The following is a 57,228-nucleotide window of genomic DNA, read 5'->3' as shown; positions in this document are numbered from 1 at the left end:
GACAGAAATGAAACCGTGGCAAAAATCCGGTTGCGATGGAGCTTGGGCGTCGCCAGCAGCCTCACTGCGGAGGTGGGGATGTTGATCAACATCAGGCCTACACCGCCGCAGAAAAAGGCCGCGGGTACGATGAAAGACGATGAAACGGTGCCGACCACCACCAGATTGCACCCCAGTAATGCAAAACCTGCGGACACACACATGTCACGGGGAACCCGGTCGGATAACCAGCCGATGATCTTGTAACTGCCCGCCAGAATGCCCAGCCCGAAGCATGAATCCAGCAGACCGATGTATGTGACCGGGTACTGGATGACGTCCTTTACGTACAGTGGAATCAGAATGGTGAAGAAAGGAAACAGGGCAAAGTTGATCAGCATTGCAATGATGGCCAGGTAAAACTCGACTTTCACTCCGTAAACCACTTTGAAACCGGAATAAATCATGCTGAAGCCGCTGGCACCCGGGGCTTTTTCGCCTTGACCGGTGGCACCGATGTGGCTCGGGATGGTCGCGATCAACGCTCCGGCGATGAGAATCGCAAAAAAATCGGCAGCAAAGGCGAACGTGATACCGAACCCGTAAATCAACCCGCTAGCCAGTACCGGCCCCAGCAGAATAGAAAAGGACGACATCACGCTTTTGGTCCGAAAGGCCAGGGAGACTTTATCGTCGTCTGCGAACAAAGGAATGATCGACGCCTGGAGAGGGTCGCGCACACCGACAATCGCACTGCTGATCATCATCAACGCGCCCACCGTCCAGGGATTGAACGACCCCGTGGCGGACAGCACCCCCATCAACAGCGCTGTCAGCAGGCTGATCCACGAGGCCAGCTTGATGATCAGGATTTTGTTGTACTTGTCCCCCAGCCATCCCAACAGGGGTTTGGCTAACACCTCCGCCGCAATGGAACAGGCAATCATGTTGGCGAAGTACAGCGCAGAGCCGGTTTCCTGCAAGGCCCACCAGGCCACCGCCAGTTGATTGCACCGTCCACCCAGAACCATAAGCAAAAAGCTGAATTGCACTTTCAGCAGACGTCGATCGATGCCGGGAAAGCCCCACGTAATGCCTGAAAAATCTGCACTCATTGACGTACCTTTGATCCAGATAGGGCTACTGCGCAAGCCGGGGGCGTTCAAGAAACGACGGGTGACGGTCATCAGGGTAGATCGCCAGATATTGCTCGATCCCACCCTCAAGGCTATAGAGTTCCGCATCCTGGTTGACGCTGCGAACGGCTAGTAGGGCTGCCTTGCTTCTGACGCCGGATTTGCAATAGAAAACGATACGGCGGGTGGTATCGAGCTCTTCCTGGCGCTTGATGATGTCTTTGAGCGGAATCAGTCCACCGCCCAGCGAACCTTGCTGATGCTCACGGACATCACGCACATCGACCAATTGAAATGGCGCTTGTGTCGCTATCCAGTCATGCAGTGTATGGGGTGACAGCCAGTCGCTGTCGCGCCACTCAGGTGTGGTCGCGGCGCCAAGCGTTCCAACAGGGGGCCGGCTCCGTGTTTTCTTGTTGATGCTCAACAGGTGGAAAGTGTTGTCCAGGCCGTCGATAGACAACAATTGCCCGCTCAATGGCTCCCCGGCACGGAGGATGAGCTTGAGTACTTCATTAGCCTGAAAGCAACCGAGCAAGCCAGGTATGACGCCAAGAACTCCCGCCTCCGAGCAGTTTTGTGTCAAGTGCGGTGGCGGCGGTGTTTCGAACAGATCCCGGAAGCACGGCCCCCGTTGTTGGGTGTGTCGGTTGTAATAATTAAATACCGATACCTGCCCCTCGAACTGACTGATCGAAGCATAAACCATCGGTTTTTCGCACTCGATACAAGCGTCACTGATGAGGTATTTGGCGTCGAAGTTATCAGTGGCGTCGACGACGATGTCGTATTCCGCCAGCAGCGACAGGACATTGTCCGGGTTCAGCGTCGTGGCAACGGTGTGGACGACGATGTCGGGGTTCAACTGGTTGATGCGGCGCAAGGCTGCCAACACTTTCAGGTCGCCTACATCGGCAATCGAATAGAGTATTTGTCGGTGCAGATTGCTCACGTCGACGATGTCGTTATCAATGATGCCGATCGTCCCGACGCCAGCACCTGCCAGGTACAGGAGTACCGGGCAACCCAGCCCCCCGGCACCGACCACCAGCACCTTGCTGTCTTTGAGGCGCTGCTGCCCCTCAGCGCCGACCTCGCTGAGGATTATCTGGCGGGCGTAACGGGAGGTGTCCGTCTTCAGGTTGCATTGCATGTCAGCCACCTGCCACGGCGTTGATCAGAATCAATTGCGCGTTTCTGTCCAGGGGACAACGGCGGTCATGCTCACTGGTCACGGGCATGCCGTCGACGAACAACCCCACGAACGGCAGCGGGTACAGGTCCTCAGAGAAGACCGGGCCAATCAGGTCGGGAAACCGTGCAGTCAGGTTGTTGAGTACATCGCTGACACACAGGCCCTCGGTGGCGTGTGTTTTATGCTGATCGGTGTACGACATGAATTGCCGGGGAAAGTGTACGACTGCCATGGGTCATCCTTGAACGGTGTCAGTGGTCAGGTCGCTGGAAAACGCATCCAGCCTGGAGGTAATTAGTTTTCCGATTTCGGACAGTTCGGCCGAAGCCTGGAGAGTGGCCAGGCTTTTGAGAAAATACTGGTGCAAGAAATCGAGTCGTTCGGGACGAGCTCGCACCGAACCGCTGGCCAGCAACCGCTGGTGGTAGTTAACGGCGCTGACCGCAAAAAGACACGCCAGCAAAACACCCCTGGGGTTCTTGCCGCCGGTGCCTGAGGGCAGTATGTAACTGTTCGAACTGTCCTTGAGCTGGAAGTCGTAAATCTCGGCGATCAAACTGGACCAGATATGGGACAGTTCATGCACCAGTAACTCTTCAAGGTCCGTAATGCTGGTAAACGCATCTTCGCCCAGAAACATTTGTTGCGGCAGCACGGGATTGGTCAGGCTGACTTGTTGAGTCAGCAACTTATATATTTTAACCGGCAGGTCCAATAGCCCGGTCCATTCCGGCAGCAAGGCTTTGAGGTTGCTCTTCGCTTCGGCCAACATGACCTGCTCGGCGTTACCGAGCGTTTGATGGGGTGGAAACTCGGGTGCGCCTTCGACATGCCGGTTATACAGGGCGGTGGCAAAGTCCGGTTGCAAATAGGCGGTTAAAGGCAACTCGCCGCCCTCGATATTTTTACGCACAACAGCAACAAGCGTTAAAAGTTTTATGCTGTTGAACATCGGGTGCACAAAGGGCAAACCGTTTATTTCACACAGTATCTCTGATGGCGACATTCTGTTTTACCGTCCTCGTCCATGGTTTCAGTTTGAGAAAGTCGATCAAGTCCAGGCTCTTTATTCTGTAGGCAGAAAAGTTGGCCAAGGCGCTGTCTATTTTTTCTACCGCGATAGGGAGTGCCAGCAAGGCCTCTTTCAAACAACTTAGTGTTCGATTTCCGTACCACATGTTTTTCAGATAGTGAAGTACGTGTTGTTCTTGTGCTGGCGTAATGATCTGTTCAGACGCCCACGTACTCAAAAACGTCCTGATATGAATAAGTGGTTCGCTAAGTGAAAGAAAAGGCTCTTGTGCTTGATGTATCAGGGTCACTTCGTCGTCGGACATGTCCGGGTCGCTGGCGAATTGTCGATACACTTCACCAAAACCTGTCACTCCCAACGTATCCATTTCACAGGCGCGAATGGCGCCCATGGATGACAATCCCCAAATGCGCCAGCCCGCGCCCAGGGCGTCGAGTATCTCGGCATGGCCGACGGCGGGATGTGCATGGAATACACCATCGACAATGGCGAGGTTTGAAGGGGGATTTTGCGCCACCAACCGTTCGATATCGCCGCGTTTGACGGGTGGGTGTATCACCACACCGCCCAGCAATTGACTGTCTATTCCTTGCAGGGAGGGGCCAGCAAACAGTGTGCAAATCTCAAGCGCTTTGTTTGACATACGTACTTAACCTCGGACCGACCCTTTTCAAGCCGGGTTCAAAGGCTTCAAGCCCCGGAATAATAATTCTGACCACAGTGATGTCGTCCGTCGTTTTGCTGAGCAAGATCCTTAGCACGGTACTGAGCCCGACGCGCTGCAACCGCTCGATCAGCAACTCCCAGGCCGATTCGATCGTGGGGATTGCGGCTTCCTGGCAGTCGATGGAGGAATAATCGATCATCTGGTCCCGGGAGACCGCCACGGTACGCAAGCGAGAGATGGCCTGAAGTTCGGCCGAACGGCCCTTTTTCTCGAAATATTTGACGCGCTCGATGATGTCGTCCCGGCCGCCGTGTATGTGGCTTAAACGGCTTTGGGCCGCCTCGCAGATGGCCCGGATCAAGGCGATTTCCTTGATGGGATGCAACCCTGAACCGGTGGCCACAGAGATAGGCGCCTGGGAGGACTCTTCCATGATAAAAGCCTGAAAGTAGGCCAGGCCAAAACAGTTCTCGGTGTAACGAACCGACAGGCTCAACCCCGCGTCATTGATTTTATTGATCAGGGCGTCGATTTCTGCACTGTAGCGGTCCAGATTGATGAGGCAGGAGCGGTCATGCAGGTGATTAAAGGCTTGAACATCGCGCTCCATGAGTTCGCAAACAGCGTGTACCGAGGCTTCGACCAAGTCATTGCCTGACGCCAGGCCACTGGAGCTTTCCCCAAAGAGTTGTTGCCCGGGGTTTTCGGGGTATGGAATGAACACCAATTCGGCCGGTGCAAGCACCTTTTGCTGGCGCAATACATCTTCAGCTTCGATGGCCATGATGAGCGAATCGGCGTCGGCAGAGAAGCCATACAACATGCAGAACTGATTGAACGCTATTCGTCCTTCGTGGCTTTCAATGAGTTTTCTCGGCGTGGTTTTTAACAGTTTCAGTTGCGCCGTGTTGTATTGCGCAAGGCTGAACTCAATGGCTTCCATGTACGCGCCTATCTTGGCTTCTGCTGATCTGAGGCCTTTACCAGCATTTACACACAGCGAACCCTTCAATGCATCGGGTCGTATACTGGCAAACACCGGAATGCCGATGCGGTCCAGCCAGGTTGTATCGGTCACTCGGGTAATGCCCAAACGCGGGGCAATATCATTGACAATAATTTTCAATGTTTCTTCGGCACTGCGGCGACGAAGGCTCGAACTAAGCCTTTGCATATTTGGTCACCTTTGAGTGATGAAATATTTAAAATAAGCATCATGTTCGACACAATAAAAAACGGGAGGGAATTTAATTCCCTCCCGTTTTTTCAGGCTGCGATTTTTACGTCTTCAGCCAGAGCCAGCGTCAACACGTTGTTGTTTGACTGATGTGCCACAAAACCTGCGTGCATCAGGCTTTCATCGTTCAGAATGACGGAGAATTTCTCCGCAGTTTCTGTGTCCAGTTCAAGCTCGAAGGTTACATCATTAACTAGAGAGTCCATATTCTTAGTCCTGTCCGTAGTATTGCGTTTAAGAAAGTTTGTTGCGCAACACCTATAAGTTTTGGCAGGTCATAGAGTCAATGTCAAACCAATATTTACTGGCTTAATATTGTTGCGTATTTATATCTCTGTGAAGTGTTGCCAAGTTACTTTAAACATTGATCACAAAAGACTTGTGCGCTCCACGCACAAATAGCAATGACACATGCGGTAGCGGGATTGGTCTCCATCGATTGAATGAACTCAGCAGTTTTTAAAATTTCTAGCCGGTGCAATGAGACTGGTGAAGTGGTGCGGCTTTTGTACAATCGCCAGCGCAATTGACCGAAAGGGGCTGCAACTGTGATGGCCGCCCTGTCACCGCCGAACCTCGGCTGATAAAACGTGCCGCTATCACCGAGAAATTGCCTTACGTCGGGCTGCTGCTCTCCACCATGACCGGTTTTATCGCCATCCTCACAGAAACGCGTTGCGGAGCATCTGAAAGACAGCGCAATGCCGAGTTGATGTGGCTAACTGGGCGCTTGGCTCCGGACTTCAAAACCATTGCTGACTTTCGCAAGGACAACGGCAAAGCCGTCCGCAGCATCTGCCGGCAATTCGTAGTTCGCTGCCGTAACCTCAACCTCTTCTCACAATCGATCAACTTGCTGACGCAGATGTTCGGCATAGACCAACAAGGTCTGCCGATCAATCTGCCGCGCATCGTTGAACCCTGGCCCATCCTCCGACCGACACCAGCGTACAAATGCCTGCCAGCGATCACTGTGCGCTCTGACCGTGCCGTAATGCCCGCCGCTAAACAGATCGCGCAACACCTGCGGCCCGGCATAGCTCAACTGCCGACCATAGCCAAAATTGCGTCCATCTCGCCTGCCCACCAGTGCCATGATCGAACTCCTCTCAAAGCCAAAACTTTTAAAATTTTCCCCACGTCATCCCGCCAAGAATGTTGAGTGTTATCAGGGATCAAGGCCCCTGCGACCGGTGAGGGTTGTCCACTAACGCGGGACTGGCGGCTCCTTACGACCGGGAGCTTGGGCATCTCTTGATCTGACCTCCTGAACACTTCCGAAGAAGTGGGCGGGTGGAGGCTGCACTGGCTGACGAGACCAATGCCGCGAGATCCTGAGTCGGGGGAAGGCAGTGAGGCGATGACCGGAGCATGCCTGACTGTCAGTCAGGTGCAGTCCATTCCGTGGGCTGCGGCACCATCATCTGCATCGCTGCTGCTGGTGACTTCGGTGTTTGTCACGCCGATTGTCACGAGGGGGAATGCCGCAAAGCCTTGTACGAGGTGGACTGCAGCAGCGGTAGGAGCGCCCGTCTCTTTCCGGGAGAAAGAGACGGGCGCAGGTTGGCGCAAGGAAATGGCCAAGCGGATAGGTTGCTGCAGGGCAGCTATGAAAGGGGGAAGTTGCCGCAGTGGGCACACTGGTAAAAGTAGGCATCCATCACATCGCTGTGACCGTGCGAGCCGCCGGACGCTTATCGCACTTGGGGAGAACCACCACCGTGTGGCGTAGCCTTAAAGGTTCTGGCTACCTGGGTTGCTGTCGACGACAGCGCTTTGCCCGATCTTTTCTACGCTCGCTGATAGACAGGGTCAAGGCTCGATTTTTTGAGAATTCTGCTGCTGCGAATGGCATAAGCTGTCTATGGAAATCCTTGGTTTCTAGAAGACAGTTACGCTGATTTTTAGATCTTTCAAGTGAGGCCCTTCCAAGCAGGGCGGCTTTGCAGCCCTGCTTGGAAGGGCCCGCGTGGAAGGCAAAGCTGTGGAGATTTCACTGACGTGTTAGCGCTGGAATGCGCCACGCTCATCTTCCAAGGCGCTGATGCCGTCACCGACCGCGTTGACCCCGAGAAGCTCCGAAGACTTACGCGACAGAAACTGATTAACCCGCGTATCAAACTGATCCCGCAGGCTCGCCGTAATTCCAACCCTGAGCGCATCGAGATAATCGGCATACCACTGCATCATGATCCGCCGTTGCGTAAGGTACAGCGCCTGGTTGTACTCCCCAGCAATGCCACCCTCGACATGAGCCAGTTGACTTTCAACATGATCCTTCAGCCACCCATGTTCGCGCAGCAGCGTGCTCGCGGTGTGGCGAACGCCATGGCTCACCATCCGCCCTTTATAGCCAATCTTGGCAAACACCAGATTGATCGTGTTCTCGCTGATGACGGGCCGTTTCTCGCCACTACCCGGAAACAGGTAGCGGCTGCGTCCAGTGCATTGGTGCAGCTTGATCAGCATCGCGATCAGTTGATGGGGCAGGGGGCTGACATAGTCCCGGCGCATCTTCATGCGTTCAGCCGGTATGGTCCACGTCCCTTCTTCAAAATCGATTTCATCCCACGTCGCATACCGAACCATGCCGGGTCGGCTCGCCGTCAGTATTGCCATCCACGAAGCCATCCTCGACGGCAACCGGCTGGTGGTCTTGCTCAGCGCCTGAAGAAATTCCGGCAGCTCGCTTTCACGTAAATGCGGATAGTGCTCAGGGGAAGGCGGCGCCAACGCGATGGCATGAAGTTCTGAGGCCGGATTGTGTTCGCACAACCCCCGCGCAATCGCCTGACTGAAAATCTGCTTGAGCCAGGTCCGCGCCTTGTCTGCCACATTGAACGCCCCGCGCTGGCCTGCAACTTCGCGCAGTCGGCACGAGTAATGTGTTCCAGCTGCATCTCGCCGAGTGCCGGTAGCAGATCCTTGTCGAGGTAGTCGCGAATCTTCTTTAGCGTCGCATGGCTGCGGCCGGAGTCGGCCTTGAACTGATACCAGTACTCCGTAGCTCGTCTGAAGGTGTTGAGCCCAGCCTCCCGTTGCTGCTGCTTGTCATCCCGGCGTTTGGCTCCAGGATTGGTCCCTTCCTTGAGCAGCTTGCGGCATTCGGCAGCCCGTTCGCGAGCTTCCTGCAAGGAGATGCTCGGGTAGACGCCCAATGACATGCGCGCCGGGCGACCATGATACGAGTATCGGAAATGCCAGTACTAGTGGCCGTTCGGCTGGACTAGAAGGGCAAGACCCGAACTATCACTCAGCGTGTATTGCTTGTCGGCAGGCTTGGACGCTTTGACTTGCAAGGCAGTGAGGGGCATGGCTGTACACCTCCGGTTCTCGAACTGGAATCTGTACAGAAAATGTACCAAAAAGAGGCTGGCTTGCAAGGGACGGGGATGGAACCCCAGAGACCAAAAAGCCCGCAGTTAGCGGGCTCTAGGGATGTTGCGTAGACGCTGGTAGTCGTCTATGTACTGCAAATGGTGCCCCGAGGGAGACTCGAACTCCCACTCCTTTCGAAAACGGATTTTGAATCCGCCGCGTCTACCAATTCCGCCATCAGGGCTCAATGGCGGCGAAGTATAGAGATGAGATAACCGTCGGTCAATCAGGTACATGGAGAATTTTTGATATTTCCGCTAGACTTCCCGGCCCTGCTAGACGAACCCCATCATGCGCGTTGCTGACTTTACTTTTGAGCTCCCTGATTCGCTGATCGCCCGCCATCCTTTGGCCGAGCGTCGCGGTAGTCGCCTGTTGACCCTGGACGGGGTCAGCGGCGCCCTGGCACACCGTCAATTCACTGATTTGCTTGAGCATTTGCGCCCAGGCGATTTGATGGTGTTCAACAATACCCGGGTGATTCCGGCGCGGCTGTTTGGCCAGAAGGCTTCCGGCGGCAAGCTGGAAATCCTGGTGGAGCGGGTGCTCGACAGTCATCGCGTGCTGGCGCATGTGCGTTCCAGCAAGTCGCCGAAGCCGGGTTCGAAGATCTTGATCGACGGCGGTGGCGAGGCCGAGATGCTGGCGCGTCACGATGCGTTGTTCGAGCTGGGGTTTGCCGAAGAGGTGTTGCCGCTGCTCGACCGTGTCGGGCACATGCCGTTGCCTCCTTATATAGACCGCCCGGATGAAGGCTCGGACCGCGAGCGTTATCAGACGGTGTACGCCGAGCGCCTGGGCGCGGTGGCGGCGCCGACGGCGGGGCTGCATTTCGATCAGCCGCTGATGGAGGCGATTGCCGCCAAGGGCATCGAGACTGCGTTCGTGACCTTGCACGTCGGCGCCGGCACCTTCCAGCCGGTGCGCGTGGAGAAGATTGAAGATCACCACATGCACAGTGAGTGGCTGGAAGTCGGTCAGGACGTGGTCGATGCCGTCGCAGCCTGCCGCGCTCGCGGTGGTCGCGTGGTGGCCGTGGGGACCACCAGCGTGCGTTCCCTGGAAAGCGCCGCGCGCGATGGCGTGCTCAAGCCGTTCAGTGGCGATACCGACATCTTTATCTACCCAGGCCGGCCGTTTCATGTGGTCGATGCCCTGGTCACCAATTTCCATTTGCCCGAATCCACGCTGTTGATGCTGGTTTCGGCGTTTGCCGGTTATCCGGAGACCATGGCCGCTTATAAAGCCGCCGTCGACAACGAATACCGCTTTTTCAGCTACGGTGATGCGATGTTTATCACCCGTAATCCCGCACCACGTGGCCCTGAGGACAAAGAATGAGTCGCCAAAGTCGTATGTCGTTTGAGTTGCTTGCTACTGACGGCAAGGCGCGTCGCGGTCGTTTGACCTTCCCGCGCGGTACCGTCGAGACCCCGGCGTTCATGCCAGTGGGCACGTATGGCACGGTCAAGGGCATGCTGCCGCGGGATATCGTCGCCACCGGCGCGGAAATCATTCTGGGTAACACCTTCCACTTGTGGCTGCGTCCTGGCACCGAAGTGATCAAGAAGCACGGCGACCTGCACGATTTCATGCAGTGGAAAGGCCCGATTCTGACCGACTCCGGTGGTTTTCAGGTGTTCAGCCTGGGCGCGATGCGCAAGATCAAGGAGGAGGGCGTGACCTTCGCTTCTCCGGTCGACGGCGCCAAAGTGTTCATGGGCCCGGAAGAGTCGATGCAGGTCCAGCGTGACCTGGGCTCGGACATCGTGATGATCTTTGACGAATGCACCCCGTACCCGGCCGATGAAGACGTCGCTCGCGTATCGATGGAGCTGTCATTGCGTTGGGCCAAGCGTTCGAAAGAAGCCCATGGCGACAACACGGCAGCGCTGTTCGGCATCGTTCAGGGCGGCATGCACCAGGATTTGCGCATGCGCTCCCTGGAAGGCCTCGACAAGATCGGCTTCGATGGCCTGGCCATCGGCGGTCTGTCGGTGGGCGAGCCGAAGCACGAGATGATCAAGGTGCTGGATTACCTGCCGGGCCAGATGCCGGCTGACAAACCTCGTTACCTTATGGGCGTTGGCAAACCGGAAGATCTGGTTGAGGGTGTGCGCCGCGGTGTGGACATGTTCGATTGCGTGATGCCAACCCGTAATGCCCGCAACGGGCATCTGTTCATTGATACAGGCGTGCTGAAGATCCGTAACGCGTTCCATCGCCATGATGATTCGCCGCTGGATCCAACCTGCGATTGCTACACCTGCCAGAACTTCTCCCGTGCTTATCTGCATCATCTGGACAAGTGCGGCGAAATGCTGGGTAGCATGTTGAATACCATCCACAATTTGCGCCATTACCAGGTGCTTATGGCTGGTTTGCGCGAGGCTATTCAACAGGGTACATTGGCCGCCTTTGTCGATGCCTTCTACGCCAAACGCGGGCTACCTGTTCCGCCTTTGGACTGAGTTTTCTGACCCCAAGATTCAACATTTGCAACTGGAGTGCTAAATGAGCTTTTTTATCTCTAATGCCATGGCTGACGCCGCTGCACCTGCTGCTGGCCCAATGGGCGGCGGCTTTGAGTGGATTTTCCTGGTCGGTTTCCTGGTCATCTTCTACCTGATGATCTGGCGTCCACAGGCCAAGCGCGCCAAAGAGCAGAAGAACCTGCTGAGCAGCCTGCAAAAAGGTGACGAAGTTGTGACCACCGGTGGTATCGCCGGCAAGATCACCAAAGTGTCCGACGACTTCGTGGTTCTGGAAGTTTCCGACACTGTTGAAATGAAGTTCCAGAAAGGCGCCATCGCCGCCACGCTGCCAAAAGGCACGCTCAAAGCGATCTAAGTTTCAACTTCTACTCAATCGACGGGGCGCGCAAGGCGCCCCGCGTCATAAGCGGGCGGCGTGATGCTGAACAAATACCCTCTGTGGAAATACATTCTGATCCTGGCGGTGCTGGCGATCGGTCTGATTTATTCCGCTCCCAATCTATACCCTGATGACCCGGCCATTCAGGTCAGCGGTGCAAGCACTGCACTGCAGGTCACTCAGGCTGATCTGGATCGTGTGAGCACCGCGCTCAAGGAATCCGGGATCAACGTCAAGGCGGCCACCTTGGCTGCGGGCGGCAAGGGCGGTCTGATCCGTCTGACCAAGGCTGAAGATCAGCTGCCAGCCAAAGACGTCGTGCGCAAGGCATTGGGTGATGACTACGTCGTTGCACTGAACCTGGCACAAACCACTCCGCAATGGCTGCGCAACCTTGGCGCGCACCCGATGAAGCTGGGTCTGGACTTGTCCGGTGGTGTGCACTTCCTGCTGGAAGTGGACATGGACAAAGCCCTCGATGCACGCCTGAAAGTCTACGAAGGCGACGTCAAGAGCCTGTTGCGTAAAGAGCGTCTGCGCTATCGCAGCCTGCCGCAACTGGGCGGTGCCATTCAGTTGGGCTTCACTGATGAAGCAGCCCGTGAAGAAGCGCGTGCGCTGATTCGCAAGAACTTCAACGATTTCGACATTGTTCCGGCCGACCTCAATGGCCAACCGGTACTGCGTCTGGCGATGACCCCGGCCAAGCTGGCGGAAATCCGCGAATACTCCATCAAGCAGAACTTGACCACGGTACGTAACCGCGTCAACGAGCTGGGTGTTGCCGAACCTATCGTTCAGCGCCAAGGCGCCAACCGCATCGTGGTTGAGCTGCCGGGCGTGCAAGACACTGCAGAAGCCAAGCGTATCCTCGGCAAGACGGCCAACCTTGAGTTCCGTCTGGCGGCTGAGCCTGGCGCTTCGAAAGCCACTTCCGAATCGTTCGAGTTCCGTGAAGGCAATCGTCCTCCGGCGCTGATCGAACGTGGCCTGATCATCACCGGTGACCAGGTAACTGACGCCAAGGCTGGCTTCGGCGAGCAAGGCACGCCAGAAGTGAACATCCGTCTGGATGGCCACGGTGGCGAGCTGATGAGTCGTGCGACTCGCAACAATGTCGGTCGCAGCATGGCGGTGATCTTTATCGAACAACGTCCTGTCACCACTTACACCAGGCAAGTGGTCAACGGCGTCGAGAAAGACGTACCGGTTCAGACGTTTAAAGAAGAGAAGAAGATCATCAGCCTAGCGACCATCCAGTCGCCGCTGGGTGCCCAGTTCCGCATCACTGGCCTGAACGGCCAGGGCGAATCGTCCGAACTGGCGCTGCTATTGCGTGCCGGTGGTCTGGCGGCACCGATGTACTTCGCTGAAGAACGTACCATCGGCCCAAGCCTGGGTGCTGACAACATCACCAAAGGTATCGATGCATCGCTGTGGGGGATGCTGTTTGTCTCGCTGTTCATCATGGCCATCTACCGCTTCTTCGGCCTCATCGCCACCGTCGCGCTGACGGTGAACATGGTGATGCTGCTGGCCTTGATGTCGCTGCTGGGTGCCACGCTGACCCTGCCGGGTATCGCCGGTATCGTGTTGACCATGGGTATGGCGGTCGACGCCAACGTACTGATTTTCTCGCGGATACGTGAAGAGATTGCGGCCGGCATGAGCGTGCAGCGGGCAATCAACGAAGGCTTCGGCCGGGCATTTACCGCGATTCTCGACGCCAACCTGACAACCTTGTTGGTCGGCGGGATTCTCTTTGCCATGGGCACCGGCCCGGTCAAAGGCTTCGCAGTGACCATGTCCCTCGGGATCTTTACCTCGATGTTCACGGCCATCATGGTGACCCGCGCGATGGTCAACCTGATCTTCGGCGGTCGTGACTTCAAGAAGTTGTGGATTTAAGGGGCTGCCATGTTACGTACAATCAACTTCATGGGCGTTCGCAACGTTGCGTTCGGCGTCACATTGTTCCTTACCGTTCTGGCTCTGTTCAGTGTCGCCACCAAGGGCATGAACTGGGGGCTGGACTTCACCGGCGGTACGCTCATCGAGCTGACCTACGAGCGTCCGGCCGACGTCACCAAAGTGCGTGAGCAGTTGGTTGCATCGGGTTATAACGAGGCGATCGTACAGAGCTTCGGTGCGACTACCGATTTGCTGGTGCGTATGCCAGGTGAAGACCCGCAGCTGGGTCACCAGGTGGCCGAGGCCTTGCAGAAGGTCGGTGGCGACAACCCTGCGGTGGTCAAGCGCGTCGAGTATGTCGGCCCGCAGGTCGGTGAAGAGCTGCGCGATCAGGGCGGCCTCGGCATGCTGATGGCGCTGGGCGGTATTTTGATCTACCTGGCTTTCCGCTTTCAGTGGAAGTTTGCGGTCGGTGCGATCGTGTCCTTGATCCACGACGTGATCGTGACCATCGGTATCCTGTCGTTCTTCCAGATCACCTTCGACCTGACGGTACTGGCGGCGGTGCTGGCGATCATCGGTTACTCGCTCAACGACACCATCGTGGTATTCGACCGGGTTCGTGAGAACTTCAGGGTACTGCGCAAGGCCAGCCTGATCGAGAACATCAACATCTCGACCACGCAAACCCTGCTGCGGACCATGGCGACGTCGATCTCCACCTTGCTGGCGATCGGGGCCCTGTTGTTCTTCGGTGGCGACAACCTGTTCGGCTTCTCCACTGCATTGTTCATCGGTGTTCTGGCGGGTACTTACTCGTCGATCTACATCGCTAACGTGGTGCTGATCTGGCTGAGCTTGAGCAGCGAGGACCTGATTCCTACTGCGGTGGCCGAGACGGAAGTCGACGACCGTCCATAACGGTTAGCGCTTTTCCAGCTGTAGCCCGAGAAGGCGCGAGTATTGAACTCGCGCCTTTTTTTATGCTCCAAGGCTGGGAGAAGCGCGGGCATGTCCCGCATGTGATGGTCAGGAGGTTCATGTGAACAAGTCGATGCTGGTTGGTGCAGTATTGGGTGCTGTTGGTGTGACGGCCGGGGGGGCTGTTGCCACCTACAGCCTGGTCAAAAAAAGCGGCCCTGAGTATGCGCAAGTTCTAGCCGTTGAACCGGTCAAGACACAAATCAAGACTCCACGTGAAGTGTGCAAGGACGTTACGGTTACCCGGCAAGCGCCGGTAAAAGATCAACATCAGATCGCCGGTACGGTGGTCGGCGCGCTGGCAGGTGGCCTGTTAGGCAACCAGATCGGCGGTGGTACAGGCAAGAAAATCGCCACAGTGGCCGGTGCGGTCGGCGGCGGTTATGCGGGCAACAAGGTGCAGGAAGGCATGCAGGAGCGTGATACCTACACCACCACTCAAACCCGCTGTAACACCGTGAATGACATCAGCGACAAGGTTGTAGGCTACGACGTTCGTTATTCGCTGGACGGCAAGGAAGGCAAAGTGCGGATGGATCGCGATCCGGGCAACCAGATTCCGGTCGACAAGGAAGGCAAGTTGATCTTGGGGCAGAACGAACCGGCTCAACAATAAGCTGAGCGCCTCACGCAAAAAGAAGCATCCCGCAGGGGATGCTTTTTTTGTGCCTGAATTTTATGTGTCACCGCCAACGTGCTATGAAAGACTCTTCATTTTTCGTGACCTTACGCCTGCCTGTATGAGACCCCATGCCTGCCATTGATCATCCCCTGATAGACCAGTTCCTTGACGCCCTGTGGCTGGAAAAAGGCCTTTCCGATAACACCCGCGATGCCTATCGCAGTGACCTGGCCCTGTTCAACGGTTGGTTGCAGGAGAAAGGTCTGGAACTGATCAACGCCGGTCGCGAGTTGATCCTCGATCACTTGGCCTGGCGCCTGGAGCAAAACTACAAACCCCGTTCTACTGCGCGATTTCTCTCTGGTGTGCGTGGCTTTTATCGCTATTTGCTGCGGGAAAAGCTGATCGCTGTCGATCCGACCTTGCGCGTCGATATGCCGCAATTGGGTAGGCCGTTGCCTAAATCCTTGTCGGAAGCCGACGTGGAAGCGTTACTGGCCGCGCCAGACTTGGGCGAAGCCATCGGTCAGCGTGACCGCGCCATGCTTGAGGTGCTTTATGCCTGTGGTTTGCGAGTCACGGAGCTGATCAGCTTGACGCTGGAGCAGGTCAACCTGCGCCAGGGCGTGCTGCGAGTGATGGGTAAGGGCAGCAAGGAGCGGCTGGTGCCGATGGGCGAGGAGGCGATTGTCTGGGTCGAGCGCTACATGCGCGATGCCCGTGGCGAGCTGCTGGGCGGGCGTCCCAGCGATGTGCTGTTCCCCAGCCTTCGTGGCGAGCAGATGACCCGCCAGACCTTCTGGCATCGCATCAAGCACCAGGCCAAGGTCGCGGGGATCGGCAAGTCGTTGTCGCCGCACACCCTGCGTCATGCCTTTGCCACGCACTTGCTCAATCACGGTGCCGACCTTCGAGTGGTGCAAATGCTGCTCGGCCACAGCGATCTCTCCACCACTCAGATCTATACTCACGTCGCCCGCGCACGCTTGCAGGACCTGCACGCCAAGCATCACCCACGGGGTTGAATATTGTGAGATCAGCTTTGTGTGGGAGCGGGCTTGCCCGCGAATAGGCCGGTACATTCAGCATTTGTGTTGATCGAGACACCGCTATCGTGGGCAAGCCCGCTCCCACAAGGGGTCTATGTCTCCCTCGATGTCTTGCGTCTGCCGGAGTCGGCCACACGGGCCTTATGTGGTAGGCTTTGCCGGTTTGTACGATGGGCGGTTATGACCCGGTGTTTCGGCACGGGTGTTCTGATCGTCCCATTTGTCCGCCTTCAGGAGTTCTCATGCGTCTGACCCAGATTTTCGCCGCCGCAGCCATTGCGTTGGTCAGCACCTTTGCCGTCGCCGACGACGCGGCCGACAAAGCCATTCGTAAAAGCCTGGAAAACCTCAAGCTCGACGTGCCGGTCGAAACCATCACCGCCAGCCCGCTGCCAGGTCTGTACGAAGTCAAACTCAAGGGCAGCCGCGTGCTTTACGCCAGCGCCGACGGCCAGTACGTTGTTCAGGGCTATATGTTCCAGCTCAAGGACGGCAAACCGGTCAACCTGACCGAGAAGACCGAGCGCCTGGGCATTTCCAAACTGATCAACAACATTCCAGTGGCTGAAACCGTGGTCTACCCGGCTATCGGCGAAACCAAGTCGCACATCACTGTCTTCACCGACACCACCTGCCCATACTGCCACAAGCTGCACGCCGAAGTGCCGGAGCTGAACAAGCTGGGTATCGAAGTGCGTTATGTTGCATTCCCGCGCCAGGGCCTTGGCTCGCCGGGTGACGAACAACTGCAAGCCGTGTGGTGCTCCAAGGACAAGAAAGCCGCCATGGACAAGATGGTCGATGGCAAGGAAATCAAGGCCGCCAAGTGCGAGAACCCGGTTTCCAAACAGTTCGCCCTCGGTCAGTCGATCGGTGTGAACGGTACGCCGGCCATCGTTTTGGCCGACGGACAGGTCATTCCGGGCTACCAGCCTGCGCCACAAGTCGCCAAACTGGCACTGGGCGCGAAATAGTTTCGCATCGTCACGGTCAGCCTTGACGATCATGGTCTGGCGGCAACATTGTCGGGCCATTAATAGAGAGCCGCGAGTATGCGGTTGTTTTCACGGCCGGCCTTGAGTCGGCCGTTTTATGGGGAGTTCACAGTGAAACCGGTCAAAGTAGGCATCTGTGGGTTAGGGACCGTCGGTGGCGGTACCTTCAACGTACTTCAGCGCAACGCCGAGGAAATTGCTCGTCGTGCCGGGCGTGGAATCGAAGTGGCACAAATTGCCATGCGCACGCCAAAGCCTCAGTTCCAGACGACCGGTATTGCGATTACCAACGATGTGTTCGAAGTGGCCACGAACCCTGAGATCGACATCGTTATAGAGCTGATGGGCGGCTACACCGTTGCCCGCGAGCTGGTACTCAAGGCCATCGAGAATGGCAAGCATGTGGTCACCGCGAACAAGGCACTGATTGCCGTTCACGGTAATGAAATTTTCGCCAAGGCTCGCGAGAAGGGCGTGATTGTGGCGTTCGAAGCGGCCGTGGCCGGCGGCATTCCGGTGATCAAGGCGATCCGTGAAGGCCTTTCCGCCAACCGCATCAACTGGGTGGCCGGGATCATCAACGGAACCGGCAACTTCATCCTCACCGAAATGCGTGAGAAGGGCCGCACCTTCGAAGACGTCCTCGCCGAGGCGCAAGCTTTGGGTTACGCCGAAGCCGACCCGACTTTCGACGTCGAAGGCATCGATGCAGCCCACAAGCTGACGATCCTGGCATCCATCGCGTTCGGCATTCCGCTGCAATTCGACAAGGCCTACACCGAAGGCATCACCAAGCTGACCACCGCCGACGTGAACTACGCCGAAGCGCTGGGCTATCGCATCAAGCACCTGGGCGTGGCGCGCAGCACCGCGGCCGGCATCGAGCTGCGTGTGCACCCGACGTTGATCCCGGCTGATCGTTTGATCGCCAACGTCAACGGCGTGATGAACGCGGTGATGGTCAACGGTGACGCCGCGGGTTCGACCCTGTTCTACGGTGCTGGTGCCGGCATGGAACCGACCGCTTCGTCGGTGATCGCCGACTTGGTGGACGTGGTTCGCGCCATGACCTCCGACCCGGAAAATCGCGTGCCGCACCTGGCCTTCCAGCCGGATTCGCTGTCGGCCCACCCGATCCTGCCGATCGAGGCCTGCGAAAGCTCCTATTACCTGCGCATCCAGGCCAAGGACCATCCGGGCGTACTGGCTCAGGTGGCGAGTATCCTGTCGGAGCGCGGCATCAACATCGAATCGATCATGCAGAAGGAAGTCGAGGAACACGACGGTCTGGTGCCAATGATCCTGCTGACGCACCGTGTGCTGGAACAGCACATGAACGACGCGATCACCGCCCTGGAGGCCTTGGAAGGCGTGGTCGGCCCGGTCGTACGGATCCGCGTCGAGCACCTGAACTAAGCCGTTATCGTTCACCGGGCTCGCACGCGGGCCCGGCATTGCGAACACTGTCTATTGGAGCCAGTCATGCGTTATATCAGTACCCGCGGCCAGGCACCGGCCCTGAATTTCGAAGACGTCTTGCTGGCAGGTTTGGCCACGGACGGCGGCCTGTACGTGCCGGAAAACCTGCCACGTTTCACCCAGGAAGAGATCGCTTCCTGGGCCGGCCTGCCGTATCACGAGCTGGCCTTCCGGGTGATGCGCCCGTTCGTGACCGGCAGCATCCCTGATGCCGATTTCAAAAAGATTCTTGAAGAAACGTACGGCGTGTTTTCCCACAACGCCGTGGCACCACTGCGTCAGCTCAATGGCAACGAATGGGTAATGGAGCTGTTCCACGGCCCGACCCTGGCGTTCAAGGACTTTGCCCTGCAACTGCTGGGTCGTCTGCTCGACTACGTGCTGGAAAAGCGCGGCGAGCGCGTGGTGATTGTTGGCGCTACCTCCGGCGACACCGGTTCGGCGGCGATCGAAGGTTGCAAGCATTGCGAAAACGTCGACATCTTCATTCTGCACCCGCACAACCGTGTGTCCGAAGTGCAGCGTCGCCAGATGACCACCATTTTCGGCGAGAACATCCACAACATCGCCATCGAAGGCAACTTCGATGACTGCCAGGAAATGGTCAAGGCCAGCTTCGCCGACCAGAGCTTCCTCAAGGGCACGCGCCTGGTGGCGGTGAACTCGATCAACTGGGCGCGGATCATGGCCCAGATCGTTTACTACTTCCACGCAGCCCTGCAACTGGGCGGCCCGGCGCGTTCGGTATCGTTCTCGGTACCGACCGGCAACTTCGGCGATATCTTCGCCGGTTACCTGGCGCGCAACATGGGCCTGCCGATCAACCAGTTGATCGTCGCCACCAATCGCAACGACATCCTGCACCGCTTCATGAGCGGCAATCAGTACGTCAAGGAAACCCTGCACGCCACGCTGTCGCCATCCATGGACATCATGGTCTCGTCGAACTTCGAACGCCTGCTGTTCGACCTGCACGGCCGCAACGGTGCGGCGATTGCCGGTTTGATGGACACCTTCAAGCAGGGCGGCGGTTTCAGCGTCGAAGAGGAACGCTGGACCGAAGCACGCAAACTGTTCGACTCGCTGGCCGTGGACGACGCCCAAACGTGCGAAACCATTGCTGAAGTCTTTGAGCAAACCGGAGAGCTGTTGGACCCGCACACTGCCATCGGCGTGAAGGCCGCACGCGAATGCCGTCGCAGCCTGGATATCCCGATGGTGATCCTGGGCACGGCCCATCCGGTCAAATTCCCGGATGCAGTGGAAAAAGCCGGTGTAGGAAAAGCGCTCGAACTACCTGCACATCTTTCTGATTTGTTTGAGCGAGATGAACGTTGCACCGTATTGCCGAACGACCTGAAAGCCGTGCAGGCCTTTGTCAGTCAGCATGGCAACCGCGGTAAGCCATTGTAACCGGCAAAAGCTGTCACATTTTGAAGCCCGTCTCCTGACGGGCTTTCTCATTTCTGCATGCCACACTTGTCGGGTTTCGTAAAAGAAGAGCCGCCCATGAAGGACGGGCGAGACGATTACCAAGGAAGTGGCAATGCTGTTTTTTAGAGGGTTTAAACCAGCCGTGTGCTGGATGTTTTTGCTGGGCGCCCTGGGTTTTGGGCAATGGGTAAAGGCTGCACAATTGGCGACACATGAATCCATGAAGTCAGCTGCCATCGCGCGCATTGAGCTGGATGCTCAGGAGCGGCAATGGATTGCTGAACATCCGGTGGTTATCGTCGCATCGGCGCAGTACCCGCTGTATCTGTTCAAGGATGAGCACGGTCACTGGAGCGGTTTGAACAACGATGTGCTCAACCGCATCAGCGCCATGACAGGGTTGCGGTTCGTCCATGAAGAGTCGTTTTCCACCGACCAATTGCTGGAGCGGCTGGAAAGCGGCGCGGCGGACATGAGCACGACGCTGGCAGTAAACGACGAGCGCAAGGTGTTTCTGGATTTCAGTCATGCCTTCGGTGGCGCGGGTTGGGTGCTTGTAGGGCTGACCGGCACCTCAGCGTTACAGTCTTTGGAGCAACTTTCGAAGAGGGTCCTGGTATTGCCGACCCGGCACGCCCTGGAGGGCACGATTCGTCGTGACTACCCGGCGATCGAGCTGCGCTCGGTCAAAACCTACGCCGAAGCCCGGGCACTGGTGGAAAGTGGCGAGGCCTATGCCACCATTGAAAACGAAATCGGAGCGCAGCTCTATCCCTCGGGCCGGCTCAAGGTCGGGCATGCGGTGGAAGGCAAATGGGAGGCTGATCATTTGGCAGTCCGCAAAGGACAGCCGCAATTATTGAGCATCCTCAACAAGGCGCTCGAAGCATTTCCTCCCGCCGAGTTACGTGCCATGCGGCTCAAATGGCTGAGTGGAGTTGCGCCGGTATATGCGCCCTCGGCCTGGCAGCGGATAACCCGATGGGGCTGCTGGGGTGTGTTCATCGTCAGCCTGTTCGGCCTGCTTTCATTACTTTGGAACCGTCGGCTTGCGACACTGATCGAGCAACGACGAGACGCCGAAAAAGACCTCAATGATCAGCTCGCATTCCAGCACGCGTTGATTGACGCCATGCCCGACCCGATGTTCGTGCGCGATCTGCAAGGGCGTTTGATCATGTGCAACAAAAGTTATGAGGAGTGCTTGTCGATCCGTTTCGACCAGGTTCAGGGGCGACAACTGATCGAGCTTGATGTCTTGCCCAAAGCAACCGCCGAGCAGCTGCACGCTGAGTTCATGGCTCAGCTCGGTACTCGCAAGACCCGTTTCAGCGAACGTCAGTTGATATTCAAGGATGGCGTCAGGGATATCTACCAGTGGACGGTGCCGTTCTACAGTGCGGACGGTCAATTGCGAGGACTGCTGGGTGGATGGAGCGATATCGGCAAGCGTACAAGGCAGGTGTGAAGGGTGATGCCAGTCAGTTAAGTGAAGGCCAAGACCTGTGGCATCCTTTCTTCACTGACTGGCATTAGCACGAATCAGCTGTTTTTTTACTGTCATCTTTACCGTGCATGCTCTAACTACCAGAGGCGCCGGTGCGCCTGCCGTTGGAATCCAGAACTTTCTTCTCGGGCCTGTGGTCATTTACTGTGGACACGCCCCAGGCACTTTGTTTTCGGACTATTGAGTGGTGATCGAGATGGAAAGTATCAGTCTATTGCTCGGTGAGGCTCTGAGCCCGTATCAGGTCAAGTTGACTCCATCGGGTGCCCATGGCGAATGCCTGGTGACACTGAAGAGTACGAGCGGCGCTATCGTGGTCGAACGGACGTTCAATCAGGCCCAGTTAACCGATAAACGTCTGCTGACGGATGTCGTCGACGGGCTGCACCGCGACGTGCTGATCGCTGAAGGACGTCTGGAGCCCTGTGTTATCGCGGCGTTGCGCAATGCTGCTCAGGACAAGATCCTGGCCAGCCGAAATTGAATTGTTTTTTGTGGGAACCTTCCTGCGCCAAGGTCAGTCAGACCATGTAACAGCAGGATCAAGCATTGTGCTCCGGTGCTTGTAGCTTGTTGCTACTGGTCTTTATGTAGGCCACGTTTAACCCCGAGTCGTCTCCCCACTTCCCGGGGTTTCTTTTTGCCTGCGATTTGTCATTGCGCGGCCTGACGTTCGAAAAAGGCCCTGGTTTCTTCCAGGTAGTCCTTGCGTCTTTGTGGATCGAGCCAGTCGGCGTACAGCGGGTCCAGGCGTTCGCGGGGCAGGGCGCGCAATAGCTGATTGATTTCACTGATTGCCTGTCGCCCCTGGGGCGTATTCGAGCAACCGATGTACCCGGACAGGTACTTGCCCGTGCCTTTGACCGAATAAAATTCCAACTGATCATCGGCAATATGTTCCTGACGAGCCTGATAGCGGATTTCTGGCCAGTAACCCAAGACCACCTGCAAACGACCCAGGCGCTGCATCTGCAACAGACTGCCGAGGGCGTCGTTGCCGTAATGAGGCGTCAGCACGCCGGGCGGCGCCTGTTGCAGCAGCGTGTCGAGGAACTGACCGTAACGACGCTCGGCGACCACACCGACTTTCTCTCGACGGCTGGCCAACAGTGCTGCCAGATCGACTTCATCGCCAATGAGAAAGGGCTCCAGCACCGACCGATCTTCACGCCGGATCACCAGCCCATTGCTGACCGCCCGGAAGACCGGTATGGAAAACGCAATCCAGTGTTCGCGCTCCTCGCTCCAGATCAGCGAAGGGTCGCAGGTAAAGGATTTTTCATGGAGCATTTGCATGCCACGGGCGCGATTGACCCGCATCAGGGTGTGTTCGTACTGCGGCATGCCGGCGATCAACAGCGGCATCAGTTGATCGACAACCCCCTGGCCTTTTTTCGGGCCTTCGAAGATCGTCACGGGTGGCAGATCGCGCAGCAGCCAGAGCAAATGCTCTTTAGGTTGCGCCAGGGCCGGGGACATCAGCCCCGCCAACAACCCGAGCACCGCCAGCACACGCCCGACGCCGACGTAACCGATGACTGATGAAAGCAGGCGCTTCAGCTTAGATGGCCCCGTCTTCACGTAGCCGTGCGATCTGTGCCGGGTCGTAGCCAAGGTCGTGGAGTACTTGCGCATTGTGTTCACCCAGCTGCGGCCCGACCCATTCGGAGCTGCCGGGCGTCTCAGAGAGTTTTGGCACAATGCCGGGCATCTTGAAGTCCTTGCCGTCGGGCAGCTTGGCCTGCAAGAACATTTCCCGGGCCAGGTACTGCGGATCACTGAACATGTCTTCGGCACTGAAGATCCGGCTGGCGGGAACGTCAGCCTGGTTCAGTTGCTCGATCACCGCGTCCAGCGACAGTGAGTTGACCCAGCGATCGATCACCCCGTATATCTCATCGCGACGGCTGTCGCGTCCGTCGTTGCTGGCCAGCACAGGATCATTGGCCAGGTCTTCGCGACCGATGATCAGCATGAAACGCTTGAAGATCGCATCGCCGTTGGCGCCGATCTGCACGTGTTTGCCGTCGGCGCTGGTGTGAATGGAGGAGGGCGTGATGCCCGGCATGATGTTGCCGGTACGTTCGCGGATGAAGCCGAATACGTCGAACTCCGGGACCATGCTTTCCATCATGGCGAAGATCGCTTCGTACAGCGCCACGTCCACCACTTGCCCCAAGCCGCCGTTGACCTCGCGATGACGCAAGGCCATCAGCGCGCCGATCACGCCCCAGAGCGCGGCAATCGAATCACCGATGGAAATCCCGGTGCGCACCGGCGGCCGGTCCTCGAACCCGGTGATGTAGCGCAAGCCGCCCATGGATTCACCGACCGCGCCGAAGCCTGGCTGATCTTTCATCGGCCCGGTCTGGCCAAAGCCCGAGAGCCGCACCATCACCAGTTTCGGGTTCAGTGCGTGCAAGACTTCCCAGCCCAGGCCGAGCTTTTCCAGCACGCCGGGGCGAAAATTCTCGATCAGGATGTCTGCTTCGCTGAGCAGCTGTTTCAGAATCGCCAGGCCGTCCGGGTGTTTCAGGTTCAGGGTCAAAGACTTCTTGTTCCGCGCCTGAACGAACCACCACAGCGAAGTGCCTTCATACAACTTGCGCCATTTGCGCAATGGATCACCGCCGTCCGGGGACTCGATCTTGATCACTTCGGCGCCGAACTCGCCGCAAATACGCGAGGCAAACGGCCCTGCAATCAACGTACCCAATTCGATGACTTTCAGACCGGAGAGCGGTTTGTTGGAAAACGGCATGCTGAATCCTGTAGGACAAAGGCTGAGCGGATGCAGAGTTTTAACATAGGCCGACGTCCATAGCCCAAAGTTGATCGCCTTCAATTCGTTGATTGCCTGTTGCATCGGTTAGACTTGCCGCCTTTCCTCGTATCAAGAAGCCCGTTCATGGCCCAGCCGTCCACGACCTACAAGTTTGAACTGAACCTCACCGACCTCGACCGCAGCGTCTACGAGAGCGTGAAGCAGACCATCGCCCGTCACCCTTCGGAAACCGAAGAGCGCATGACCGTGCGGCTGCTGGCCTACGCCTTCTGGTACAACGAGCAGTTGTCCTTCGGTCGCGGTCTGTCAGACGTGGATGAGCCAGCGCTGTGGGAAAAGAGCCTGGATGATCGTGTCCTGCACTGGATCGAAGTCGGCCAGCCAGACGCCGATCGCCTGACCTGGTGCTCGCGCCGCACCGAACGCACCAGCCTGCTGGCTTACGGCAGCCTGCGTGTCTGGGAAACCAAAGTGATCCCGGCGATCAAAAACCTGAAAAACGTTCACATCGCCGCTGTGCCTCAGGAAGTGCTGGAAACCCTGGCCAAGGACATGCCCCGCGTTATCAAGTGGGATGTGATGATCAGCGAAGGAACGATTTTCGTCACCGACGACCGTGGTCAGCATGAAGTTCAGTTGCAGTGGCTGAGCGGCGAACGCGGCTGATTATTCGCCGCTGAACCGCGTTACCCGGTTTTATCCTACGTATTCAAGAGAAGCACCTGTCACCCCATGCGCATCGAACCTCGCCTGTTGCCCGAAATCCTGCCATTCCTCGGTGATATTCCACCACTGCTGACCCGCCTTTACGCAGCGCGGGGCGTGCAGTCCGAGGCTGAACTGGACAAGAGTCTGGCGCGGCTGATTCCGTATCAGCAGCTCAAAGGCATCGATGCGGCGGTGGATTTGCTGGTGACGGCCCTGGAGCAACGTCAGCGGATTCTGATCGTCGGCGACTTCGACGCCGATGGTGCGACGGCCAGTACCGTGGGCATGCTGGGGTTGCGCCTGTTGGGCGCGGCGCATGTCGATTATCTGGTGCCGAACCGGTTCGAGTACGGCTATGGCCTGACGCCGGAGATCGTTGAAGTGGCGTTGACCCGCGAGCCGCAACTGCTGATCACCGTGGACAACGGCATCTCCAGCGTCGAAGGCGTGGCGGCGGCGAAAAAGGCCGGGCTCAAGGTGCTGGTCACCGATCACCACTTGCCCGGCGATGAACTGCCGTTGGCCGATGCCATCGTCAACCCGAATCAGCCGGGTTGCGAGTTTCCGAGCAAAGCCCTGGCCGGTGTCGGGGTGATTTTCTATGTGCTGATGGCCCTGCGCGCGCGTCTGCGCAGCCTGGGTTGGTACGAAAGCAAGCCGCAGCCGAACATTGGCGAACTGCTGGACCTGGTGGCGCTGGGCAGCGTCGCCGACGTGGTGCCGCTGGATGCCAACAACCGGATTCTGGTGCATCAGGGGCTGGAGCGGATTCGCGCCGGGCGAGCGCGACCGGGGCTCAAGGCGATCCTTGAAGTGGCCAAGCGCGACCATTCGCGCATCACCTCCACCGACTTGGGCTTCATCCTCGGCCCGCGTCTGAACGCGGCGGGGCGTCTGGACGACATGAGCCTGGGCATCGAATGCCTGCTCACCGAAGACGCGGGCGCTGCCCGTGAAATGGCCGCTCAGCTGGATGGCATGAACCAGGACCGCAAATCCATCGAGCAGGGCATGCAGCGTGAGGCGCTGGCCCAGCTCAAGGATTTGCCGGTGGAGTCGATGCCGTTCGGCCTGTGCCTGTTCGATCCCGAGTGGCACCAGGGCGTCATCGGTATCCTCGCGTCCCGTATGAAAGAGCGCTATTTCCGTCCGACCATTGCCTTTGCCGATGCCGGTGATGGCCTGCTCAAGGGCTCGGGGCGTTCGGTTCAGGGCTTTCATATTCGTGATGCCTTGAGCGTGGTCGCGGCGCAGCATCCCAACCTGATCAGTAAATACGGCGGCCACGCCATGGCGGCCGGCCTGACGTTGCCGGAAGCGAATTTTCCGTTGTTCGCTGAAGCCTTTGACGCTGAAGTGCGTCGGCAACTGCGCGAAGAGGATTTGACCGGGCGGCTGCTGTCGGACGGCACTTTGGCGGTTGAGGAGTTCCACCTGGAACTGGCCCGTGCCCTGCGCCATGCCGGGCCTTGGGGACAACACTTCCCGGAGCCGCTGTTTCACGGGGTGTTCCAGTTGGTCGAGCAACGCGTCGTGGGTGAACGACACCTCAAAGTGGTGCTGAAGAGTGAATGCGGTTCGGTAAAGCTGGACGGCATTGCCTTCGGTATCGACCGCGATATCTGGCCAAATCCGACCATCAAGTGGGTCGAATTGGCTTACAAGCTCGACCTCAATGAGTTCCGTGGGAACGAGACCGTTCAGTTGATGATTGCCCATATCGAACCGCGTTAAGTCCTTCGCGGGCAAGCCTCGCTCCTACAGACTGTGCATAACCTGTAGGAGTGAGGCTTGCCCGCGAAAGCAAACTTTCTGACACCCAATCTCTCGGAACCCTCCTTCATCCCCCGATGTCGACTAGGCTCTAAGCACTGCTTGATTATCCTTGTGACGTCTTGTCGAATTTTTTGCCCGCGGGGGCGGGTGCTGCACCTTTTCCTGTCACTCGTCGACTATTCAAACAGAACCCTGGAGCCTGCCCACTGATTCGAGAGGTGCCCCATGAGTCTGCTGCTTGAACCCTATACCCTTCGTCAATTGACCCTGCTTAACCGCATTGCGGTGTCACCGATGTGCCAGTACTCCAGCGTCGATGGACTGGCCAATGACTGGCATCTGGTCCATCTCGGTAGCCGCGCTATCGGCGGCGCCGGTCTGGTATTCACCGAAGCCACGGCGGTCACCGCCGATGGGCGCATTACCGCCCAGGATCTCGGCCTCTGGAATGATCAACAGATCGAATCCTTGCAACGTATTACGCGCTTCATCGCCGCTCAGGGCGCCGTTGCCGGTATTCAGTTGGCCCACGCCGGGCGCAAGGCCAGCACGCATCGGCCGTGGCTCGGCAAGCATGGCAGCATCAAACCGGAAGACGGCGGCTGGACCCCGGTTGGCCCTTCGCCGATCGCTTTTGACCCCCAGCACACACCACCGAAGCAACTCGATGAAGGCGAAATCGCTGACGTTATCCAGGCCTTCGTCGATTCGGCCAAACGGGCACTGATCGCCGGTTTTAAAGTGGTCGAAGTGCATGCAGCCCACGGTTACCTGTTGCACCAATTTCTTTCGCCTCTGAGCAATCAACGGCGCGATCAGTACGGCGGTTCGTTCGAGAATCGGATTCGGCTGGTCCTGCAAGTCACCGAAGCGGTGCGGGCCGTGTGGCCTGAAGAGTTACCGGTGTTTGTGCGGGTGTCGGCCACCGATTGGGTGGAAGACGGCTGGAACCCCGATGAAACCGTGGAGCTGGCGCGGCGCCTCAAAGACCTGGGCGTGGACCTGATCGACGTCTCATCGGGCGGTACGGCGGTAAACGCCGAGATTCCTACAGGCCCCGGTTATCAGACCCGTTTTGCCGAGCGCGTACGCAAGGAGTCAGGCATTGCCACCGGCACTGTAGGAATGATTACCGAACCGGCTCAGGCCGAGCACATTCTGCGTACCTGTCAGGCCGACATCATCTTCCTCGCCCGGGAGTTGTTGCGTGATCCGTACTGGCCGCTGCATGCCGATGATGATCTGGGCGGGCACAAAGCTATTTGGCCGGCGCAATATCATCGGGCTACCCATCGTGACCAGCCGATTCATGAATCGGATTTGCGTGACTGAATGCCGTTGTAAAACCCAAAAGCCCCGGTCGTGTTGACCGGGGCTTTTGTTTATCTGGCGGGGAATATTTTGCTGGGCTTTGCGGCCTCATCGCGAGCAGGCTCGCGTAGGGGCATTTCAGACCCCGCTAACTTTCAGGTGTACTTACGCTTATCAGGCGCCGGCGGGAAATACTGGTACAACCAGGTTTCACTCAACGTGCGGTCATTGGTGCGAATGAACAACCGCAGCTCCACCGGGGCCACGCTGTCGTTGGTCGGGTACCAGTCGAAGGTAATGCGGTAGCCCTTGATGTCATCGAGCACCAACACATTGAAGTCCTTCACTTGGCCATTCGAGCAGGTCACCACCGGCTCGATCCCCGCACCTTCGGGCAAGCGGTCCAGACCACCGCCGGTGAAGTCCACGGCAAAGCGTCGCGCCCAGACTTCCGGATAATGCTCGCCCGGCGCCCAGCCTTCGATAAAACCGCCCATGCCCGAACGGGTCGCGTGGACCCGCGCCAGCGGCGTACTCACCGGTGGCAGAGCGCTCCAATAGAGCTTGTAGCCATAGTTGAGGGAGTCCCCGGCCGCGACCGGTTTTTTCGGCGTCCAGAACGCGACGATGTTATCCAGGGTCTCGCCGGTTGTAGGAATTTCCAGCAAGTCGATAGAGCCTTCGCCCCATGCGGTTGTAGGTTCTACCCACAGACTCGGGCGCTTGCTGTACCAGTCGACGGTGTCCTGATAATTGGCGAACTCGTGATCGGTCTGCACCAAGCCGAAACCTTTCGGGTCGGTGTCGGCAAAGGCATTGAATTGCAGGGTGGCCGGGTTATTCAGCGGGCGGCAGATCCACTCGCCATTGCCGCGCCACATGGCCAGGCGATCGGAGTCGTGGATTTGCGGGTGAATGGTGTCGCACATGCGCCGCTCATGGGTGCCGCAGCTGAACATGCTGGTCATCGGCGCGATGCCCAGTTGCTCGATGGCGGTGCGGGCATTGACGTGGGCATCGACTTCCATCACCACACGCTCGGCCTGGCAATCGATATCAAAACGATAGGCGCCGGTGGCGCTCGGCGAATCGAGCAGGGCATACACCACGAAGCGAGTGCTGTCCTTGTCCGGTGTCTCGAACCAGAACTTGGTGAAGTCCGGGAATTCTTCGCGCTTCTTGGCGTACGTATCGATCGCCAGGCCGCGGGCCGACAAACCGTACTGGCCGGTGGCGTCTACCGCGCGGAAATAGCTGGCGCCGAGGAATGACAACACGTCGTGCTGATCCAGCTCCGGGGCCTTGAACAGCTTGAACCCGGAGAAACCCAGATCGCCCTTGAGCTGTTTGGTGTCAACAGTGGTTTTTTCGTAGTTGAACAGCGACGGGCGGAAATGCACCTCGCGCGCCAGTCGAGTCTTGGGATCGACGCTGTACATGCGCACCGGTTGCTTGAAACCCATACCGACGTGGAAAAACTGCACGTCCAGCTGGCCTTTCAAGTCCTTCCACAGCGAGTGATTGCCGTCGTAGCGGATCGCGTTGAAGTTCTGCGGCGTCATGGTCGCCAGCGTCGGCGGCAGCACCTGTTTGGTGTCCTGATAGGGCTTTCCGGCGAGCTGTTTGGCCTGGCTCTTCAGCGCTTCGAAGTCGAACGCCTGTGCGTCGCCATCGGCGGCGCTGCTACCGGCCCAGGCGTTCGCTGCCAACAGGCCGGTGGCGGAGAGACCGGTGTAAGCCGCGATGGCCATGGAGGCTTTGAGCAAATTCCTGCGGTGCATAAGTACAACCTGTCGTGAACAATCCCGCGCCGTTCCTGGCACGTGCTGGATCAAAAATAACGGTTCGGACATGCCTTGGCCAAACGCAACAGACCTTAAAGAGATGCCAAATACTTTAAACCGTTCGGTCGGAGAGCAAAAATGATTGATGGCACAGCGATAGCGCGGCAATGAAACAAGACATTTCAGGTAGCGTTTCTTACAGCACTTTCTGATTTATAGGGCATATCTGCTTTTTTCGACTAATTACTCTAAAAACGCTTTTCAGCGCCAAATTAATTTCTATTCTATGGGGCATGACCGGTTTCGGCCCTTCAGGCCGGTGGGTTCGGCGGGCATAAGGTGACCGCTGAAAGTGATAGGGCGATGCGGTTTTAAAGTTTTCTCTGACGTATAGAAGGACATCGTCCATGTCGAAAGTACAAGGCATTACTGAAATATTAGGAATCTTCCCCTGGCTGGCTACCGGGCAGCGAAAGCGTCGGCTCAGTTCGGAGGAGTTGAAGTTGGTGGAGCGGTATCGCGAGTTGTCGGAGAGCGACCGGATTGCGATGCGGTATCTGGTGGATGCGATGCGCAGTGTTTCGCGGTTTTGACGGTAGGAGATTGAGTAGTGTTGGAAAATCAAGGGGACGGACTGCAAAACTCCGTCCCCTTGTGCATCAGTTCAACGGCTACAAATCGTGAACGGCCGTTGCGCTTGCATTAAATCAGGCATGTCCCGCCACTTGATCCAGGCCTGATGCTGCCAATGCAGCAGCGGCACAGAGATCCCAGCCCACTGCAACGAACTCAGGCTCGGGATGTTTTCCATCGATGCCGCGTTCGAGTCACGCAACATGGGCATGACCTCGTTGCTCAGCCACTGGCGCAGGTTTCGGTTTTCCGGGACGAAATGATGAACGAGCAGGGCATACATCCCTGATTCGCTGACCATCAGTGATTCGACCGTTTTGCCGTTCTTCAGCAGCCAGACATATTGGCGTTGATCAGGATCTAGCTTCAGGGTGAGTCGTTGGTCTAGTGGGCGACCCATTAAGCGGCCAAGGTCTTGGACACAGAACCAGCCTTGGTTAGCTTGCATGATGGCGTGGAGGAATCGGTTGTGGCGGGTGAAGACGGTAGGGATGAAATGAGGATGGGTCATGGCCTGCCTCCAATGTTAGCGAGAGGGCATTTTGTTACGAAGGCTTCAGGTGAATTTGGGATGTGCCTAAGCATTTGTTCGACTCCATGTTGAAAAGGGAGCCGCCACTAATCCTTCGACAGATTTGGGTGGCGGACCGTGCGGCGTTCGAAGTCGGGACATTCTCGATCAACATGGAAGCCAAGAGGCCCGCGCCACACGGCCCACCATAAAGCGAGACTGGAAGGCAAAAAGCTTCAGCTCATATGGTGGCGCGGATGCGCCATGTTGATGATGTACCGGCTTCGACCCCGGGCCGCTGATTTGGCAGCGACGGGATGAAGCCTATCTGCAAGGCGCTCGCGGCGCCAAGTCTACTCTGGCGACGCTTGTTGTAGGAATCGTTGCCTTTGCTGGAAGGCTCCATCTGTAGGAATTTCCTGTTTTTGCACGAGGTGCAGGGAGGCAGCGCCAAATGAATGGTTTTTCCTATATTTATTCTGCTTTCCGCCGGTGTCCTTCTTGAATTCGTGGTGACGCCATTCGCGGGCAAGTCGGATCGCCGCACCGCTCGCTCCTACAGGCTTTGTGTCGATCAATGAAACGGCGCGATCCCTGTAGGAGCGAGGCTTGCCCGCGAAGCTTTTAATGTTTGAACATCACATGCCTTACAACCGTGTAGTCCTCCAACCCATACATCGACATGTCTTTCCCATAACCGGACAGTTTCTGACCGCCGTGAGGCATTTCGCTGACCAGCATGAAGTGGGTGTTTACCCATGTGCAGCCGTACTGCAAACGTGCAGACAGCCGATGCGCGCGGCCGACGTCCGCGGTCCAGACTGACGACGCCAGGCCGTAGTCTGAATCGTTGGCCCAGGCCAGCGCCTGCGCTTCATCGGTGAACTTGGTGACCGACACTACCGGTCCGAACACTTCGCGGCGCACGATCTCGTCGTCCTGTTGCACGTCAGCCAGCACCGTCGGTTCAAAGAAGAAACCATTGCCTTCCACCGCTTTGCCGCCTGTGATCAAACGAATGTGCGGTTGCTTGATGGCACGCTCGACAAACCCTGTCACGCGGTCGCGATGCTGCGCGCTGATCAACGGGCCCAGCTCCGTCGATGGATCATCCTGCAAGCCGTACTTGATACTGCTGACGGCCGCGCCGAGCTTTTCGACGAACTGGTCGTAGATGCCTGCCTGCACGTAAATGCGGCAGGCGGCGGTGCAATCCTGGCCGGCGTTGTAGAAACCGAAGGTGCGAATGCCTTCTACGGCGGCGTCGATGTCGGCATCGTCGAAGATGATCACCGGCGCTTTGCCGCCCAGTTCCATGTGCAGGCGTTTGACGCTGCCGGCGGTGCTGGAAATGATGTTCGAACCGGTAGCGATGGAGCCGGTCAGCGATACCATGCGCACTTTCGGGTGAGTGACCAACGGGCTGCCGACCGTAGGACCACGACCGAACACCAGGTTAAGCACGCCCGCCGGGAAGATTTCCGACGCCAGTTCTGCCAGGCGCAGGGCGGTCAGCGGGGTTTGTTCCGACGGCTTGAGCACCACGGTATTACCGGCGGCCAGGGCCGGGGCGATTTTCCAGGCGACCATCATCAGCGGGTAGTTCCACGGCGCGATGGAGGCGATGACGCCCACCGGGTCGCGGCGGATCATCGAGGTGTGGCCGGGCAAATATTCACCCCCTAGCGCACCGCTCATGCAACGGCTGGCGCCGGCGAAGAAACGGAACACGTCGGCAATCGCCGGGATTTCATCGTTCAGCGCGGCGCTGTAGGGTTTTCCGCAGTTGTCCGACTCCAGCTTGGCCAGCTCTTCGCCATGGGCTTCGATGATGTCGGCGAGTTTGAGCAGCAACAGTGAACGTTCTTTCGGCGTGGTTTGCGACCAGGATTGGAAGGCGTTGTCGGCGGCCCGAACGGCGGCATCGATCTGGGCTTCGCTGGCTTCATTGATTTCTACCAGCACACGGCCGAGGGCCGGGTTGAACACGGCTTGGGCGGCACCGTCGCCGTTGACGAGTTGGCCGTTGATCAAGAGTTTGGTTTGCATGGCTTTGCCCTCATCGAAGCGGTTTCCACATTGGGAATGAGTTGTCAGTTATTTTCCGCCACTGCCCGCAACGCTTTCCCCACCACGGGTCAAATAATAGGCGCCAAGAATCGGCAACATTGTCACCATCATCACCAGCATCGCGACGACGTTGGTCACCGGCACGTCCCGTGGGCGGCTGAGCTGATTGAGCAGCCACAGCGGCAAGGTGCGTTCATGGCCGGCGGTGAAGGTGGTGACGATGATTTCGTCGAACGACAGCGCAAAGGCCAGCATGCCGCCGGCCAGCATCGCCGAGCCGAGGTTCGGCAGGACAATGTAGCGGAAGGTCTGCCAGCCGTCGGCGCCGAGGTCCATCGACGCTTCGATCAAACTGTATGACGTGCGGCGCAAGCGGGCAATGACGTTGTTGTAGACGATCACCACACAGAAGGTCGCGTGACCGACGATGATGGTGAATATCCCCGGTTCAATCCCCAAGGTCTTGAAGGTCGCCAGCAGCGCGATCCCGGTGATGATCCCGGGCAGGGCAATCGGCAGGATCAGCATCAGCGAGATGCCTTGCTTGCCGAAGAAATCCCGCCGGTACAACGCCGCCGACGCGAGGGTGCCGAGGATCAGCGCAATCAGCGTGGCGACGGCGGCGATCTGCAGCGACAGCTTGATCGCTTCCAGCACGTCCGGCCGGGAGAACGCCACGCCGATCCACTTCAGGGTGAAGCCCTTGGGCGGAAAGCTGAACGCCGCGTCTTCGGTGTTGAAGGCGTAGAGGAAGATGATCAGGATCGGGAAGTGCAAGAACACCAACCCGCCCCAGGCGGCGATGCGCAGGCCCGGGGATGCCCGGTCTTGAGAGGACGCATCAGAGCGCATCGAAAGCCCCCAGACGTTTGACGATGGACAGGTAAATGGCGATCAGCACGATCGGCACCAAGGTGAAGGCCGCCGCCATCGGCATATTGCCGATCGCTCCTTGCTGGGCGTAGACCATGCTGCCGATGAAGTAGCCCGGTGGGCCCACCAGTTGCGGCACGATGAAGTCGCCCAGGGTCAACGAAAACGTGAAGATCGAGCCGGCCGCGATGCCCGGAATCGACAGCGGCAGTATCACTTGCATGAAGGTCTGACGTGGCTTGGCGCCAAGATCCGCCGAGGCTTGCAGCAAGGACGGCGGCAGGCGTTCCAGTGAAGCCTGAATCGGCAGGATCATGAACGGCAGCCAGATGTAGACGAATACCATGAACCGCCCCAGATGCGAGGTCGACAGGGTGCTGCCGCCTACTCCCGGAATCCCGAGCACGAACTGCAACACCGGTTCCAGCCCCAAGTGCTGAACGAACCACTGGGCCACGCCGCCCTTGGCCAGCAGCAAGGTCCAGGCGTAGGCCTTGACGATGTAACTGGCCCACATCGGCATCATCACCGCAATGTAGAAAAACGCCTTGGTCTTGCCGCTGGTGTAGCGCGCCATGTAATAGGCGATCGGGAACGCCACGATTGCACTGGCGATGGACACGACGATGGCCATGCTCAGGGTGCGCAGGATGATGTCGAAGTTCGATGGCTGGAACAGTGCTGCGAAGTTTGCCAGGGTCAGGTCGGGCGTGACCGCCATGGTGAAGTCATCGAAGGTGTAGAAGCCTTGCCACAACAGGGTCAGCAGCGAGCCGAGGTAGATCGCACCGAACCACAGCAACGGCGGCACCAGCAGCAGCGACAGATACAGGTTCGGCCGCCGGTACAGCAAGTTCGAAAACCGGCGCAACGGCGAGCCGCTTGTCGGGGTTTGAGGAGCTGCCACGCTGTTCATCTCAAACCCCGCCCACAACATGGTCGTGCAGCGGGATCATCGCTTCACGCGCCCAACGAGCGCTGATGCGTTGCCCGGTCTGATGTTGCGCGCTGACATCCAGCCACTGGACGTTGGCCTGGCTGATGTTCAACGTCTGGCCATTTTCCAGCTTCAATTCATAGCGGGTGGCGCTGCCTTGGTACTGGATGTCGTGCAGCAGGCCGCTGACTTCGATTTCATGGCTGGCCAGCGGGCCTTCGGCGAAACGCACGTGTTCGGGGCGGATCGAAAACGGCTGTGGATTGCCACTCAACTGCCGGGCCAGATCGCCGCGAATCACATTGGACGTGCCGACGAATTCGGCGACGAACGTGGTCGCCGGTTTCATGTACAGGTGACGCGGCGTGTCGACCTGTTCGATGCGGCCCTTGTTGAACACGGCCACGCGGTCGGACATCGACAGCGCTTCGGTCTGGTCGTGAGTGACGAAGATGAAGGTGATGCCGAGCTGGCGTTGCAGCTTCTTCAGCTCGCCTTGCATTTGCTCGCGCAGTTTCAGATCGAGGGCACCCAAGGGTTCGTCGAGCAGCAACACGCGAGGGCGATTGACTAACGCGCGGGCCAAGGCCACACGCTGACGCTGGCCCCCGGAGAGTTGCACCGGTTTGCGCTCGCCGTAGCCGCCGAGGGCGACCATATCGAGAGCTTCTTCGGCGCGCTTTTGGCGTTCGGACTTGCCGACACCTTTGACTTTCAAACCGTAGGCGACGTTGTCGAGAACGTTCATGTGCGGGAACAGCGCGTAATCCTGGAACACGGTGTTCACGTCCCGCTGATATGGCGGCAGCCCGGCGGCTTCGGCGCCATGAATACGGATGGAGCCAGTGCTCGGTTGTTCGAAACCGGCGATCAGGCGCAGGCAGGTGGTTTTGCCCGAGCCGGAAGGGCCCAGCAGGGAAAAGAACTCGCCGTCCTGAATATCGATGGAAACCCGGTCAACGGCTTTCACTTCTCCGAACTGACGGGAAACGTTGGTGAACTGGACTGCAAGCGTCATGGTGCGGAGCTCCGAAAAGGCGAGGATCGTCACAGTGGCCTTGCCTGGACTTCTGAAATCTTCATTGATGATCGTTCCCACGCTCCGCGTGGGAACGATCAGTTGGTGTTAGCGACCACCCATGATCGCAATGTAATCCTGGGTCCAGCGGCTGTAAGGCACGAACTTGCCGCCCTCAGCCTGTGGGGTTTTCCAGAAGGCGATCTTGTCGAACTGGTCGAAACCGTTGGTCTTGCAACCCTCGGCCCCCAGCAGTTCGTTTCCGGTACACGCCGCCGGAACCGCTGGCAGCGAGCCGAACCAGGCGGACACATCGCCCTGGACCTTCGGCGTGAGCGACCAGTCCATCCACTTGTAAGCGCAGTTCGGGTGCTTGGCCTCGGCGTGCAACATGGTGGTGTCGGCCCATCCGGTGGCGCCTTCTTTCGGAATGGTTGAGGCGACCGGCTGTTTCTCGTTCATCAGGCCGTTGACCTGATAGGGCCAGGAGCTTGAAGCCACCACGCCTTCGTTCTTGAAGTCACTCATTTGTACGGTGGTGTCGTGCCAGTAGCGGTGGATCAACTTTTGTTGGGCGCGCAGCAGCTCGAGAACGGCCTTGTACTGTTTTTCGTCGAGCAGGTAAGGATCCGTGATACCCAGTTCCGGCTTGGCGGTTTTCAGGTAAAGCGCCGCGTCCGCGATGTAGATCGGGCCGTCATACGCTTGTACGCGGCCCTTGTTGGATTTGCCGTCGGACAGCTTCTGCTCTTCGAACAGCACGCCCCAACTGGTTGGCGGCTGTTTGAACACGTTGGTGTTGTACATCAGCACGTTCGGGCCCCATTGATAGGGAGTGCCATAAGTCTGCTTGTCGACCACGTACCACGGCGCATCCTTCAGGCGCGGATCGAGATTTTTCCAGTTGGGGATCAGTGCGGTGTTGATCGGCTGCACACGTTTGCCGGCGATCAGGCGCAGGGAGGCGTCGCCGGACGCCGTCACCAGGTCGTAACCGCCCTTGGCCATCAGGGTGACCATTTCATCGGACGTGCCGGCGGTCTTGACGTTGACCTTGCAGCCGGTCTCCTTCTCGAAAGCGCTGACCCAGTCGTAGGCCTTGTCGGTTTCGCCCCGTTCGATATAGCCAGGCCAAGCGACGATATCCAGCTGACCTTCGCCGGCGCCGACAGCTTTCAGCGGCTCGGCGGCCTGCAGGCTGGTGCTGGCCAGCAGTGCTGTGGTGATTGCACTGAGCAGTGCGGTCTTGTGCACAAGCATGGGTGAACCCTCTTCTTTAAATTATGGTCGGGGCAGTGTTGAACGGGATGATGCGCCGTGAGTGGCTTGTTATTAGCTTAGTGCGCTTTGTGAGAGGCAGATTGAGGTCGGGCTGTCTTATGGATTTATCCAGCCTAGTGCGCGGTTCCACGGTCGACAAATCTCAAAGGCTGCATTCGATGAAATAGATTCCTGGAGGGCGTTCCAGCCTGTTTGCCTAAACGTGAGCAACATCTGGAAGCACTCTCATCGAGAGACGTCGGGCACTTTTGATCCAGGCTGGTGGCCTTAAAGATCCGGTTAACCCGAATTCGTGGAGGCAGCAAAATGAACACTCGTGGATTGCTCGATCAACTACTCAAATCCGGTCAGGACCTGTTGCAGAACAAGGCCGGCGGTACCCGGAACAAAGCGTCCAGCGGTGGTTTGGGCGGTTTGCTCGCAGGCTCCAGTGGTTCGGGCGGCCTCGGCAGTGTGCTCTCCGGCGCTGGCGGCGGTGCACTGGCGGCTGGCGCCATGGGCCTGTTGCTCGGCAACAAGAAGGTGCGCAAGGTCGGCGGCAAAGTGGCTATCTACGGCGGCCTCGCCGCACTGGGCGTGATTGCCTACAAAGCGTACGGCAACTGGCAGGCCCAGCAGGGCACCGCAGCCACAACCGAGCCGCAAACTATCGACCGCTTGCCGGCGGCTCAGGTTGAGCAACACAGCCAGGCGATCCTCAAGGCGTTGGTCGCCGCGGCCAAGGCTGACGGTCATGTCGATGAACGTGAGCGCCAATTGATCGAAGGCGAGTTCAGCAAACTCGACAATGATCAGGAGCTGCAACACTGGCTGCACGCCGAGCTCAATAAACCGCTGGACCCGGCCGACGTCGCCCGCGCTGCGAGCACGCCGGAAATGGCGGCGGAGATGTACATCGCCAGCGTGATGCTGGTGGATGAGGAGAGCTTTATGGAGAAGTCCTATCTGGATGAACTGGCGCGACAGTTGAAGCTGGAGCCGGGGTTGAAGGCAGAGCTGGAAAAGCAGGTGCGTCAGGCTTCTATGTAGGTCTTCAGACCGCCTTCGCGGGCAAGCCTCGCTCCTGCAGTGAATTGTCGAACACACGATTGTCGTCGACGCTGACCCGTAGGAGCGAGGCTTGCCCGCGAAGGCATCTTCAAGCCACACCGCATAACCCGATAATCAATCCACAGGCCCTCGGCTATACTCCCCCGCAATTTGACCTGCACCGAGGACTGACTGTGAAGAACTGGACGTTGCGCCAACGCATTTTGGCGAGCTTTGCGGTGATTATCGCGATCATGCTGCTGATGGTCGTGGTGTCTTTTTCCCGGTTGATGAAGATCGAGGTCAGCGAAGAAAAGGTCCGCACCGATGCGGTGCCCGGGGTGTATTTCAGTTCGATGATGCGCGGTGCCTGGGTCGACAGTTATAACCTCACCCAGCAAATTGTCGGTCTTTCCGGAAATCGCGAAATAACCGCTGCCGACCAGGTCATGTACAAGAGCTTCGAAGAGCGCTTGAACGAGCAAGTGACCCACTACCGCAAGACTATTTTCCAGGCGGATGATCAGGCCCTCTTCGACGAATTCGAAGCGCGTCATCAGACCTTTAATCAAGAACTGACGAACGTTCTCGACCTCTATCAGCGCAAAGAGTATGAGCAAGCACGTCTTGCCATGGAGCAAAAGCTCACACCGGCCTGGGTCAATGGACGCAAGCAGTTGAATAGCCTCATTGAGCGCAATCACGATATGGCTGAAAAAACCACGCTGGCCATTGGTGAAGCGGTGACGGCCGCCAAAATCAGCATGGGCGTCTCTTTGCTGGTGGCGATCATCGTCGCCGGCCTCTGCGGCCTGCTGCTGATGCGCGCGATCATGGCACCGATGAATCGCATCGTGGAGATCCTCGAAGTCATGCGCACCGGCGATCTCAGCAGTCGCCTGGATCTTGATCGCAAGGACGAGTTCGGCGCGGTGGAAACCGGCTTCAATGACATGATGACCGAGCTCACGTCGCTGGTGTCCCAGGCCCAGCGCTCCTCGGTGCAGGTCACCACGTCGGTCACGGAAATCGCCGCGACGTCCAAGCAACAGCAGGCCACCGCCACCGAAACCGCAGCCACCACCACCGAAATCGGTGCGACATCGCGGGAAATTGCCGCCACCTCGCGGGATCTGGTGCGCACCATGACCGAAGTCTCCACCGCCGCCGATCAGGCATCGGTGCTGGCCGGTTCCGGTCAACAAGGCCTGGCGCGCATGGAAGACACGATGCACTCGGTGATGGGCGCGGCGGATCTGGTGAACGCCAAACTGGCGATCCTCAACGAGAAGGCCGGCAACATCAATCAAGTGGTGGTGACCATCGTCAAAGTTGCCGACCAGACCAACCTGTTGTCCCTGAATGCTGCAATCGAAGCCGAGAAGGCCGGTGAATACGGTCGCGGGTTTGCCGTGGTCGCCACCGAAGTGCGGCGACTGGCGGACCAGACCGCTGTGGCCACCTACGACATCGAGCAGATGGTGCGTGAGATCCAGTCGGCGGTGTCGGCCGGGGTCATGGGCATGGACAAGTTTTCCGAAGAAGTGCGTCGTGGCATGTCCGAGGTGCAGCAGGTGGGTGAGCAACTGTCGCAGATCATCCATCAGGTTCAGGCGCTGGCACCACGGGTGTTGATGGTCAACGAAGGCATGCAGGCCCAGGCCACGGGCGCCGAGCAGATCAACCATGCGTTGGTGCAATTGGGTGACGCCAGCAGCCAGACCGTCGAGTCCCTGCGTCAGGCCAGTTTCGCTATCGATGAGTTGAGCCAGGTGGCCGTGGGGCTGCGTGGCGGCGTTTCGCGATTCAAAGTCTGATGAGCGAGCTCGCGGTCAAACGCGGCGCGGTGATGCCAGTGAAACAGTCGTTGTTTCTGGTGTTCCGCATCGGCAATGAGCGTTACGCCTTGCAGGCCATCGAGGTGGCCGAAGTGCTGCCGCAACTGCCGTTGAAACCCATTCCCCGAGCGCCGGACTGGGTGGCAGGGGTGTTCGCCTGGCGCGGCGCGGTGGTGCCGGTGATCGACCTCAGCGCCCTGACGTTCGGCCAACCGGCCCAGGCCCGCACCAGCACGCGGCTGGTGCTGGTGCATTATCGGCCGGACGAGGCGACGCCTGCGCAATTGCTCGGGCTGATTCTGGAACAGGCCACCGACACGTTGCGCTGCAACCCGGCGGATTTTCAGCCATATGGCCTGGACAATCGCCAGGCGCCGTACCTCGGGCCGGTGCGCGAAGATGCCCAGGGTTTGTTGCAATGGGTGCGGGTTGCCGATTTGCTGGACGAACAGGTCCACGCCTTATTGTTTCCCTCGCCGCCGCTGGACCTGGCGCAGTTTGAGGAGCAGGGATGAGCAGCGATCAAAGGTTTTTCGATTTCCTCAAAGAGCGTATCGGCCTGGATGTGGGCTCGGTTGGCCCGGCGATCATCGAACGCGCGGTGCGCCAGCGCTGCACGGCGGCTCGGGCGCTGACGGCCGATGAGTACTGGCACACCCTGCTGGGCTCGCGGGACGAACAACAGGCGCTGATCGAAGCAGTGATCGTCCCCGAGACCTGGTTTTTCCGTTATCCGGAATCCTTCGCCACGCTGGCGAAACTGGCGGTCAAGCGGCTGGCGGCGATCAATAACATGCGCGCGCTGCGGATTCTCAGTCTGCCGTGTTCCACCGGCGAAGAACCGTACTCCATCGCCATGGCATTGCTCGATGCCGGGCTGGCGCCGCACCAGTTCAAGGTCGACGGCATGGATGTCAGCCCGCTGTCGGTGGAAAAGGCCAGGCTCGCGCTGTACGGCAAGAATTCGTTTCGTGGCCAGGACATCGAATTTCGCGAGCGGCATTTTACGGCTGAAAATGACAACTATCGCCTCAGCGGGCGCGTGCTTGAACAGGTGCGTTTGCAGGTCGGTAATCTGCTGGATCCGGCGTTGCTGGCCAGTGAGCCACCTTATGACTTCGTGTTTTGCCGCAATTTGCTGATCTATTTCGACCAGCCGACCCAGCAGCAAGTGTTCGAAGTGCTCAAGCGCCTGACCCACGTCGACGGCGTGCTGTTTATCGGCCCTGCGGAGGGCAGTCTGCTGGGGCGTTTCGGCATGCGCTCGATCGGCATTCCGCAGTCGTTTGCCTTCAGTCGTCAAAGTGCACCGGAACCGCGCGCGACCTTTGTGCCGACGCCGCTGCCGCTTCCGGTGCAACAACCGGTGCGCAGCGTGACACCGCCACCAGTGCGCAGTCGGCCTTTCGCGACAGTCGTGCCACTGCCTCAGGTCGCCGCCGCCCCTTCGAAAACCATCCCTTCGGACGCCACCACGCTGCTGGCGAACATCGCCGCGCTGGCCAATGAAGGCAAAAGCGCTGAGGCCCGCGCAGCGTGCGAAAGTTTTTTGCGCAGTCACGAGCCGGTAGCGCAGGTGTTCTATTGGCTGGGGCTGCTCAGCGATGTCGCCGGCAGCGCTCTCGAGGCCCAGGGTTTTTATCGCAAGGCGTTGTACCTCGAACCGCAACACCCCGACGCATTGATGCACCTGGCCGCCTTGCTGCAGTCCCAGGGCGACACGGCCGGTGCCAGACGATTACAGGCCCGCGCCGCCCGCAGCGAGCGCGCCGCTGACAGTGAGCGTAAACGATGAACGCTGCCGACACCTTGAGCGTCACCCGTGAAGATGCCCAGGCCATCGACGACTGCTGGAACCGCATCGGTATCCACGGCGACAAGTCCTGCCCCTTGCTGAGCGAGCACATTCATTGCCGCAACTGTGCGGTGTATTCGGCTGCCGCCACGCGCCTGCTCGATCGCTATGCCTTGCAGCAGGACGACCGCGAGCAAGTTTCCACAGTGGCCGGGAGCGATGTGAAAACCCGCTCGCTGCTGATGTTTCGCCTCGGCGAAGAATGGTTGGGCCTGGCCACTCGCAGCCTGGTCGAAGTGGCGCCGCTGCAGGCGATTCACTCGTTGCCGCATCAACGCTCCCGGGCGTTGCTCGGCGTGGCGAATGTGCGCGGTGCCCTGGTGGCGTGCCTGTCGCTGGTAGAACTGCTGGGGCTCGACGCCACCAGTGGCGTGGCGTCTGGCGCGCGAGTCATGCCGCGGATGCTGATCATCGCCGCCCACGGCGGGCCGGTGGTGGTGCCGGTGGACGAAGTGGACGGGATTCATGCCATCGACGAGCGCATTCTCGAAGCGGCATCTCGGTCCGGCGCCCAGGCCAGTGCCAAATACACCCGTGGCGTTTTGCAATTCAAAGGTCGCAGCCTGCGTTGGCTGGATGAAGAACAGCTGCTGTCCGCCGTGACCCGGAGCCTCACATGACCCCCGAGCAAATGCGTGACGCCTCCTTGCTGGAGCTGTTCAGCCTGGAAGCCGAGGCCCAGACCCTGGTGCTGAGCGCAGGGCTTTTGGCGCTTGAGCGCGATCCGACCCAGGCCGATTACCTTGAGTCGTGCATGCGGGCCGCCCACTCGCTCAAGGGCGCTGCGCGGATTGTCGGTGTCGATGCCGGGGTCCGCGTCGCCCATGTGATGGAAGATTACCTGGTCAGCGCCCAGGAAGGGCGCCTGTACCTGCGGCCCGAACACATTGATGCCCTGTTGCAAGGCACCGATCTGCTGATGCGGATTGCGACGCCGAGCAACGCTCCGGCGCCTGCGGATATCGACGCTTACGTCGTCTTGATGGGACGGCTGCTTGATCACATGGCGGCCACGGCCCCCCTTGCGCCGCCGATGGCAGAACTTCAGCTGGAGCCGCCGACGCCCAAGGTTGAGCCGCCCATGCCGGCCGCCAGCGAAGCCCCCCCGGCAGCGCCCGCCGAGCCAGCCCTCACGACTAAACGCAGCACCGAAAGTGGCGAGCGCGTGTTGCGCGTGACGGCCGAGCGCTTGAACAGCCTGCTCGACCTGTCGAGTAAATCCCTGGTGGAAACCCAGCGGCTCAAGCCGCACCTGGCCACCATGCAGCGCCTCAAACGCATGCAGAGCAACGGCCTGCGGGCCCTGGAAAACCTCAACGTCCATCTCAAGGACCATGCCTTGAGTCTCGAAGCCCAAGAGGCCTTGGGCGATGCCCGACGACTATTGGCCGAGTCCCAGCAATTGCTGGTGGAAAAGAACGCCGAACTGGATGAGTTCGCCTGGCACGCCAGCCAGCGCGCACAGGTGTTGTATGACACGGCGCTGGCCTGTCGCATGCGGCCATTCGCCGACGTGCTGAGCGGGCAAGCGCGCATGGTCCGCGATCTCGGCCGTGACCTTGGGAAACAGGTGCGGCTGGAGATCGAGGGCGATAAGACTCAGGTCGACCGCGACGTACTGGAGAAACTCGAAGCGCCGCTGACGCACTTGCTGCGCAATGCGGTGGATCACGGTATCGAAACCCGGGAACAACGGCTATTGGCCGGTAAACCGGAGGAAGGCCTGATCCGTCTGCGAGCGTCCCATCAAGCCGGTCTGCTGGTGCTGGAGCTCAGCGATGACGGCAATGGTGTTGATCTGGAAAAACTCCGTCGCAACATCGTCGAGCGGCAGTTATCCCCAGCCGAGACCGCCGCCCAGTTGAGCGAAGAGGAACTGCTGACGTTCCTGTTTCTGCCGGGTTTCAGCTTGCGCGACACGGTCACCGAAGTCTCCGGGCGCGGCGTCGGGCTGGATGCGGTTCAGCATATGGTTCGCCAATTGCGCGGCGCCGTGGTGCTGGAGCAAACGGCGGGTGAGGGCAGTCGCTTTCATCTGCAAGTACCGCTGACGCTGTCGGTGGTGCGCAGCCTGGTGGTGGAAGTCGGTGAGGAGGCGTATGCCTTCCCGCTGGCGCACATCGAGCGCATGTGCGACCTGGCGCCGGAGGATATCGTGCAGGTCGAGGGCCGGCAGCACTTCTGGCACGAAGGCCGGCATGTCGGGCTGGTCGCCGCCAGTCAGCTGTTGCAGCGACCGGCGAGCCAGAACAACGCGCAGACCCTCAAAGTCGTGGTCATCCGCGAGCGCGAGGCGATTTACGGGGTGGCGGTCGAGCGGTTTATCGGCGAGCGGACGCTGGTGGTGCTGCCGCTGGACGAGCGCCTGGGCAAGGTGCAGGACATTTCTGCCGGAGCCTTGCTCGACGACGGCTCGGTAGTGCTGATCGTCGATGTCGAAGACATGCTGCGTTCGGTGGACAAACTGCTCAATACCGGGCGTCTGGAGCGCATTGCCCGGCATGCCAATCAGGCCGTCGAAGCGGCGCGTAAACGGATTCTGGTGGTGGACGATTCGCTGACCGTGCGTGAGTTGCAGCGCAAATTGCTGCTCAATCGCGGCTATGACGTCGCGGTGGCGGTGGACGGTATGGATGGCTGGAACGCCCTGCGTTCGGAGGATTTCGATCTGCTGATCACCGACATCGACATGCCGCGCATGGATGGCATTGAGCTGGTGTCTTTATTGCGTCGCGATAACCGCCTGCAATCGCTGCCGGTGATGGTGGTGTCCTACAAGGACCGCGAAGAAGACCGCCGCCGTGGACTGGACGCCGGAGCCGACTATTATCTAGCCAAAGCGAGTTTTCATGATGACGCTTTGCTGGATGCAGTGGTTGAGCTCATTGGAGGCGCGCGGGCATGAAAATCGCTATCGTCAATGACATGCCCATGGCGGTAGAGGCTTTGCGCCGCGCATTGGCGTTCGAACCTGCGCACGAGGTGGTCTGGGTCGCCGGCAATGGGGCCGAGGCGGTGCAACGTTGCGCTGAATACACCCCGGATCTGATCCTGATGGATTTGATCATGCCGTTGATGGACGGTGTGGAAGCGACCCGGCGAATCATGGCCGAGACTCCGTGCGCGATTGTCATTGTCACTGTCGACCGCGAGCAGAACGTGCACCGGGTGTTCGAAGCCATGGGTTACGGCGCGCTGGACGTGGTCGATACCCCGGCTATCGGGGGCGGCAATCCTCAGGAAGCCGCCGCACCGCTGTTGCGCAAGATCATGAACATTGGCTGGCTGATCGGCGACCATAGCAATCGGGTGCGATCGGCACCGAGTTCGCACCGCCACTCGTCCTCGCGCCAGCATTTGGTGGCCATCGGTTCATCGGCTGGCGGGCCGGCGGCGCTGGAAGTGCTGCTCAAGGGCCTGCCTCGAGACTTTTCGGCGGCCATCGTGCTGATCCAGCATGTGGATCAGGTGTTCGCCGCGGGCATGGCCGAATGGCTTGCCAGCGCCAGTGGCCTGAACGTGCGCCTGGCCCAGGAAGGCGAACCGCCCCGAAGCGGCACGGTCCTGCTGGCCGGGACCAACCATCATATTCGCTTGCTGAAAAACGGCACGCTGGCCTACACCGCCGAACCGGTCAATGAGATCTATCGGCCTTCGATCGATGTGTTTTTCGAGAGTGTGGCCAGTTACTGGAGCGGTGACGCGGTGGGCGTTCTGCTGACCGGTATGGGGCGCGACGGCGCGCAGGGGCTTAAACTCATGCGCCAACAGGGCTACCTGACCATCGCTCAGGACCAACAAAGCAGTGCGGTGTACGGAATGCCGAAGGCGGCCGCGGCCATCGACGCAGCTGTGGAAATTCGCCCACTGGACAAGATAGCGCCACGATTGCTGGAAATCTTCTCAAAATGACTATCATTAGCAGCAATCGTGGCCAAGGCAGTACTCAGGTGACCGCACATGAATGATTTACAGCTCGACGACTTCAAAACCGACGAAAACGCCGCCATGGTGTTGTTGGTGGACGATCAGGCGATGATCGGCGAGGCGGTGCGGCGTGGTTTGTCGAACGAAGAAAACATCGACTTCCATTTCTGTGCCGACCCGCACCAGGCCATCGCCCAGGCGATCCGCATCAAGCCGACGGTGATCCTTCAGGATCTGGTCATGCCCGGCCTCGACGGCCTGAGCCTGGTGCGCGAGTACCGTAATCACCCGGCGACCAAGGACATTCCGATCATTGTCTTGTCGACCAAGGAAGATCCACTGATCAAGAGCGCAGCGTTTGCCGCCGGCGCCAATGATTACCTGGTCAAACTGCCGGACAACATCGAACTGGTGGCGCGCATCCGCTATCACTCGCGCTCCTACATGACCCTGCTGCAGCGTGACGCGGCGTATCGCGCGCTGCGGGTCAGTCAGCAGCAGTTGCTCGACACCAACCTGGTGCTGCAACGCTTGATGAACTCCGATGGCCTGACCGGGCTGTCAAACCGCCGGCATTTCGACGAATACCTGGAGCTGGAATGGCGGCGTTCGCTGCGGGATCAGACCCAACTGTCGTTGTTGATGATCGATGTCGATTACTTCAAGTCCTACAACGACAGCTTTGGCCACCTCGAAGGCGATGAGGCGCTGCGCAAAGTCGCCACGGCGATTCGCGACGCCAGCTCCAGACCTTCGGACTTGCCAGCTCGTTACGGCGGCGAAGAGTTCGTCCTGGTCCTGCCCAACACCTCGCCGGGCGGTGCGCGAATGGTGGCGGAAAAACTACGCCAGACCGTGGCCGGGTTGAAGATCCCGCACATTTTCCCGACCGAAGGTTCGAGCCTGACCATCAGCATCGGCCTGTCGACCTTGATCCCCCAGCCGGGCAGCGATTGCCGGCAATTGATCTCGGCGGCGGACAAGGGGCTGTACCTGGCGAAGAACAATGGGCGTAATCAAGTGGGGATTGAATGAACCGTCAGGTTCATTCGCCGCTAAAGCCGCCAGGCGGGCTGCCTTGACAGCTTGATTACGTTATACTCGCCGGCTTTCAAAAGTTCGCCAACGAGTGCTGCCCGCCATGGAAATCAACCCGATCCTTAACAGTATCAAGGACCTGTCCGAGCGCTCCGAAACTATTCGGGGGTATCTTTGACTACGATCAAAAGCATGAGCGTCTGACTGAAGTCAATCGCGAGCTTGAAGATCCGTCTGTCTGGAACAACCCGTCGTACGCTCAGGAACTGGGCCGCGAGCGGTCGCTGCTGGCTCAGATCGTCGAAACCCTCGACGAAATGCACAGTGGCCTGGCCGATGCCAAAGACCTGCTGCTGATGTCCGCCGAAGAAGAAGACCAGGCCGCCGTCGATGATGTCGCCGCCGAAGTCGAGCGCCTGCGCGAGTCCCTGGAAAAACTCGAATTCCGTCGCATGTTCAGCGGTGAGATGGACGCCAACAACGCCTACCTGGACATCCAGGCCGGCTCCGGCGGTACCGAGGCCCAGGACTGGGCCAACATCCTGCTGCGCATGTACCTGCGCTGGGCGGATAAACGCGGTTTCGACGCGACCATCATGGAGCTGTCGGCTGGTGAAGTCGCCGGTATCAAAGGCGCTACCGTGCACATCAAGGGCGAATACGCCTTTGGCTGGCTGCGTACCGAAATCGGCGTGCACCGCCTGGTGCGCAAGAGCCCGTTCGACTCCGGCAACCGTCGTCACACCTCGTTCTCGGCCGTGTTCGTGTCGCCGGAAATCGATGACAACATCGAAATCGACATCAACCCGTCGGACCTGCGCATCGACACCTACCGCTCCTCCGGTGCCGGTGGTCAGCACGTTAACACCACCGACTCGGCCGTACGGATTACCCACGTACCGACCAACACCGTGGTCAGCTGCCAGAACGAACGTTCCCAGCATGCGAACAAAGACACCGCGATGAAAATGTTGCGGGCGCGTTTGTATGAGCAGGAAGTGCAGAAGCGCAACGCCGCTTCCCAAGCCCTGGAAGACACCAAGTCGGATATCGGCTGGGGTCATCAGATCCGTTCGTATGTGCTCGATGCCTCGCGGATCAAGGATCTGCGCACCAACATCGAACGCAGCGACTGCGACAAGGTGCTCGACGGCGACATCGACGAATACCTGGTAGCCAGCTTGAAACAAGGGCTTTAACGCACGCCCTACGGGGGCAATACGACCCTGTAGGAGCGAGGCTTGCCCGCGAACCCCGGCGAATGCCGGGGGCAACGAACCTGATGGAATATTTAAAGACATGAGCGACCTACAACTCGACCCGCAAGCCCTGCAACAGGAAGAAAACTCCCTGATCGCCCTGCGCAAGGAAAAGCTTGCTGCCGAGCGCGCCAAGGGCAATGCCTTCCCCAACGACTTCCGCCGCGACAACTACTGCAATGACTTGCAGAAACAGTACGCGGACAAGACCAAGGAAGAGCTGGCAGAGGCTGCGATCCCGGTCAAGGTTGCCGGTCGCATCATGCTCAACCGTGGCTCGTTCATGGTGATTCAGGACATGACCGGGCGGATTCAGGTTTACGTCAACCGTAAAACCCTGTCCGAAGACACCCTGGCCGCGGTGAAAACCTGGGACATGGGCGACATCATTGCCGCCGAAGGCACCCTGGCGCGTTCCGGCAAGGGTGACCTGTACGTCGAAATGACCAGCGTGCGCCTGCTGACCAAATCCCTGCGCCCGCTGCCGGACAAGCACCACGGCCTGACCGACACCGAGCAGCGCTACCGTCAGCGTTACGTTGACCTGATCGTCAACGAAGAGGTGCGCCAGACCTTCCGCGTTCGCTCGCAAGTCATCGCGCACATCCGCAGCTTCCTGATGAAGCGTGACTTCCTGGAAGTGGAAACGCCGATGCTGCAAACCATTCCGGGCGGCGCGGCGGCCAAGCCGTTCGAGACTCACCACAACGCGCTGGACATGGAAATGTTCCTGCGTATCGCGCCTGAGCTGTACCTCAAGCGCTTGGTGGTCGGCGGTTTCGAGAAAGTCTTCGAGATCAACCGAAACTTCCGTAACGAAGGCGTTTCGACGCGTCACAACCCTGAATTCACCATGTTGGAGTTCTACCAGGCTTACGCCGACTACGAAGACAACATGGACCTGACCGAAGAGCTGTTCCGTGAACTGGCTCAACTGGTTCTGGGCAGCACCGACGTGCCTTATGGCGACAAAGTGTTCCACTTCGGCGAGCCGTTCGTGCGTCTGTCGGTGTTCGACTCGATCCTCAAGTACAACCCTGAGCTGACCGCTGACGACCTGACTGACATCGACAAGGCCCGCACCATCGCCAAGAAGGCCGGCGCCAAGGTGCTGGGCTTTGAAGGTCTGGGCAAATTGCAGGTGATGATTTTCGAAGAACTGGTCGAGCACAAGCTGGAGCAGCCGCACTTCATCACCCAGTACCCGTTCGAAGTGTCGCCGCTGGCCCGTCGTAACGACGAGAACCCGAACGTCACCGACCGTTTCGAACTGTTCATCGGTGGTCGTGAAATCGCCAACGCCTACTCCGAGTTGAACGACGCGGAAGACCAGGCCGAACGTTTCATGGCGCAGGTGGCCGACAAGGACGCCGGCGACGACGAAGCCATGCATTACGACGCCGACTTCGTTCGCGCGCTGGAGTACGGCATGCCGCCAACGGCCGGTGAAGGGATCGGCATCGACCGTCTGGTGATGTTGCTGACCAACTCACCGTCCATCCGCGACGTGATCCTGTTCCCGCACATGCGGCCACAAGCGTAAGTGTTTCAATTAAAAAGCCGCCTAAAACAGGCGGCTTTTTATTGCCTGTCTGGTACAAACGTATCAATTGGTTACTTTTGACGTTTAGAGAGGAATACCTGTCGTGAATCGTGCAATGGCTCAAGAAGGTGCAGCGGTTATCGCCACTGCGGTCGCTGAAAGTGTTCAGTACCAGGGTCGCAAGGCCAGCCGACAGGGCAGCGAACAGCGTCGACAGGACATTCTCGACGCGGCGATGCGCATTGTCGTGCGCGATGGCGTGCGGGCCGTGCGACACCGTGCAGTGGCCGCTGAAGCGGGTGTGCCGCTGTCGGCCACGACGTACTATTTCAAGGACATCGATGACCTGCTCACCGATACCTTCGCCCAATACGTGGAACGCAGCGCGGCGTTCATGGCCCGGTTGTGGGCCAGCAACGAAGGCCTGTTGCGCGAGATGGTTGTCAGCGGCGATGGCACCCCCGAGTCCCGCTCACAGTTGGCGGACGATATCGCCAGGCTGATGGCTGACTATGTGCATCGGCAATTGATCAATCGCCGCGAGCACTTGATGGCCGAACAAGCCTTCCGCCAGGAAGCCTTGCTCAACCCGCGTCTGGCCTTGTTGGTGCGCTCTCATCAGCAAATTCTGCTGCAGGGCACCTGCCAGCTTTTCGAAGTATTGGGTTCCCGTGAGCCACAACAGGATGCCAAAGTGTTGACTGCGATTATCGGACGGATGGAATATCAGGGCCTGCTCAACGACGCCGAGCCTGTTGCCGAAGAGGAAATGCTCGGCATCCTCAACCGCTACATGCATTTGGTGTTGGCGTCGGTGTAACCCGGTACTCCATCGTTCCCACGCTCTGCATGGGAATTACCGACGTGACGCAGAACCGGATGCGTTCCCACGCAGAGCGTGGGAACGATCAATGCGCAAAAGTCGTCGTGTATCGATAGGGAGTGTTGAATGAAAGCCTGGCGCGTCGTTGTGATCGCCTTGTCGATCCTGCTGCTCAGTGGCTGTCTGGTGACCTTCAAGGAGCCGCTGCCCGCCAGCGAGCCCGCGCCCAAAGGGCTGCTTGGCAAATGGACCAGCACCAATGCCTGGGGGGAGCCGATGAACCTGGAACTGACACGCATCGGTGACAATCGCTATCAGGCGGTCAGCTACTTCAAGGCCAAACCCCACGAGCGTGAAGCCTATCCCTTCACCGTGTCGCGCCATGGCAATCGCTGGTATCTGTCGGCTAAGGTGCCGGCGCAGTTCGGCGGGAACTTCACCATCACCGGTTTCGAGCTCAACGATAAGCACGAACTGGTGGTCTACAACCTCGACCTTGAACAGATCAAACAGGCCATGGGTCAAGAAGCCCTCAGTGGCCAAGGCTTCCAGACCGACGACGGCGACGGGGTGTTGATCAATAACAGCCTGGATCAGGTGTTTGCCTACCTCGATGATCCGGCCAATTCCGATGTTTTCGTCGAAGCGGTGCGCTACCAGCGCCTGGCAAAAACCAAATAAACCCAGCACGTAACGGTTTTACTACAGGAGTTTCGGGTGGACGAATACCAGCAGACGATACGCATTTTGTCCGATCGCATAGTGCTGGCGCAGACGCCGATTCGCGTTCTGGATGCGGTCAAGTGGGACGACAGCATTCGCAAGGGGTTCCTCAAGGGCAAGGGCAAGGAAATGCCGGCCGTGGACCGCGACTACTACCTCAATCGACCGTTGGCATTTGACTCCAGCAAAGTGAAGCTGGAATTCCAGAACATCGAGCGTGACATCACCCGCCAGCTCGGCCAGTTCAACCCGGTCGGGCAGATCATGCGTCGTATGTGCAAGGAATACCGCATGGTGATCCGCATGCTCGAAGCGCGTGGCACCGAGGATTTCGGGTTGATTTCCCAAGAGTTGTACGGCGCGGCGTCCGATGCGTTCCACGCCGGTGATCCGACCTTGGCTGACCTGGGGCTGATGCTCTCCGATTACCTGAACAACATCGCCGGCCGTGGCGACCTCAAGGACGAACCGAAAGTCCTCACCGCCAAGGAAGCTGTCGACCTGCTGCAACATCGGTTGAACAAGGTGTTTGGCGAAAACGAGGAAACCATCCGGGTGTTTGAATCCGATGGTATCGTCGCCGATGCGGCGGCCGGCGCCGACTACATCAAGATCCGCACCGACGCGATGTTCAACAACCGCGACGTGCGTGCGCTGGAAGTCCATGAAGGGCTGGTGCATGTGGGCACCACGCTCAACGGCCTGAATCAGCCGATCTGCACCTTCCTGTCCAAAGGCCCGCCGTCGTCCACCGTGACCCAGGAAGGCTTGGCGATCCTGATGGAAATCATCACCTTCGCCTCCTACCCGAGCCGCCTGCGCAAACTGACCAACCGCACCCGCGCCATTCATATGGTGGAGGAGGGCGCGGACTTCTTGCAGATCTACGAGTTCTTCTGTGAGCAAGGCTTCGAAATGGCCGAAAGCTACGGCAACGCCAGTCGGGTTTTCCGTGGCTCGGTGCCGACTGGTCTGCCATTTACCAAAGACTTGTCCTACCTCAAGGGCTTTATCATGGTTTACAACTACATTCAGTTGGCCGTGCGTAAAGGCAAGCTGGAGCAGATACCGCTATTGTTTTGCGGCAAGACCACGCTGGAAGACATGCGGACCTTGCGCCAATTGGTGGACGAAGGCCTGGTGGTGCCACCCAAGTACCTGCCCGACCAATTCCGCGACATGAACGCGCTGTCGGCCTGGATGTGCTTCTCCAACTTCCTCAACCACCTGAGCCTGGACCGGATCGAAGCGGATTATTCCAATATTCTGTAAATCACCAACTGATCGTTCCCACGCTCTGCGTGGGAATGCCGCAATGGACGCTCTGCGTCCTCTGTGACGCAGAGCGTCACGGGATGCATTCCCACGCGGAGCGTGGGAACGATCGATTTCATACATCACTGCGAGGCTTCACCGGATGAGAATCCTCGGCATCTTTTGCCTGCTCCTGGCCCTCGGCGGTTGCGACTCTCTGCTGTTCTACCCCGAGCCCGGCCAGCCGTTCACCCCGGAAAAAGCCAAACTCGAATTCCGCGACGTCACCCTGATCACCGCAGACGGCCTCAAGCTGCATGGCTGGTGGCTGCCGGCGAAAAAAGGTGTCGAGGTCAAAGGCACGGTGCTGCATTTGCACGGCAACGGCGGCAACCTGGCGTGGCATTTGGGTGGGAGCTGGTGGTTGCCGGAGCAGGGCTATCAAGTATTGCTGGTGGACTATCGCGGGTACGGTTGGTCCGAAGGTAAACCGGCGTTGCCGGCGATCTATCAGGACATCGATGCCGCGTTCAAATGGCTCGACCAGGCCCCGGAGGTCAAGGGTAAGCCGCTGATCCTTCTCGGTCAGAGCCTTGGCGGCTCCATGGCCGTGCATTTTCTGGCCCTACATCCCGAGCGCCAGCGGCAACTCAAGGCTTTCGTGCTCGATGGTGTGCCTGCCAGCTACCGCGATGTCGGGCGTTTCGCCCTGAGCACGTCGTGGATGACCTGGCCGTTCCAGGTGCCGTTGTCCTGGTTGGTGCCGGACGGCGATAGCGCGATCCGTTCCATGAAGCAGCTCAACGGCGTACCGAAACTGATCTATCACAGTCTCGATGATCAACTGGTGCCCCTTTCCAACGGCATCCGACTGTATCAAGCTGCGCCGCCGCCGCGCGTGCTGCAACTGACCCGGGGCGGTCATGTGCAAACCTTTGCCGACCCGGTCTGGCAAAAGGTCATGCTGCGCTACCTCGAAGACCCCCAGCATTTCAACGGTCTGCGCCGCCTGGGTGAAGTCCCGAATTACCCGACACCCCCGAATTCTGAAGATGAACCACCAGAGAGTCCGCAATGAGTGAAGAACGTAACGCCATCCCGCTGATCATCACCGGTATTTGCAGCATCCTCGGCACCGTGGGTGCCCTGTGGTGGTACGGCTACCTGCACTTCGCCAAACCCGAAGATGCGCTACTGCTCAGCGACTTCACCATGCTCAAGACCGTGCCGGGCGAAGACTACAAGGTCTCCCTGGAACCGGCTCCGCAGGTGGCCCAGTGCATTGATGGCGTGTTGGTGTTGTTCGACACCGACCAGAAAGGCCTGACTGGCGTGCTGATCAACAGCAAGAAAAAAGCCGTGCGCTGCATGGGCGAGGAAACGCCGCAAAAACTCGAACAGTAACCTGGTCGTACACAAATACTGTGTCACCGAAGATCCAATGTGGGAACGTCAAATAAAAAAGCCCCGCCTGATCAATTCAGACGGGGCTTTAAGTTTCAGCGTGGTCAGCTTACTTGGCGCTGACCGCCGAACGCGGAATCACCGGCTGGTTATCGTTGGAAATAGTCACTTCCACCCGACGGTTCATCGCACGGCCCGAAACGCTGGTGTTATCGGCCACCGGGTATTCCTTGCCATAACCCTGGGCCACGATGCGTGCAGGATCGACACCCATCTTGATCAGGGCCACTTGCACCGAGGTCGCGCGACGCTCGGACAGCGACTGGTTATAAGGCGCCGAGCCGGTGCTGTCGGTATAGCCTTCGACAATCACTTTACGGTCCGGGTTTTCCTGAAGGAACTGCGCCAGTTTGTTGATATTCACCAAACCATTGGACTTCAGTTCCGCCTTGTTGGTGGCGAACAGCACATCACCAAACGTCACCAAGGTGCCGCGATCGGTCTGTTTGGCGTTCAGGCTGTCTTGCAGCTGCTTGATCTGCTGGTCGCGGGCATCCAGACGAGCCTGAGCCCGTTGTGCCGCGGCATTTTTCAGGTTGTTTTCAGCGGTGCGCAGAGCGATGGTCTGCTTGGCCACTTCAACACGCTGATTGGTCAGGTAAGCCAGTTGGTCGACCTTGGCCTGGTCTTCCCTGTCCTGATAAGCCTTTTCGGCCTTGTCCAGGTAGTCGCTGGCGTCTTTGGTTTCCAGTGCCGCAACTTTGCTGGCTTGCGGGTTGGCTTGCAGACCGGTGTAGTTGGTACGGGCTTGCTCCAGGTTCGCGTTAGGGGGTGTGGAGCAGGCAGCCAGTGCAACACTTGCGGCCAGGAGGGCGGGGATCATCAATTGTTTGCGCATAATGGTTCGTCCTTTCTATCGATAAGAGTTTCAGGTCTGGAAATCGGGATGCGCGCTTACTGCACGGTGCGCTGACTTTCCTGACGCAGTTCCTGAACACCTTTCTGGGAATCCTTCACAGCTTGTTCGGCTTTCATCGCCTGGGCCTTGCGCTCGGCGACACGGGCGTCCCACTCGGCTTGCTCGGCCAGCATTCTGGCTTCGTCATACTTCTTGTCGTGCATGGCGATTTCAGCTTGTTTGAGCTTGTCCTGAGCAGCCTTCATTTCCACGGCGGCAAATTCGGTACCGCCGGCGCTGACCGCGCTGTTCACGGCCGATTGGGTCACGGCGTATTGCTCGCTCGGCGGGTTACCGGCGCAACCGGCCAGAACGAAGCTGCTGCCGATGGCCAGGGCCGCCAGTTTGAGACCGCGCAGGTGGGTGAGCGAGGATGGGGCAGTGCTGGTCTTCATGGTCTTCAACTCCATTGGATAACTCCTGAAAAACATCTGAATCCATCCTGGGCAAGGAGCCGCAACCTACAATTTCCAGAGTGCTTTTTGAAACGGCCGTCCCAGGCGTGGTTACTGGGTTGACCCGAAGTGTTTTTCAAAAGTTCAGAGAAGATGGCCCATCGCCGGAAAAAACTTTGACCGAGTGGACAAGGCTCTAACTCGGGAACTTTCGGGTTGTGCAGGGGTATTCCCAGGCTTTGAGGGACTTGGTAATACGCGGTTTTGAAGGATGGAGGCAATTAAACTGTGGGAGCGAGCCTGCTCGCGAATGCGTCAGTAAATCCGCATTGAGGGTGGCTGATCCAGCGCTTTCGCGAGCAGGCTCGCTCCCACAGGTTCTAGTGTTTTTGCTTGTCAATCGGTCGATAAATCATGCAAATGACGCCGAGACAAAGCGAGAAAACGCGGGGTCGGACCGACGTCTTCGTACAGCGGATCACCTTCTTCGTCGGTGGCCACCACCGTTGACCCTTTCACATACGGAAAACTCGCTTCGAGTTCTTCCAGGGCGGCGCCGATCAGCTCGCCGAGCAGTTCTTCGGGGTGCCGTTTGGGGTACATCTCGATAATTGCCGCCAGCCGTGCGGCGGATTCCACGTCCAGACGAATCGTGTAGCCAGTGTCGGTCAGGCGACCCTTGGCGTTTTCTTCCCAATGCTTGGCGAGCTCGCGGATTTTCATAATGACCTCATTGCGCACCTGCTCGTGGCAGGCCGGGTGAGTGTCCGCCGGTGTCGGCGGCAAGCCGTTGTACGGCTTATTGTTGAGACTAGCTTCAGTGCCGGGGGGGTGAAGTCTCTTTGTCGTCTGCTTGTAAGAACTGCTTTACGACGGCACTCTCTATTCAAAGCCTCTTATACCAAAGCATAGCCGCCCGGATATTCGCTGGAGAACTGCTGATGACCGATATTGATGCACGCTTGCGCGAGGACGTTCACCTGTTGGGTGAGCTGTTGGGCAACACCATTCGTGAACAGTACGGGGACGACTTTCTCGACAAGATCGAGCAGATCCGCAAGGGCGCCAAGGCTGATCGTCGCGGTTCGATGGACGCCGAGCTGAGCGCCAGCCTCAACCAGTTGAGCGAAGACGAGCTGCTGCCGGTGGCGCGGGCATTCAACCAGTTCCTCAACCTGGCCAATATCGCCGAGCAGTATCAGCTGATTCATCGCCGCGAAGAGTCGCAGCCCGAGCCGTTCGAGGCCCGAGTGTTGCCGGAACTGCTCGCTCGACTGCTGACTGCGGGCCATGATGCCGAGTCCCTGGCGAGGCAATTGGGGCGGCTGGAAATCGAGCTGGTATTGACCGCGCACCCCACCGAAGTGGCGCGTCGCACGCTGATTCAGAAGTACGACGCGATCGCCGCGCAACTGGCTGCTCAGGACCATCGTGACCTGACCACCGCCGAACGCGAGCAGATCAAGACGAAGTTGCAGCGCCTGATCGCCGAAGCCTGGCACACCGAAGAAATCCGCCGCACCCGACCGACACCGGTGGACGAAGCCAAGTGGGGCTTCGCGGTGATCGAGCATTCGCTGTGGCAGGCGATTCCCAATTATTCGCGCAAGGCCGATCAGGCCTTGCATGCCGCCACCGGCCTGCACCTGCCACTGGAGGCCGCGCCGATTCGCTTTGCCTCATGGATGGGCGGCGACCGCGACGGCAACCCCAACGTCACCGCTGCCGTGACCCGTGAAGTGCTGCTGCTGGCGCGCTGGATGGCCGCCGATTTGTACCTGCGTGATGTTGATCACCTCGCCGCCGAGTTGTCGATGCAGCAGGCCAGTGACGAGTTGAAAGCCAAGGCCGGCGACAGCGCCGAGCCTTACCGCGCAGTGCTCAAGCAATTGCGTGAACGCCTGCGCGCAACCCGTAATTGGGCCCACGCATCCCTGACGGCAACCACACCAGCGTCAGCCGATGTGCTGCAAAACAATCGTGACCTGCTGGACCCGCTGGAGCTGTGCTATCACTCG

The 57,228-nt window shown here is 58.7% G+C and carries 52 protein-coding genes, 1 tRNA gene and 3 pseudogenes (2 of these 56 only partly in view); 33 read left to right on the top strand and 23 right to left on the bottom strand.

Features of this window, described 5'->3' with window-relative positions; genetic code table 11:
• The 7 genes from MMG91_RS21155 to MMG91_RS21125 form a co-directional block, all read right to left on the bottom strand.
• On the bottom strand, positions 1 to 1,094 hold the 5' portion of the coding sequence (locus tag MMG91_RS21155; protein WP_310660587.1) for an MFS transporter. Its footprint begins 211 nt before the window's first position; 1,094 of the gene's 1,305 nt are visible here — the first part of the coding sequence; the start codon lies at positions 1,092 to 1,094; its stop codon lies beyond the left edge, outside the window.
• A 25-nt stretch (positions 1,095 to 1,119) separates the two neighbouring features.
• Positions 1,120 to 2,268: a HesA/MoeB/ThiF family protein gene (locus MMG91_RS21150; RefSeq protein WP_310660586.1), complete on the bottom strand. Its 1,149-nt coding sequence runs from the start codon at positions 2,266 to 2,268 to the stop codon at positions 1,120 to 1,122.
• A 1-nt stretch (position 2,269) separates the two neighbouring features.
• Positions 2,270 to 2,542, bottom strand: a complete 273-nt coding sequence (locus tag MMG91_RS21145; protein WP_310660585.1) for a MoaD/ThiS family protein — start codon at positions 2,540 to 2,542, stop codon at positions 2,270 to 2,272.
• A gap of 3 nt (positions 2,543 to 2,545) precedes the next feature.
• On the bottom strand, positions 2,546 to 3,316 hold the full coding sequence (locus MMG91_RS21140; protein ID WP_310660584.1) for a hypothetical protein: 771 nt from the start codon (positions 3,314 to 3,316) through the stop codon (positions 2,546 to 2,548).
• Positions 3,291 to 3,986: a TfuA-like protein gene (locus MMG91_RS21135; protein ID WP_310660583.1), complete on the bottom strand. Its 696-nt coding sequence runs from the start codon at positions 3,984 to 3,986 to the stop codon at positions 3,291 to 3,293. The genes MMG91_RS21140 and MMG91_RS21135 overlap by 26 nt, the downstream gene beginning before the upstream one ends.
• Positions 3,967 to 5,184 (bottom strand): YcaO-like family protein, encoded by a 1,218-nt coding sequence (locus tag MMG91_RS21130; RefSeq protein ID WP_310660582.1) that lies wholly within the window; start codon positions 5,182 to 5,184, stop codon positions 3,967 to 3,969. Before MMG91_RS21130 ends, MMG91_RS21135 begins: the two co-directional genes overlap by 20 nt.
• Before the next feature lie 92 nt (positions 5,185 to 5,276).
• On the bottom strand, positions 5,277 to 5,453 hold the full coding sequence (locus MMG91_RS21125; RefSeq protein WP_158245990.1) for a hypothetical protein: 177 nt from the start codon (positions 5,451 to 5,453) through the stop codon (positions 5,277 to 5,279).
• A 482-nt stretch (positions 5,454 to 5,935) separates the two neighbouring features.
• Here MMG91_RS21125 and MMG91_RS21120 point away from each other — a divergent pair.
• Positions 5,936 to 6,097, top strand: a pseudogene (locus MMG91_RS21120) (IS5/IS1182 family transposase); the annotation flags it as partial.
• Here MMG91_RS21120 and MMG91_RS21115 read toward each other — a convergent pair.
• From MMG91_RS21115 to MMG91_RS21100, 4 genes and pseudogenes are all read right to left on the bottom strand, one after another.
• Positions 6,092 to 6,343: pseudogene (locus MMG91_RS21115) on the bottom strand (integrase); the annotation flags it as partial. The pseudogenes MMG91_RS21120 and MMG91_RS21115 overlap by 6 nt on opposite strands.
• 908 nt (positions 6,344 to 7,251) lie before the next feature.
• On the bottom strand, positions 7,252 to 8,082 hold the full coding sequence (locus MMG91_RS21110) for a site-specific integrase (protein WP_310660581.1): 831 nt from the start codon (positions 8,080 to 8,082) through the stop codon (positions 7,252 to 7,254).
• A gap of 77 nt (positions 8,083 to 8,159) precedes the next feature.
• A pseudogene (locus MMG91_RS29000) lies at positions 8,160 to 8,411 on the bottom strand (integrase arm-type DNA-binding domain-containing protein); the annotation flags it as partial.
• Between the two features lie 313 nt (positions 8,412 to 8,724).
• Positions 8,725 to 8,809: transfer RNA gene (locus MMG91_RS21100), tRNA-Leu, on the bottom strand.
• Between the two features lie 107 nt (positions 8,810 to 8,916).
• On the opposite strand from MMG91_RS21100, the gene queA reads away from it, so the two are divergent.
• The 12 genes from queA (at position 8,917) to MMG91_RS21040 (ending at position 21,961) form a co-directional block, all read left to right on the top strand.
• Positions 8,917 to 9,966 (top strand): tRNA preQ1(34) S-adenosylmethionine ribosyltransferase-isomerase QueA, encoded by a 1,050-nt coding sequence (gene queA, locus MMG91_RS21095; protein WP_105344839.1) that lies wholly within the window; start codon positions 8,917 to 8,919, stop codon positions 9,964 to 9,966.
• Positions 9,967 to 9,980: 14 nt separating this feature from the next.
• Positions 9,981 to 11,096, top strand: coding sequence for a tRNA guanosine(34) transglycosylase Tgt (gene tgt, locus MMG91_RS21090; RefSeq protein ID WP_176466924.1), 1,116 nt, complete (start codon positions 9,981 to 9,983; stop codon positions 11,094 to 11,096).
• A gap of 43 nt (positions 11,097 to 11,139) precedes the next feature.
• Positions 11,140 to 11,475 (top strand): preprotein translocase subunit YajC, encoded by a 336-nt coding sequence (gene yajC / locus MMG91_RS21085; protein WP_007934009.1) that lies wholly within the window; start codon positions 11,140 to 11,142, stop codon positions 11,473 to 11,475.
• 63 nt (positions 11,476 to 11,538) lie between these two features.
• Complete coding sequence (secD, locus tag MMG91_RS21080; protein WP_310660580.1) at positions 11,539 to 13,407, top strand: protein translocase subunit SecD; 1,869 nt, start codon at positions 11,539 to 11,541, stop codon at positions 13,405 to 13,407.
• Between the two features lie 9 nt (positions 13,408 to 13,416).
• A complete protein-coding gene (secF, locus tag MMG91_RS21075; protein WP_310660579.1) occupies positions 13,417 to 14,331 on the top strand; it encodes a protein translocase subunit SecF in 915 nt (304 codons plus the stop codon).
• A 121-nt stretch (positions 14,332 to 14,452) separates the two neighbouring features.
• On the top strand, positions 14,453 to 15,007 hold the full coding sequence (locus MMG91_RS21070; RefSeq protein ID WP_305504685.1) for a glycine zipper 2TM domain-containing protein: 555 nt from the start codon (positions 14,453 to 14,455) through the stop codon (positions 15,005 to 15,007).
• Positions 15,008 to 15,141: 134 nt separating this feature from the next.
• Positions 15,142 to 16,038 (top strand): site-specific tyrosine recombinase XerD, encoded by an 897-nt coding sequence (gene xerD, locus MMG91_RS21065; protein WP_310660578.1) that lies wholly within the window; start codon positions 15,142 to 15,144, stop codon positions 16,036 to 16,038.
• A gap of 266 nt (positions 16,039 to 16,304) precedes the next feature.
• Positions 16,305 to 17,036: a bifunctional protein-disulfide isomerase/oxidoreductase DsbC gene (dsbC, locus tag MMG91_RS21060; RefSeq protein ID WP_305448333.1), complete on the top strand. Its 732-nt coding sequence runs from the start codon at positions 16,305 to 16,307 to the stop codon at positions 17,034 to 17,036.
• Positions 17,037 to 17,168: 132 nt separating this feature from the next.
• On the top strand, positions 17,169 to 18,473 hold the full coding sequence (locus MMG91_RS21055; RefSeq protein ID WP_038980216.1) for a homoserine dehydrogenase: 1,305 nt from the start codon (positions 17,169 to 17,171) through the stop codon (positions 18,471 to 18,473).
• 66 nt (positions 18,474 to 18,539) lie between these two features.
• Positions 18,540 to 19,949 (top strand): threonine synthase, encoded by a 1,410-nt coding sequence (gene thrC / locus MMG91_RS21050; RefSeq protein WP_305448334.1) that lies wholly within the window; start codon positions 18,540 to 18,542, stop codon positions 19,947 to 19,949.
• A 133-nt stretch (positions 19,950 to 20,082) separates the two neighbouring features.
• Positions 20,083 to 21,438, top strand: coding sequence for a transporter substrate-binding domain-containing protein (locus MMG91_RS21045; RefSeq protein ID WP_305448335.1), 1,356 nt, complete (start codon positions 20,083 to 20,085; stop codon positions 21,436 to 21,438).
• Between the two features lie 235 nt (positions 21,439 to 21,673).
• Complete coding sequence (locus MMG91_RS21040; RefSeq protein ID WP_253550031.1) at positions 21,674 to 21,961, top strand: DUF3509 domain-containing protein; 288 nt, start codon at positions 21,674 to 21,676, stop codon at positions 21,959 to 21,961.
• Positions 21,962 to 22,131: 170 nt separating this feature from the next.
• Here MMG91_RS21040 and MMG91_RS21035 read toward each other — a convergent pair whose 3' ends face one another.
• A complete protein-coding gene (locus tag MMG91_RS21035; protein ID WP_305448336.1) occupies positions 22,132 to 23,058 on the bottom strand; it encodes a TIGR02285 family protein in 927 nt (308 codons plus the stop codon).
• Positions 23,039 to 24,238 (bottom strand): CaiB/BaiF CoA-transferase family protein, encoded by a 1,200-nt coding sequence (locus MMG91_RS21030; protein ID WP_310660577.1) that lies wholly within the window; start codon positions 24,236 to 24,238, stop codon positions 23,039 to 23,041. Before MMG91_RS21030 ends, MMG91_RS21035 begins: the two co-directional genes overlap by 20 nt.
• Before the next feature lie 147 nt (positions 24,239 to 24,385).
• On the opposite strand from MMG91_RS21030, the gene MMG91_RS21025 reads away from it, so the two are divergent.
• The 3 genes from MMG91_RS21025 (at position 24,386) to MMG91_RS21015 (ending at position 28,078) form a co-directional block, all read left to right on the top strand.
• Entirely contained in the window at positions 24,386 to 24,928 is a 543-nt protein-coding gene (locus MMG91_RS21025; RefSeq protein WP_007897614.1) for a YaeQ family protein, read from the top strand.
• A gap of 66 nt (positions 24,929 to 24,994) precedes the next feature.
• Positions 24,995 to 26,704, top strand: a complete 1,710-nt coding sequence (gene recJ, locus MMG91_RS21020; RefSeq protein WP_310660576.1) for a single-stranded-DNA-specific exonuclease RecJ — start codon at positions 24,995 to 24,997, stop codon at positions 26,702 to 26,704.
• A gap of 267 nt (positions 26,705 to 26,971) precedes the next feature.
• A complete protein-coding gene (locus MMG91_RS21015) occupies positions 26,972 to 28,078 on the top strand; it encodes an NADH:flavin oxidoreductase/NADH oxidase (RefSeq protein ID WP_310660575.1) in 1,107 nt (368 codons plus the stop codon).
• A gap of 134 nt (positions 28,079 to 28,212) precedes the next feature.
• On the opposite strand, the gene MMG91_RS21010 is transcribed toward MMG91_RS21015, so the two are convergent.
• Positions 28,213 to 29,838 carry a glucan biosynthesis protein D gene (locus tag MMG91_RS21010; protein ID WP_305448341.1) on the bottom strand — a complete coding sequence of 542 codons (1,626 nt, stop codon included), beginning with the start codon at positions 29,836 to 29,838 and terminating at the stop codon, positions 28,213 to 28,215.
• A 410-nt stretch (positions 29,839 to 30,248) separates the two neighbouring features.
• On the opposite strand from MMG91_RS21010, the gene MMG91_RS21005 reads away from it, so the two are divergent.
• Positions 30,249 to 30,434, top strand: a complete 186-nt coding sequence (locus MMG91_RS21005) for a hypothetical protein (protein WP_305448342.1) — start codon at positions 30,249 to 30,251, stop codon at positions 30,432 to 30,434.
• Positions 30,435 to 30,505: 71 nt separating this feature from the next.
• Here the strand turns inward: MMG91_RS21005 and MMG91_RS21000 are convergent, their stop codons facing one another.
• The 6 genes from MMG91_RS21000 to ydcS form a co-directional block, all read right to left on the bottom strand.
• Positions 30,506 to 30,985, bottom strand: coding sequence for a Bro-N domain-containing protein (locus tag MMG91_RS21000; protein ID WP_305504699.1), 480 nt, complete (start codon positions 30,983 to 30,985; stop codon positions 30,506 to 30,508).
• A gap of 624 nt (positions 30,986 to 31,609) precedes the next feature.
• A complete protein-coding gene (locus MMG91_RS20995) occupies positions 31,610 to 33,034 on the bottom strand; it encodes a gamma-aminobutyraldehyde dehydrogenase (protein ID WP_310660574.1) in 1,425 nt (474 codons plus the stop codon).
• A gap of 48 nt (positions 33,035 to 33,082) precedes the next feature.
• Positions 33,083 to 33,907 carry an ABC transporter permease gene (locus tag MMG91_RS20990; RefSeq protein WP_310660573.1) on the bottom strand — a complete coding sequence of 275 codons (825 nt, stop codon included), beginning with the start codon at positions 33,905 to 33,907 and terminating at the stop codon, positions 33,083 to 33,085.
• Positions 33,897 to 34,844, bottom strand: a complete 948-nt coding sequence (locus MMG91_RS20985; protein WP_310660572.1) for an ABC transporter permease — start codon at positions 34,842 to 34,844, stop codon at positions 33,897 to 33,899. The genes MMG91_RS20990 and MMG91_RS20985 overlap by 11 nt, the downstream gene beginning before the upstream one ends.
• 1 nt (position 34,845) lies before the next feature.
• Positions 34,846 to 35,883 (bottom strand): ABC transporter ATP-binding protein, encoded by a 1,038-nt coding sequence (locus tag MMG91_RS20980; protein WP_310660571.1) that lies wholly within the window; start codon positions 35,881 to 35,883, stop codon positions 34,846 to 34,848.
• A gap of 108 nt (positions 35,884 to 35,991) precedes the next feature.
• A complete protein-coding gene (gene ydcS / locus MMG91_RS20975; protein WP_310660570.1) occupies positions 35,992 to 37,143 on the bottom strand; it encodes a putative ABC transporter substrate-binding protein YdcS in 1,152 nt (383 codons plus the stop codon).
• 327 nt (positions 37,144 to 37,470) lie between these two features.
• Between ydcS and MMG91_RS20970 the strand changes: the two genes are divergently transcribed.
• The 15 genes from MMG91_RS20970 (at position 37,471) to MMG91_RS20900 (ending at position 53,857) form a co-directional block, all read left to right on the top strand.
• Positions 37,471 to 38,193: a tellurite resistance TerB family protein gene (locus tag MMG91_RS20970; RefSeq protein WP_310660569.1), complete on the top strand. Its 723-nt coding sequence runs from the start codon at positions 37,471 to 37,473 to the stop codon at positions 38,191 to 38,193.
• 194 nt (positions 38,194 to 38,387) lie between these two features.
• Complete coding sequence (locus MMG91_RS20965) at positions 38,388 to 40,010, top strand: methyl-accepting chemotaxis protein (protein WP_310660568.1); 1,623 nt, start codon at positions 38,388 to 38,390, stop codon at positions 40,008 to 40,010.
• A complete protein-coding gene (locus tag MMG91_RS20960; protein ID WP_305504711.1) occupies positions 40,010 to 40,546 on the top strand; it encodes a chemotaxis protein CheW in 537 nt (178 codons plus the stop codon). The genes MMG91_RS20965 and MMG91_RS20960 overlap by 1 nt, the downstream gene beginning before the upstream one ends.
• Positions 40,543 to 41,826 (top strand): CheR family methyltransferase, encoded by a 1,284-nt coding sequence (locus tag MMG91_RS20955; protein ID WP_310660567.1) that lies wholly within the window; start codon positions 40,543 to 40,545, stop codon positions 41,824 to 41,826. The genes MMG91_RS20960 and MMG91_RS20955 overlap by 4 nt, the downstream gene beginning before the upstream one ends.
• Positions 41,823 to 42,506 carry a chemotaxis protein CheW gene (locus MMG91_RS20950; protein ID WP_305448353.1) on the top strand — a complete coding sequence of 228 codons (684 nt, stop codon included), beginning with the start codon at positions 41,823 to 41,825 and terminating at the stop codon, positions 42,504 to 42,506. The genes MMG91_RS20955 and MMG91_RS20950 overlap by 4 nt, the downstream gene beginning before the upstream one ends.
• The gene (locus MMG91_RS20945; RefSeq protein ID WP_310660566.1) at positions 42,503 to 44,791 is read left to right on the top strand and encodes a hybrid sensor histidine kinase/response regulator; all 2,289 of its coding nucleotides are present in this window, start codon (positions 42,503 to 42,505) and stop codon (positions 44,789 to 44,791) included. The genes MMG91_RS20950 and MMG91_RS20945 overlap by 4 nt, the downstream gene beginning before the upstream one ends.
• Positions 44,788 to 45,798, top strand: a complete 1,011-nt coding sequence (locus tag MMG91_RS20940; RefSeq protein ID WP_310660565.1) for a chemotaxis response regulator protein-glutamate methylesterase — start codon at positions 44,788 to 44,790, stop codon at positions 45,796 to 45,798. The genes MMG91_RS20945 and MMG91_RS20940 overlap by 4 nt, the downstream gene beginning before the upstream one ends.
• Positions 45,799 to 45,846: 48 nt before the next feature.
• Positions 45,847 to 46,848 (top strand): PleD family two-component system response regulator, encoded by a 1,002-nt coding sequence (locus MMG91_RS20935; protein ID WP_052967467.1) that lies wholly within the window; start codon positions 45,847 to 45,849, stop codon positions 46,846 to 46,848.
• 106 nt (positions 46,849 to 46,954) lie between these two features.
• A protein-coding gene (gene prfB, locus MMG91_RS20930; protein ID WP_095920368.1) for a peptide chain release factor 2 occupies positions 46,955 to 48,050 on the top strand; the annotation gives its coding sequence in 2 pieces (ribosomal slippage) (positions 46,955 to 47,026 and positions 47,028 to 48,050; 1,095 coding nt in all).
• A 100-nt stretch (positions 48,051 to 48,150) separates the two neighbouring features.
• A complete protein-coding gene (gene lysS, locus MMG91_RS20925; RefSeq protein WP_305448356.1) occupies positions 48,151 to 49,653 on the top strand; it encodes a lysine--tRNA ligase in 1,503 nt (500 codons plus the stop codon).
• Positions 49,654 to 49,756: 103 nt separating this feature from the next.
• Entirely contained in the window at positions 49,757 to 50,473 is a 717-nt protein-coding gene (locus MMG91_RS20920) for a TetR/AcrR family transcriptional regulator (RefSeq protein WP_305504715.1), read from the top strand.
• A 129-nt stretch (positions 50,474 to 50,602) separates the two neighbouring features.
• Positions 50,603 to 51,157, top strand: coding sequence for a hypothetical protein (locus MMG91_RS20915; protein ID WP_310660564.1), 555 nt, complete (start codon positions 50,603 to 50,605; stop codon positions 51,155 to 51,157).
• 36 nt (positions 51,158 to 51,193) lie between these two features.
• Positions 51,194 to 52,471 (top strand): flavohemoglobin expression-modulating QEGLA motif protein, encoded by a 1,278-nt coding sequence (locus tag MMG91_RS20910; protein ID WP_305448358.1) that lies wholly within the window; start codon positions 51,194 to 51,196, stop codon positions 52,469 to 52,471.
• 145 nt (positions 52,472 to 52,616) lie between these two features.
• Positions 52,617 to 53,531: an alpha/beta hydrolase gene (locus tag MMG91_RS20905; RefSeq protein WP_310660563.1), complete on the top strand. Its 915-nt coding sequence runs from the start codon at positions 52,617 to 52,619 to the stop codon at positions 53,529 to 53,531.
• Complete coding sequence (locus tag MMG91_RS20900; RefSeq protein ID WP_007897662.1) at positions 53,528 to 53,857, top strand: hypothetical protein; 330 nt, start codon at positions 53,528 to 53,530, stop codon at positions 53,855 to 53,857. Before MMG91_RS20905 ends, MMG91_RS20900 begins: the two co-directional genes overlap by 4 nt.
• Positions 53,858 to 53,966: 109 nt before the next feature.
• Here the strand turns inward: MMG91_RS20900 and MMG91_RS20895 are convergent, their stop codons facing one another.
• The 3 genes from MMG91_RS20895 to MMG91_RS20885 form a co-directional block, all read right to left on the bottom strand.
• Positions 53,967 to 54,755: an OmpA family protein gene (locus MMG91_RS20895; protein WP_310660562.1), complete on the bottom strand. Its 789-nt coding sequence runs from the start codon at positions 54,753 to 54,755 to the stop codon at positions 53,967 to 53,969.
• A gap of 56 nt (positions 54,756 to 54,811) precedes the next feature.
• Positions 54,812 to 55,225 (bottom strand): DUF4398 domain-containing protein, encoded by a 414-nt coding sequence (locus MMG91_RS20890; protein WP_310660561.1) that lies wholly within the window; start codon positions 55,223 to 55,225, stop codon positions 54,812 to 54,814.
• A gap of 381 nt (positions 55,226 to 55,606) precedes the next feature.
• Positions 55,607 to 55,933, bottom strand: a complete 327-nt coding sequence (locus MMG91_RS20885; protein WP_310660560.1) for a pilin assembly protein — start codon at positions 55,931 to 55,933, stop codon at positions 55,607 to 55,609.
• Between the two features lie 218 nt (positions 55,934 to 56,151).
• Between MMG91_RS20885 and ppc the strand changes: the two genes are divergently transcribed.
• Positions 56,152 to 57,228, top strand: partial view of a phosphoenolpyruvate carboxylase gene (ppc, locus tag MMG91_RS20880; protein WP_310660559.1) — the start only. 1,554 nt of this gene lie beyond the right edge of the window; 1,077 of the gene's 2,631 nt are visible here — the first part of the coding sequence; it begins with the start codon at positions 56,152 to 56,154; its stop codon lies off the right edge, out of view.

The organism is Pseudomonas sp. JL3, from assembly GCF_031570575.1.
Classification (GTDB): domain Bacteria; phylum Pseudomonadota; class Gammaproteobacteria; order Pseudomonadales; family Pseudomonadaceae; genus Aquipseudomonas; species Aquipseudomonas cucumis.
Note: the sequence above shows the minus strand (reverse complement) of the source record. Positions and strands in the feature narration are given on the sequence as shown.

Coding starts and splice junctions, on each gene's coding strand:
- secF (WP_310660579.1), top strand. CDS start 13,417: ATGTTACGTACAATCAACTTCATGGGCGTTCGCAACGTTGCGTTCGGC.
- MMG91_RS20945 (WP_310660566.1), top strand. CDS start 42,503: ATGACCCCCGAGCAAATGCGTGACGCCTCCTTGCTGGAGCTGTTCAGC.
- MMG91_RS21030 (WP_310660577.1), bottom strand. CDS start 24,238: ATGCCGTTTTCCAACAAACCGCTCTCCGGTCTGAAAGTCATCGAATTG.
- MMG91_RS20960 (WP_305504711.1), top strand. CDS start 40,010: ATGAGCGAGCTCGCGGTCAAACGCGGCGCGGTGATGCCAGTGAAACAG.
- MMG91_RS20995 (WP_310660574.1), bottom strand. CDS start 33,034: ATGCAAACCAAACTCTTGATCAACGGCCAACTCGTCAACGGCGACGGT.
- MMG91_RS21135 (WP_310660583.1), bottom strand. CDS start 3,986: ATGTCAAACAAAGCGCTTGAGATTTGCACACTGTTTGCTGGCCCCTCC.
- thrC (WP_305448334.1), top strand. CDS start 18,540: ATGCGTTATATCAGTACCCGCGGCCAGGCACCGGCCCTGAATTTCGAA.
- MMG91_RS21000 (WP_305504699.1), bottom strand. CDS start 30,985: ATGACCCATCCTCATTTCATCCCTACCGTCTTCACCCGCCACAACCGA.
- tgt (WP_176466924.1), top strand. CDS start 9,981: ATGTCGTTTGAGTTGCTTGCTACTGACGGCAAGGCGCGTCGCGGTCGT.
- MMG91_RS21150 (WP_310660586.1), bottom strand. CDS start 2,268: ATGCAATGCAACCTGAAGACGGACACCTCCCGTTACGCCCGCCAGATA.
- secD (WP_310660580.1), top strand. CDS start 11,539: ATGCTGAACAAATACCCTCTGTGGAAATACATTCTGATCCTGGCGGTG.
- MMG91_RS21015 (WP_310660575.1), top strand. CDS start 26,972: ATGAGTCTGCTGCTTGAACCCTATACCCTTCGTCAATTGACCCTGCTT.
- MMG91_RS20890 (WP_310660561.1), bottom strand. CDS start 55,225: ATGGAGTTGAAGACCATGAAGACCAGCACTGCCCCATCCTCGCTCACC.
- MMG91_RS20950 (WP_305448353.1), top strand. CDS start 41,823: ATGAACGCTGCCGACACCTTGAGCGTCACCCGTGAAGATGCCCAGGCC.
- lysS (WP_305448356.1), top strand. CDS start 48,151: ATGAGCGACCTACAACTCGACCCGCAAGCCCTGCAACAGGAAGAAAAC.
- MMG91_RS21145 (WP_310660585.1), bottom strand. CDS start 2,542: ATGGCAGTCGTACACTTTCCCCGGCAATTCATGTCGTACACCGATCAG.
- MMG91_RS21025 (WP_007897614.1), top strand. CDS start 24,386: ATGGCCCAGCCGTCCACGACCTACAAGTTTGAACTGAACCTCACCGAC.
- MMG91_RS20895 (WP_310660562.1), bottom strand. CDS start 54,755: ATGCGCAAACAATTGATGATCCCCGCCCTCCTGGCCGCAAGTGTTGCA.
- MMG91_RS20970 (WP_310660569.1), top strand. CDS start 37,471: ATGAACACTCGTGGATTGCTCGATCAACTACTCAAATCCGGTCAGGAC.
- MMG91_RS20935 (WP_052967467.1), top strand. CDS start 45,847: ATGAATGATTTACAGCTCGACGACTTCAAAACCGACGAAAACGCCGCC.
- MMG91_RS20900 (WP_007897662.1), top strand. CDS start 53,528: ATGAGTGAAGAACGTAACGCCATCCCGCTGATCATCACCGGTATTTGC.
- MMG91_RS21130 (WP_310660582.1), bottom strand. CDS start 5,184: ATGCAAAGGCTTAGTTCGAGCCTTCGTCGCCGCAGTGCCGAAGAAACA.
- MMG91_RS21125 (WP_158245990.1), bottom strand. CDS start 5,453: ATGGACTCTCTAGTTAATGATGTAACCTTCGAGCTTGAACTGGACACA.
- MMG91_RS21040 (WP_253550031.1), top strand. CDS start 21,674: ATGGAAAGTATCAGTCTATTGCTCGGTGAGGCTCTGAGCCCGTATCAG.
- queA (WP_105344839.1), top strand. CDS start 8,917: ATGCGCGTTGCTGACTTTACTTTTGAGCTCCCTGATTCGCTGATCGCC.
- MMG91_RS20980 (WP_310660571.1), bottom strand. CDS start 35,883: ATGACGCTTGCAGTCCAGTTCACCAACGTTTCCCGTCAGTTCGGAGAA.
- xerD (WP_310660578.1), top strand. CDS start 15,142: ATGCCTGCCATTGATCATCCCCTGATAGACCAGTTCCTTGACGCCCTG.
- MMG91_RS21010 (WP_305448341.1), bottom strand. CDS start 29,838: ATGCACCGCAGGAATTTGCTCAAAGCCTCCATGGCCATCGCGGCTTAC.
- MMG91_RS20940 (WP_310660565.1), top strand. CDS start 44,788: ATGAAAATCGCTATCGTCAATGACATGCCCATGGCGGTAGAGGCTTTG.
- MMG91_RS20905 (WP_310660563.1), top strand. CDS start 52,617: ATGAGAATCCTCGGCATCTTTTGCCTGCTCCTGGCCCTCGGCGGTTGC.
- dsbC (WP_305448333.1), top strand. CDS start 16,305: ATGCGTCTGACCCAGATTTTCGCCGCCGCAGCCATTGCGTTGGTCAGC.
- MMG91_RS21045 (WP_305448335.1), top strand. CDS start 20,083: ATGCTGTTTTTTAGAGGGTTTAAACCAGCCGTGTGCTGGATGTTTTTG.
- MMG91_RS21005 (WP_305448342.1), top strand. CDS start 30,249: ATGTCGAAAGTACAAGGCATTACTGAAATATTAGGAATCTTCCCCTGG.
- MMG91_RS20985 (WP_310660572.1), bottom strand. CDS start 34,844: ATGAACAGCGTGGCAGCTCCTCAAACCCCGACAAGCGGCTCGCCGTTG.
- ydcS (WP_310660570.1), bottom strand. CDS start 37,143: ATGCTTGTGCACAAGACCGCACTGCTCAGTGCAATCACCACAGCACTG.
- MMG91_RS21140 (WP_310660584.1), bottom strand. CDS start 3,316: ATGTCGCCATCAGAGATACTGTGTGAAATAAACGGTTTGCCCTTTGTG.
- MMG91_RS20885 (WP_310660560.1), bottom strand. CDS start 55,933: ATGAAAATCCGCGAGCTCGCCAAGCATTGGGAAGAAAACGCCAAGGGT.
- MMG91_RS20990 (WP_310660573.1), bottom strand. CDS start 33,907: ATGCGCTCTGATGCGTCCTCTCAAGACCGGGCATCCCCGGGCCTGCGC.
- MMG91_RS20955 (WP_310660567.1), top strand. CDS start 40,543: ATGAGCAGCGATCAAAGGTTTTTCGATTTCCTCAAAGAGCGTATCGGC.
- MMG91_RS20915 (WP_310660564.1), top strand. CDS start 50,603: ATGAAAGCCTGGCGCGTCGTTGTGATCGCCTTGTCGATCCTGCTGCTC.
- recJ (WP_310660576.1), top strand. CDS start 24,995: ATGCGCATCGAACCTCGCCTGTTGCCCGAAATCCTGCCATTCCTCGGT.
- yajC (WP_007934009.1), top strand. CDS start 11,140: ATGAGCTTTTTTATCTCTAATGCCATGGCTGACGCCGCTGCACCTGCT.